43 protein-coding genes and 1 other RNA gene (1 of these 44 only partly in view) are annotated in these 57,671 nt (G+C 73.6%); 19 read left to right on the forward strand and 25 right to left on the reverse strand.

Translation table 11 applies throughout. The annotated features are described in order from the left end of the window. Window positions 1-131: 131 nt before the first annotated feature. The 5 genes from AB0A97_RS06010 to AB0A97_RS06030 form a co-directional block, all read right to left on the reverse strand. On the reverse strand, window positions 132-1,565 hold the full coding sequence (locus tag AB0A97_RS06010; protein WP_361144933.1) for an NAD-dependent malic enzyme: 1,434 nt from the start codon (window positions 1,563-1,565) through the stop codon (window positions 132-134). A 456-nt stretch (window positions 1,566-2,021) separates the two neighbouring features. After that, complete coding sequence (locus tag AB0A97_RS06015) at window positions 2,022-4,445, reverse strand: UvrD-helicase domain-containing protein (protein ID WP_361144937.1); 2,424 nt, start codon at window positions 4,443-4,445, stop codon at window positions 2,022-2,024. A gap of 262 nt (window positions 4,446-4,707) precedes the next feature. Continuing rightward, complete coding sequence (locus tag AB0A97_RS06020) at window positions 4,708-5,448, reverse strand: zf-HC2 domain-containing protein (protein WP_361144939.1); 741 nt, start codon at window positions 5,446-5,448, stop codon at window positions 4,708-4,710. Further along, window positions 5,445-5,966, reverse strand: a complete 522-nt coding sequence (locus AB0A97_RS06025; RefSeq protein WP_361144942.1) for a sigma-70 family RNA polymerase sigma factor — start codon at window positions 5,964-5,966, stop codon at window positions 5,445-5,447. Before AB0A97_RS06025 ends, AB0A97_RS06020 begins: the two co-directional genes overlap by 4 nt. Before the next feature lie 509 nt (window positions 5,967-6,475). Beyond that, window positions 6,476-7,117: an ABATE domain-containing protein gene (locus AB0A97_RS06030; protein ID WP_361144945.1), complete on the reverse strand. Its 642-nt coding sequence runs from the start codon at window positions 7,115-7,117 to the stop codon at window positions 6,476-6,478. A 155-nt stretch (window positions 7,118-7,272) separates the two neighbouring features. Here AB0A97_RS06030 and AB0A97_RS06035 point away from each other — a divergent pair, with 155 nt between their 5' ends. Beyond that, window positions 7,273-8,049, forward strand: coding sequence for a class I SAM-dependent methyltransferase (locus AB0A97_RS06035; RefSeq protein WP_361144946.1), 777 nt, complete (start codon window positions 7,273-7,275; stop codon window positions 8,047-8,049). A 48-nt stretch (window positions 8,050-8,097) separates the two neighbouring features. On the opposite strand, the gene AB0A97_RS06040 is transcribed toward AB0A97_RS06035, so the two are convergent. Then, the gene (locus AB0A97_RS06040) at window positions 8,098-9,348 is read right to left on the reverse strand and encodes a uroporphyrinogen-III synthase (protein WP_361144948.1); all 1,251 of its coding nucleotides are present in this window, start codon (window positions 9,346-9,348) and stop codon (window positions 8,098-8,100) included. A gap of 140 nt (window positions 9,349-9,488) precedes the next feature. Beyond that, window positions 9,489-10,910 carry a nitrate/nitrite transporter gene (locus AB0A97_RS06045; protein WP_361144951.1) on the reverse strand — a complete coding sequence of 474 codons (1,422 nt, stop codon included), beginning with the start codon at window positions 10,908-10,910 and terminating at the stop codon, window positions 9,489-9,491. 308 nt (window positions 10,911-11,218) lie between these two features. Here AB0A97_RS06045 and AB0A97_RS06050 point away from each other — a divergent pair, with 308 nt between their 5' ends. From AB0A97_RS06050 to AB0A97_RS06065, 4 genes are all read left to right on the forward strand, one after another. Continuing rightward, on the forward strand, window positions 11,219-11,362 hold the full coding sequence (locus tag AB0A97_RS06050; protein ID WP_361144954.1) for a lasso RiPP family leader peptide-containing protein: 144 nt from the start codon (window positions 11,219-11,221) through the stop codon (window positions 11,360-11,362). 250 nt (window positions 11,363-11,612) lie between these two features. Then, complete coding sequence (locus AB0A97_RS06055) at window positions 11,613-13,490, forward strand: asparagine synthase-related protein (protein ID WP_361144956.1); 1,878 nt, start codon at window positions 11,613-11,615, stop codon at window positions 13,488-13,490. A 5-nt stretch (window positions 13,491-13,495) separates the two neighbouring features. Beyond that, a complete protein-coding gene (locus AB0A97_RS06060) occupies window positions 13,496-13,750 on the forward strand; it encodes a lasso peptide biosynthesis PqqD family chaperone (RefSeq protein WP_030025130.1) in 255 nt (84 codons plus the stop codon). Next, window positions 13,747-14,157, forward strand: coding sequence for a lasso peptide biosynthesis B2 protein (locus AB0A97_RS06065; RefSeq protein WP_361144959.1), 411 nt, complete (start codon window positions 13,747-13,749; stop codon window positions 14,155-14,157). Before AB0A97_RS06060 ends, AB0A97_RS06065 begins: the two co-directional genes overlap by 4 nt. 43 nt (window positions 14,158-14,200) lie before the next feature. On the opposite strand, the gene AB0A97_RS06070 is transcribed toward AB0A97_RS06065, so the two are convergent. Together AB0A97_RS06070 and AB0A97_RS06075 are read right to left on the reverse strand one after the other, a co-directional pair. Beyond that, window positions 14,201-14,731, reverse strand: coding sequence for a DUF4232 domain-containing protein (locus tag AB0A97_RS06070; RefSeq protein WP_361144962.1), 531 nt, complete (start codon window positions 14,729-14,731; stop codon window positions 14,201-14,203). Between the two features lie 101 nt (window positions 14,732-14,832). Beyond that, complete coding sequence (locus AB0A97_RS06075) at window positions 14,833-15,804, reverse strand: LysR family transcriptional regulator (RefSeq protein WP_361144965.1); 972 nt, start codon at window positions 15,802-15,804, stop codon at window positions 14,833-14,835. 124 nt (window positions 15,805-15,928) lie between these two features. Between AB0A97_RS06075 and AB0A97_RS06080 the strand changes: the two genes are divergently transcribed. Then, entirely contained in the window at window positions 15,929-17,239 is a 1,311-nt protein-coding gene (locus tag AB0A97_RS06080) for an MFS transporter (protein WP_361144968.1), read from the forward strand. A 102-nt stretch (window positions 17,240-17,341) separates the two neighbouring features. On the opposite strand, the gene ssrA is transcribed toward AB0A97_RS06080, so the two are convergent. The 5 genes from ssrA to ftsE form a co-directional block, all read right to left on the reverse strand. After that, window positions 17,342-17,711, reverse strand: a transfer-messenger RNA (tmRNA) gene (gene ssrA / locus AB0A97_RS06085). Between the two features lie 116 nt (window positions 17,712-17,827). Beyond that, a complete protein-coding gene (gene smpB, locus AB0A97_RS06090) occupies window positions 17,828-18,346 on the reverse strand; it encodes an SsrA-binding protein SmpB (protein WP_361144971.1) in 519 nt (172 codons plus the stop codon). Window positions 18,347-18,364: 18 nt separating this feature from the next. Continuing rightward, window positions 18,365-19,561: a S41 family peptidase gene (locus AB0A97_RS06095; protein ID WP_361144973.1), complete on the reverse strand. Its 1,197-nt coding sequence runs from the start codon at window positions 19,559-19,561 to the stop codon at window positions 18,365-18,367. 67 nt (window positions 19,562-19,628) lie between these two features. After that, window positions 19,629-20,540, reverse strand: a complete 912-nt coding sequence (gene ftsX, locus AB0A97_RS06100) for a permease-like cell division protein FtsX (RefSeq protein ID WP_361144975.1) — start codon at window positions 20,538-20,540, stop codon at window positions 19,629-19,631. A gap of 32 nt (window positions 20,541-20,572) precedes the next feature. Further along, complete coding sequence (ftsE, locus tag AB0A97_RS06105) at window positions 20,573-21,262, reverse strand: cell division ATP-binding protein FtsE (protein WP_030025118.1); 690 nt, start codon at window positions 21,260-21,262, stop codon at window positions 20,573-20,575. A 295-nt stretch (window positions 21,263-21,557) separates the two neighbouring features. Between ftsE and AB0A97_RS06110 the strand changes: the two genes are divergently transcribed. Next, on the forward strand, window positions 21,558-21,746 hold the full coding sequence (locus tag AB0A97_RS06110; RefSeq protein WP_125056037.1) for a hypothetical protein: 189 nt from the start codon (window positions 21,558-21,560) through the stop codon (window positions 21,744-21,746). A 176-nt stretch (window positions 21,747-21,922) separates the two neighbouring features. Here AB0A97_RS06110 and AB0A97_RS06115 read toward each other — a convergent pair whose 3' ends face one another. From AB0A97_RS06115 to AB0A97_RS06130, 4 genes are all read right to left on the reverse strand, one after another. Further along, on the reverse strand, window positions 21,923-22,852 hold the full coding sequence (locus tag AB0A97_RS06115; protein WP_361144979.1) for a hypothetical protein: 930 nt from the start codon (window positions 22,850-22,852) through the stop codon (window positions 21,923-21,925). 390 nt (window positions 22,853-23,242) lie between these two features. Next, entirely contained in the window at window positions 23,243-24,355 is a 1,113-nt protein-coding gene (gene prfB / locus AB0A97_RS06120) for a peptide chain release factor 2 (protein ID WP_361144982.1), read from the reverse strand. Window positions 24,356-24,457: 102 nt separating this feature from the next. Further along, a complete protein-coding gene (locus AB0A97_RS06125) occupies window positions 24,458-25,804 on the reverse strand; it encodes a serine/threonine-protein kinase (protein WP_361144985.1) in 1,347 nt (448 codons plus the stop codon). Between the two features lie 249 nt (window positions 25,805-26,053). Further along, a complete protein-coding gene (locus AB0A97_RS06130; RefSeq protein ID WP_361144987.1) occupies window positions 26,054-27,832 on the reverse strand; it encodes a serine/threonine-protein kinase in 1,779 nt (592 codons plus the stop codon). A gap of 477 nt (window positions 27,833-28,309) precedes the next feature. Between AB0A97_RS06130 and AB0A97_RS06135 the strand changes: the two genes are divergently transcribed. The 5 genes from AB0A97_RS06135 (at window position 28,310) to AB0A97_RS06155 (ending at window position 36,992) form a co-directional block, all read left to right on the forward strand. Then, the gene (locus AB0A97_RS06135) at window positions 28,310-31,750 is read left to right on the forward strand and encodes an FtsK/SpoIIIE domain-containing protein (RefSeq protein ID WP_361144990.1); all 3,441 of its coding nucleotides are present in this window, start codon (window positions 28,310-28,312) and stop codon (window positions 31,748-31,750) included. A gap of 280 nt (window positions 31,751-32,030) precedes the next feature. After that, the gene (locus AB0A97_RS06140) at window positions 32,031-33,416 is read left to right on the forward strand and encodes an ABC transporter substrate-binding protein (protein WP_361144993.1); all 1,386 of its coding nucleotides are present in this window, start codon (window positions 32,031-32,033) and stop codon (window positions 33,414-33,416) included. A gap of 100 nt (window positions 33,417-33,516) precedes the next feature. Then, the gene (locus AB0A97_RS06145) at window positions 33,517-34,869 is read left to right on the forward strand and encodes a sugar ABC transporter permease (RefSeq protein WP_361144996.1); all 1,353 of its coding nucleotides are present in this window, start codon (window positions 33,517-33,519) and stop codon (window positions 34,867-34,869) included. Next, window positions 34,866-35,747 carry a carbohydrate ABC transporter permease gene (locus AB0A97_RS06150; RefSeq protein WP_361144999.1) on the forward strand — a complete coding sequence of 294 codons (882 nt, stop codon included), beginning with the start codon at window positions 34,866-34,868 and terminating at the stop codon, window positions 35,745-35,747. Before AB0A97_RS06145 ends, AB0A97_RS06150 begins: the two co-directional genes overlap by 4 nt. Window positions 35,748-36,008: 261 nt before the next feature. After that, window positions 36,009-36,992 carry a class I SAM-dependent methyltransferase gene (locus AB0A97_RS06155; RefSeq protein ID WP_361145001.1) on the forward strand — a complete coding sequence of 328 codons (984 nt, stop codon included), beginning with the start codon at window positions 36,009-36,011 and terminating at the stop codon, window positions 36,990-36,992. An 18-nt stretch (window positions 36,993-37,010) separates the two neighbouring features. On the opposite strand, the gene AB0A97_RS06160 is transcribed toward AB0A97_RS06155, so the two are convergent. Beyond that, on the reverse strand, window positions 37,011-39,377 hold the full coding sequence (locus AB0A97_RS06160) for a bifunctional glycosyltransferase family 2 protein/CDP-glycerol:glycerophosphate glycerophosphotransferase (protein ID WP_361145003.1): 2,367 nt from the start codon (window positions 39,375-39,377) through the stop codon (window positions 37,011-37,013). 344 nt (window positions 39,378-39,721) lie between these two features. Between AB0A97_RS06160 and AB0A97_RS06165 the strand changes: the two genes are divergently transcribed. Together AB0A97_RS06165 and galE are read left to right on the forward strand one after the other, a co-directional pair. After that, window positions 39,722-41,371, forward strand: a complete 1,650-nt coding sequence (locus tag AB0A97_RS06165) for a glycosyltransferase family 2 protein (RefSeq protein WP_361145005.1) — start codon at window positions 39,722-39,724, stop codon at window positions 41,369-41,371. A 165-nt stretch (window positions 41,372-41,536) separates the two neighbouring features. Next, window positions 41,537-42,514, forward strand: a complete 978-nt coding sequence (gene galE, locus AB0A97_RS06170) for a UDP-glucose 4-epimerase GalE (RefSeq protein WP_361145007.1) — start codon at window positions 41,537-41,539, stop codon at window positions 42,512-42,514. A 48-nt stretch (window positions 42,515-42,562) separates the two neighbouring features. On the opposite strand, the gene AB0A97_RS06175 is transcribed toward galE, so the two are convergent. The 3 genes from AB0A97_RS06175 to AB0A97_RS06185 all read right to left on the reverse strand — a co-directional run bounded on the left by AB0A97_RS06175 (window position 42,563) and on the right by AB0A97_RS06185 (window position 47,896). Beyond that, window positions 42,563-43,708, reverse strand: a complete 1,146-nt coding sequence (locus AB0A97_RS06175; protein WP_361145010.1) for a glycosyltransferase — start codon at window positions 43,706-43,708, stop codon at window positions 42,563-42,565. A gap of 68 nt (window positions 43,709-43,776) precedes the next feature. Beyond that, window positions 43,777-44,931, reverse strand: coding sequence for a glycosyltransferase (locus AB0A97_RS06180; protein WP_361145012.1), 1,155 nt, complete (start codon window positions 44,929-44,931; stop codon window positions 43,777-43,779). Further along, window positions 44,918-47,896: a bifunctional glycosyltransferase family 2 protein/CDP-glycerol:glycerophosphate glycerophosphotransferase gene (locus AB0A97_RS06185; protein ID WP_361145015.1), complete on the reverse strand. Its 2,979-nt coding sequence runs from the start codon at window positions 47,894-47,896 to the stop codon at window positions 44,918-44,920. The genes AB0A97_RS06180 and AB0A97_RS06185 overlap by 14 nt, the downstream gene beginning before the upstream one ends. A gap of 368 nt (window positions 47,897-48,264) precedes the next feature. Here AB0A97_RS06185 and AB0A97_RS06190 point away from each other — a divergent pair, with 368 nt between their 5' ends. The 3 genes from AB0A97_RS06190 to AB0A97_RS06200 all read left to right on the forward strand — a co-directional run bounded on the left by AB0A97_RS06190 (window position 48,265) and on the right by AB0A97_RS06200 (window position 52,421). After that, on the forward strand, window positions 48,265-50,856 hold the full coding sequence (locus AB0A97_RS06190; protein WP_361145018.1) for a YfhO family protein: 2,592 nt from the start codon (window positions 48,265-48,267) through the stop codon (window positions 50,854-50,856). A gap of 78 nt (window positions 50,857-50,934) precedes the next feature. After that, window positions 50,935-51,906 (forward strand): glycosyltransferase family 2 protein, encoded by a 972-nt coding sequence (locus AB0A97_RS06195; protein WP_361145021.1) that lies wholly within the window; start codon window positions 50,935-50,937, stop codon window positions 51,904-51,906. Next, window positions 51,903-52,421, forward strand: coding sequence for a GtrA family protein (locus AB0A97_RS06200; RefSeq protein ID WP_361145024.1), 519 nt, complete (start codon window positions 51,903-51,905; stop codon window positions 52,419-52,421). Before AB0A97_RS06195 ends, AB0A97_RS06200 begins: the two co-directional genes overlap by 4 nt. Here the strand turns inward: AB0A97_RS06200 and AB0A97_RS06205 are convergent. Both AB0A97_RS06205 and AB0A97_RS06210 read right to left on the reverse strand, forming a co-directional pair. Beyond that, window positions 52,391-54,625 (reverse strand): PIG-L family deacetylase, encoded by a 2,235-nt coding sequence (locus AB0A97_RS06205; protein WP_361145027.1) that lies wholly within the window; start codon window positions 54,623-54,625, stop codon window positions 52,391-52,393. The genes AB0A97_RS06200 and AB0A97_RS06205 overlap by 31 nt on opposite strands. Before the next feature lie 328 nt (window positions 54,626-54,953). Continuing rightward, on the reverse strand, window positions 54,954-55,586 hold the full coding sequence (locus AB0A97_RS06210; RefSeq protein WP_361145030.1) for a TetR/AcrR family transcriptional regulator: 633 nt from the start codon (window positions 55,584-55,586) through the stop codon (window positions 54,954-54,956). Between the two features lie 164 nt (window positions 55,587-55,750). Between AB0A97_RS06210 and AB0A97_RS06215 the strand changes: the two genes are divergently transcribed. Together AB0A97_RS06215 and AB0A97_RS06220 are read left to right on the forward strand one after the other, a co-directional pair. Next, complete coding sequence (locus AB0A97_RS06215) at window positions 55,751-56,686, forward strand: ABC transporter permease (protein ID WP_361145033.1); 936 nt, start codon at window positions 55,751-55,753, stop codon at window positions 56,684-56,686. Further along, entirely contained in the window at window positions 56,679-57,497 is an 819-nt protein-coding gene (locus tag AB0A97_RS06220) for an ABC transporter ATP-binding protein (RefSeq protein ID WP_361145036.1), read from the forward strand. The genes AB0A97_RS06215 and AB0A97_RS06220 overlap by 8 nt, the downstream gene beginning before the upstream one ends. Before the next feature lie 92 nt (window positions 57,498-57,589). Here the strand turns inward: AB0A97_RS06220 and AB0A97_RS06225 are convergent, their stop codons facing one another. Further along, window positions 57,590-57,671, reverse strand: partial view of an NAD-glutamate dehydrogenase gene (locus tag AB0A97_RS06225; protein WP_361145039.1) — the 3' portion only. The gene runs 4,895 nt beyond the window's last position; 82 of the gene's 4,977 nt are visible here — the last part of the coding sequence; the start codon falls outside the window, past its right edge; it ends in the stop codon at window positions 57,590-57,592.

The following is a 57,671-nucleotide window of genomic DNA, read 5'->3' on the forward strand; positions in this document are numbered from 1 at the left end:
GCGCCACTGCCTCAGAGTGGTGACGTCCCGCACCGTGCCCCACCGGGCCGGCCCCGCAGGGTGGCGGCCGTTTGCTGCCCGCCACCCTATGGGGGCGCCGCGGACCCGGTGCCACGCGACGCGCCGGGCGGTCAGGCCGTCGTGGCGGCCGTCACAGCCTCTCCCGCGGCCTTCGCGGCTTCCTTCACCGCGTCGGCCACCGCGCCCGCGACCTTGTCGTTGAAGACGCTCGGGATGATGTAGTTCGCGTTGCGCTCGTCGTCCAGGACGACGTTCGCCAGCGCGCCGGCCGCGGCCAGCATCATGTCCGTGTTCACCGTACGGGACTGGGCGTCCAGCAGGCCGCGGAAGACGCCCGGGAAGACCAGCACGTTGTTGATCTGGTTGGGGAAGTCGGAACGGCCGGTGGCCACGACGGAGGCGGTCTGCCGCGCGATCGCGGGGTCCACCTCGGGGTCGGGGTTGGCGAGTGCGAACACGATCGCGCCCTGCGCCATCTTGGCGACGTCGTCGCCGTCCAGGACGTTGGGGGCGGAGACGCCGATGAAGACGTCGGCGCCGACGACGGCCTCCTTGAGAGTGCCGGTCTCGCCCTCCGGGTTGGTGTTGTCGGCGATCCAGCGCAGCGGCGAGTCGGGGTCGGCGTCGACCAGGTCCTCGCGGCCGGCGTGCACCACGCCGTTGATGTCGGCGACGACGGCGTGCTGGACGCCGGCCGCCATCAGCAGCTTGAGGATGGCCGTACCGGCGGCGCCGGCGCCGGACATCACCACGCGGACGTCCTCGAACTTCTTGTCCACCACGCGCAGCGCGTTGGTCAGCGCGGCGAGCACCACGATGGCGGTGCCGTGCTGGTCGTCGTGGAAGACCGGGATGTCCAGGGCCTCGCGCAGCCGGGCCTCGATCTCGAAGCAGCGGGGCGCGGAGATGTCCTCCAGGTTGATGCCCGCGAAGCCGGGGGCGATCGCCTTGACGATCTCCACGATCGCGTCGGTGTCCTGGGTGTCCAGGCACAGCGGCCAGGCATCGATGCCGGCGAAGCGCTTGAAGAGGGCCGCCTTGCCCTCCATGACGGGCAGCGCGGCCTTGGGGCCGATGTTGCCCAGGCCCAGCACGGCGGAGCCGTCGGTGACGACCGCGACGCTGTTGCGCTTGATGGTCAGGCGGCGGGCGTCCTCGGGGTTGTTGGCGATGGCCTGGCAGACCCGGGCGACGCCGGGGGTGTAGACCATCGACAGGTCGTCACGGCTGCGGATGGGGTGCTTCGACTGCATCTCGATCTTGCCGCCGAGGTGCATCAGGAACGTACGGTCGGAGACCTTGCCGAGCGAGACGCCCTCGATGCCGCGGAGCTTCTCGACGATCTCGTCCGCGTGGGCGGTGGAGGTCGCGGCGATGGTGACGTCGATGCGGAGCTTTTCGTGGCCGGAGGCGGTCACATCGAGGCCGGTGACGGAGCCGCCGGAGGACTCCACGGCCGTGGTGAGCTGGCTGACCGCCGTACCGCTCGCGGGAACCTCCAGTCGCACCGTCATCGAATACGAGACGCTAGGCGCCGTTGCCATGGCCGACTTCCTCTGCTTTCCCTTGTTTCTCTCTGCGCGCCGCTCCGGGGGTCCGCGGCGGGATCAGGCCGGAGTGCGAGGACCGATCGTCCCACCTACCAGCCGGTACACGGTAACCAGACTCCCGTTACGGAAAGGATTTTCCACCATACGAGAGAGTCTGGTCGAACGGAAGACCTGACCGGCAAGCGCGGATGAACACTGCGCGAACGCCGACGGGCGCCTCCCGGATTGCTCCGGGAGGCGCCCGTCGTGTGGTTCAGTGACACCGACCCGCCATGCTCGCCTCGCGGCAAGTGGTCGCTCGTAGCGACTATGGTTGGGCCCGGGGGCTTGGATCGGGCCGGTGCCACCACCAAGGCTAACAAACCATCCCTGGAAGCGAATCCCGTCCCGCCACCTTCTTTCGCGGCGGGGCACCGCCGTTCGGCGGACGCCCGGGGACGCCCCGGCCGCTCAGTCCCTCAGAAGATCCGGGACCCCGTCCTCGTCCGGTTCGTCGCGCGCCCCGGACAGCACGGTCAGCTGCTGGGTGGCCCGGGTCAGCGCCACGTACAGCACCCGCAGCCCGGCCGGCGACTCGTCCGCGATCTCGGCGGGCGAGACCACCAGGGTCGCGTCGTACTCCAGGCCCTTGGCCTCCAGCGAGCCCAGCGCCACCACCCGGTCGCCCAGCTCCGCCAGCCAGCGGCGGGCCTCCGCACGGCGGTCCATCGCCACCACGACGCCGACCGTGCCGTCCACCTCGTCCAGCAGCAGCCGGGCCGCCTCCCGGACGGAACCGGCCAGGTCGTTCTCGTCGGCGACCGCGAAACGCGGCGTCAGGCCCGTGGAACGGACCGCCTCCGGCGCTTCCATGCCCGGCATGGCCAGCGCCAGCACCCGCGCCGCCAGCTCCGCGATCTCCGCCGGGTTGCGGTAGTTGACGGTGAGGGTGAAACGGCGGCGCGGACGGGTGCCCAGCGCCTCGTCGCGGGCGACGGCCGCCTCGTCCGGATCGGACCAGGACGACTGCGCCGGGTCGCCGACCACCGTCCACGTCGCGTGCCGGCCGCGGCGGCCGACCATCCGCCACTGCATGGGCGTCAGGTCCTGCGCCTCGTCGACGATGACGTGGGCGTAGTCCGTACGCTCCTCCTCCAGCCGCTCGCGTCTGCCGCGGCCGCCGCCGGACATCCGCTCGCCGTACGTCCTCAGCTCCTCCAGACCGGTGAGCTGGTCCAGCGGGTCGGCCTCGCGGGGCCGGGCGGGCCGGGGCGGCGCGCCGAGGATGAGCTGGAGCTCGTCCAGCAGTGCCACGTCGTGGACCGACAGCGGCCCCTGCCCCTTGTCGTCCAGCCGGCTCAGCGAGCGGGCCAGCTTGCGCACCTCGCGCTGGTTGAGCACCCGGCGCGCCCAGCGGCCGAGCCGACGCTCGTCGGCCATGGCGGCCAGCACGCCGCGCGGGGTCAGCTCCGGCCACCAGGCGTCGAGGAAGTCCTGGAAGTCCGGCTCGGTGGTGATGTCCTCGTCGAACGCCTGGCGGGCCTCGGCGGCCAGTTCGGGATCGGTGTAGCGCTTGGCCGCGCCGGAGCGGGACCAGAGGGCGTCCAGGATCAGGCGGCGGGCGCGCGGGCGCAGCAGGTTGACGGGTGCGGTGCCGCCGAGGGCGTTGTGCCGGATGCGGTGCAGGTCGCGTGCGTCCAGTTCGACGCGGGAGCCGAAGACGACCACCCGCAGCCGGTCCGGCGGTCCGGCGGGGGCCGCTGTCGCCTCGTCCTCCTCGCCGAAGGCGAGCTGGCCGTCGGCGGGCGCCTGGGCGGCGGCCCCCGCGGACGCCGTACCGGCCATTTCCAGGGCCCCGCGCGCCGCCTTGCGCAGCAGTTTCTGCATCCGGCTGGAGCCCTTGATGCGGGCGACGGCCGGGGAGTCGTACGCGGTGGCTTCCGCGCCGTCCACCAGGGAGCCCAGCGCGCGGATGGCGACCTGGCCCTCCTCGCCGAGGGACGGCAGGACGCCTTCGGTGTACGCGACGAGCAGCGGGGTCGGGGAGACGATGAGGATGCCGCCCGCGTAGCGGCGGCGGTCCTGGTAGAGGAGGTAGGCGGCACGGTGCAGCGCCACCGCGGTCTTGCCGGTGCCGGGGCCGCCCTCGACCTCGGTGACGGAGGCGGCGGGGGCCCGGATGACCATGTCCTGCTCGGCCTGGATGGAGGCGACGATGTCGCGCATCGTGTGGCTGCGGGCCCGCCCCAGGGCGGCCATCAGCGCGCCGTCGCCAACCGCGGGCAGCTCCTCGCCGTCCAGCGTCGCGGCGATCTCCGGGCGCATCAGGTCGTCCTCGACGCCCAGGACGCGGCGGCCCTTGGAGCGGATGACCCGGCGGCGTACGACGCGGCCGGGCGCGACCGGGGTGGCGCGGTAGAAGGGGGCGGCGGCGGGTGCGCGCCAGTCGATGACCAGCGGGCTGTAGTCGGCGTCCAGCACGCCGAGGCGGCCGATGTGCAGGGTCTCGGCGATCTCGGCGCGGCCGTCGGTGATCGCGCCGTCGGCGGGTTCGACGGAGGTGTACGCGCCGTCCGGGCCCTTCTTGCCGTCCTTGCCCAGGAGCAGGTCGATCCGGCCGAAGAGGAAGTCCTCGTACTCGGAGTTGAGCCGGTTCAGGTGGGCGCCGGCCTGGAAGACCTGGGCGTCCCGCTCGGCGAGGGCGCCGGGCGTGCCGACCTGGCCGCGTTTGGCGGCGTCGTCCATGAGGAACTCGGCCTCGTGGATCTTCTCCTCCAGCCGCTGGTAGACACGGTCGAGATGCTGCTGTTCGGAAGCGATCTCGCGTTCGCGTGTGCTGTCCGGCTGTGCGTCGTGGACGGAGTCCGGCGCGTGCGTGGCATTCTGCGCGGCCACCCAGGCCCCCTTCTTCTGTGCGTAGGGCAGCCGTCAACCGTACGCGAACCGGGCACCGGGCGCACCTGACCCAAAGGACGAAATCACCACCGGGCGGGCGCAAACCGGGCACCGCGGACGGGCGGGCGGGGCGGAATCAGCGGTTCCGACTATTCGGGAGGGGGATCGGGCGCCCGGTCACGCCTCGGTCCGGAGGCGACCGGGCGGCCGGGCACCGGGGCCGGGGGCCGGGGCCGCTCTCGTTCTGAGGGTGGGCGGCCGGTCACACCTTGATCTCGGCCAGCCGCCTGCCGTCGAGCGTGCGGACCTCGAAGCGGTCGATGTAGGAACGGTTCATCGCCGAACCGCCGTGGGTGTAGAGCGGCTCCTTGTTCCACTTGGCGGCGCCGTCCTTGAGGCCGTAGCCGCCCGGGGGCACCGCCCAGGTCGTCACGGTCTGCTCCGCGCCGCTCTTGCCGACCGCGACCAGGTCGCAGGTGAGCGGGCCCTTGACGTTGGCCAGCTTGAGGGCGACGTGGGTGCCCCAGGGCTTGCGCTCCATGGAGACGCTGGCGGCGACCTTGGTCACCGGGTCGACCGTGCCGACCTTCTCGCCGTGCTCGTACATCGTGCGGGCGTAGCTCGTCAGGTGCTCCGGGGGCTCGGCGGTGTCCCCCGCGGTCAGCGCGTACGTGGTCAGCGGACCGCCGACGACCAGTACGGCAGCGGCGGCGACCAGGTACAGGCGGCGCCTGCGGCGGGTGCGGCGCACCGCGCCGACCTCCTCCAGCAGCCCCGCCAGGACGCCCGGCCCGGGGGCCGGGGTGACCGCCTCCGGGTCGGGCGCCGACTCCCTGGCGTCGGCGAGCAGCGGCGGCAGGCCCATCAGGCCGTCCAGTTCGGCGGCGCACCGGCCGCAGCCCGCCAGGTGCTCCTCGAAGCGTGCCGCCTCGTCGGCGTCCAGGACGCCCAGCGCGTAGGCGCCGACGTCGGTGTGTGCTACGGGCTCCACGGGCCGCTTCACGCCGTCACTCCTCGTTCTTCGAGCGAGAGCTTCAGGGAGCGCAGGGCGTAGAAGACCCGGGACCGGACGGTTCCGGCCGGTACCCGGAGGACTTCGGCCGCCTCATTGACCGTACGCCCCTTGAAGTAGGTCTCTATCAACGCCTCCCGATGGGCCGCACTGAGGTCGCCGAGCGCTTCGGTGATCGTCATCAGGCGCAGGGCCCGGTCGATCTCGTCGGCGGCCGGCATCGATTCCAGGGGGCCGGAGTCGACCTCCTGGGGACGTGCCTGACGGCTGCGGTGGCTGTCGATGACGATGCGCCGGGCGACGGTGACCAGCCAGGGGCGGACGGAACCGGTCGCGCGCTGCAACTGGCCGGCGTTGCGCCAGGCCCGCAGCAGGGTCTCCTGCACCACGTCCTCCGCCCGGTGCCGGTCCCCGGCGACCAGGCGCAGCACGAAGGCGAGCAGCGGGCCGGCGTGCTCCTCGTACAGGGCCCGCATCAGCTCCTCGTCCGGCGCCGTACTGTCTGCCACGTCGGCATCCTCGCGCACGCCAACTCCCGGGTCGATAGCGCGGATCGGACATTCGCTGCGCACGGCCATCAGCGCTCGCACGCGTCGCCGGTGTCACTGCCGCCGTCTTCCGCACCGCCGATCACCTCGATCTGCCGTCCGCGACCGGGCTCGCGCATGTCCGCCCCCTCGTCTCGCATTCCGGGCCGATCGGGGCCTGGGTAAAGGCCCCTTCAGCCAGCAGTACGGGGGCCGGGGCGCCGCGGCTCAGCATCTGACGGGTGAATTCCCGTGCCGGGGGCGGGGGTCAGGGGGCGCGGACGGGCGTTCGGCGAAGGGCCCGCCCGCATTTCCCGGTTCATGCGACGGCTTTCCGCCGGAAGGTGCCGGGGCGCGGCGCCCTGCGGGGTACGGCCGGCATCTCCGCCGGCGGGTCCGAAATGCCCTGCGGGGGCGGTCCGAACGGTCTCCCTTTCCCTCTCCGTACGGCGCGATTCCCGCGCGTCCGGGGCGGTGCCGCAGCGGGCCGCTCACGTTTTCGTCGGCACCGTCCGTACGGCAGGGAGCTGCACCTGAGCGCCCACGGCGGCCTGCTGGCCCGCGCGGCTGACCGCCCGCCGGCGGTGGCGGGCCACCCGTTCCCGGTTCCCGCACACCTCGCTGGAGCACCACCGGCGCCGCCGCCCGCGCGAGGTGTCCAGGTACACCAGCGCGCAGCTCTCGCCCTCGCACTGCCGCAGCCGGCCGCGGGTCGCCCCGTCGGTCAGCATCCCTATGGCGTCGCGGGCCACCGCCGCCAGCAGTCCGGCGCAGTCGGGGGGCGCGGCGAGCGTCCGGACGAGGGCGCCGTCGTCGGCGCGTACGGCGCGGTCGGGCGGTACCGGGGCGGCGGCGGCCGCCGCGTTGAGCAGGCGCAGGTCGCCGTCGGCGGCCCGGCCGCACAGTTCGTCGTGGACCACGCGGCGCAGCAGTTCGCGCAGCATCCGGAAGCGTACGACCCAGCCGCGGTCCACGGCGCCGAGCTGGGTACTGCCGGGAACGACGCCCGCACCCACCAGCCAGGCCGCCAGTTGTTCGGGCCCGGCCAGCCGTTCGGCGGACCGGCCGGTCGTGGCCATCAGGTCCAGGCAGATCCGCCCGCAGTCGAACCGCAGGTCAAAAGGCGCCGCCATGTGCCCGTCACTCCTTGGGAGACAACCTCTGCCCTATCAGAGTGCCCGGCGCGGCCCCCGGCCGTAACCCTCGGCACCGCCGCACACCGGGCCGCGCCTTCCGTATACATGACGTGTATGCATCGCATGTATACCTCTGTTGTATAGTCCGGATCATGTCGGCCAAGACCCTGCTCAAGAACCGCTCCAGCCTGACGCACAAGGTCCGTTACGCGGTCAGCAACCCGGCGCGGATCGCGCCCTACCTCCGGCGCACCGCCCGGGACTCCTGGCTCCGCCTCAAACACCCGGACCACGTCGCGTACTACCGCGCCGTGATGGCCTCCGACGCCGGCCGCAACCCGGAGGCCGCGGTCGGCAGCCGCAGCCACGAACGCTGGCTGGCCCTGGGCGAGATGCAGTTCACCTATCTGATGGAACACGGGCTGCGGCCGGACATGCGGATGCTGGACATCGGCTGCGGCAACCTGCGGGCCGGCTGGCGCTTCATCGCCCACCTCGACACCGGCAACTACTACGGCATCGACATCTCGCCGGACATCCTGATAGCCGCCAAGAAGACCCTGGCCACCTACGAACTCCAGGACAAGGTCCCGCACCTGACGATCACGCAGGACCTGACCTTCGACTTCCTGCCGGACCGGCACTTCGACGTGGTGCACGCGCACAGCGTGTTCTCGCACTCGCCGCTGTCCGTGATCGACGAGTGCTTCCGGCACGTCGGCCGCATCCTGGCGCCCGGCGGGTTCTTCGACTTCACCTTCGACCGCACCGAAGGCACGGAGCACCAGGTGCTGCGCGAGGACTTCTACTACCGCACCGGGACGCTGCTGGCGCTGGCCCGCAAACACGGGCTGGAGGCCAGGTTCATGGAGGACTGGGAGACCCGTCCGCACGGCCAGTCCAAGATCCGGGTGACGAACCCCGCGTAGCGCGGCCCTCCCGGGAGGCTCCCGGGGACGGCCGTACGGCGCGGTACGTCACTCGTCGCCGTACTTGCCCCCCACCTGCGGGTCGAGCGCCAGCCGGTACCCCCGCTTGACCACCGTCTGGATCAGCTTGGGCGCGCCGAGCGCCCCCCGCAGCCGGGCCATCGCCGTCTCCACCGCGTGCTCGTCGCGCCCCGCACCCGGCAGGGCGCGCAGCAGGTCGGCGCGGGAGACGACCCAGCCGGGGCGGCGGGCCAGCGCCCGCAGCAGCGCCATCCCCGCCGGGGGCACCGGCCGCAGCGCGCCGTCCACCAGGGCGGCCTGCCCGCGGATCTCCACCCGCCGTCCGGCGACCGTCAACGGGCGCACGCGGCCCGGCAGTTCGCGGCAGAGGAGCTGGACGAGCGGGCCGAGCCGGAACCGTTCGGGCTGGTACGTGGTCACCTCGTGCGCTTCGAGGGGCAGCGCGGTGACCGGCCCGACGCAGGCGGGCAGCACGTCACGGCGCAACGCGTCCAGCAGCCCGTCCCGCAGGCCGCGTTCCTCGGCGCGGCGCAGCAGCGAGGCGACGGCCGGCGCGCTGGTGAACGTGATCGCGTCCAGTGCGCGGCCGACCGCCGCGTCCAGCAGCCGGTCGACGGGGCCGATGTCGGCGGGCGGCATCCAGCGGTAGACCGGTACGCCGACCACCTCGGCGCCGCCCGCCCGCAGCGACTCCACGAAGCCGGGCAGCGGTTCGCCGTGCAGTTGGAGGGCGATCCGGCGTCCGCGCACGCCCTCCTCAAGCAGCCGGTCCAGCACCTCCGCCAGCGACTCGGACTGCGGCGACCACGTCTCCGTCAGCCCGGCCGCGCGGATCGCACCCTTGACCTTCGGGCCGCGGGCCAACAGCTCGACGGCGCCGAGCCGGGCGAGCAGCGCCGCGCCGAGCCCCCAGCCCTCGGCGGCCTCGATCCAGCCCCGGAAGCCGATCGCGGTGGTCGCGATCACCACGTCCGGCGCCCGGCCGATCAGGTCCTCGGTGGCGGCGAGCAGTTCCGCGTCGTCCGGCAGCGGCACGATGCGCAGCGCGGGGGCGTGCAGGACCTGGGCGCCGCGCCGTTCGAGCAGGGCGCCCAGCTCCTCGGCGCGGCGGGCGGCGGTCACCCCGACGGTGAAGCCGTCCAGGGGCCGTACGTCCGTGGCCTCCGGCGCGGCGTCCGGCGCGGCGTCCCGGGCCGGGTCGCCGTGCTGCCGCGCGCCGTCCGGTGCGCTGTCCCGTGCGCCGTCGTCGTGACGCTCGTCGTGCTCGCCCTCGTGCATGGTCCGTCCCTGGCTCGTGCTGGCTCCGGCGCCGCCGGGCACCGGTGGCGGTCCGAGCCTGCCAACCGCCGGTGACAGGCTCGCTCCCGCAGTATTTCCCAGCGGTTACGGACCGCCGCGGCCACCCGGCGCGGCGCGCGTCACACCTCCGCGAGCGCGGGCGCCGCCGCCTCCCGGTCCCGTACGGCCGCGGTGGCCGCCGTACGCCTCAGGTACACCGCCCAGGTCACCGCGGAGCACAGCGCGTAACAGCCGAGGAAGGCCACGAACGCCGGGGTGCCGGAGCCCCCGGCCCGGAACGCCTGGCGGAAGGCGAGGTTGACACCGAGGCCGCCGAGCGCGCCGACGGCGCCGATCAGCCCCATCGCCGCGCCGGACAGCCGCCGCCCGTGGGCCGCGGCCGCCTCGCCCGTCAGGCCCTTCGCCAGCGCCTTGGCCTGGAAGATGCCGGGGATCATCTTGTACGTGGAGCCGTTGCCGAGGCCGCTGAGCACGAACAGGACGACGAACCCGGCGAGGAAGACCCCCAGCGAGTGCCGCGCCGACGCCACGATCACCACGCCCGTGGCCAGGGCCATCGCCGCGAAGTTCGCCAGGGTGATCCGGGCCCCGCCGTACCGGTCCGCCAGCCGGCCGCCCACCGGCCGCACCAGGGACCCGAGCAGCGGCCCGAGGAAGGTCAGCGACGCCGCCTGGAGGGGCGTGCGCGCGAACTGGGTCTGCAGGACCAGGCCGAAGGCGAAGCTGTAGCCGATGAACGACCCGAAAGTGCCGACGTAGAGGAGCGAGACGATCCAGGTGTGCGGGTCGCGGGCGGCATCCCTGGCCGCTCCCGTGTCGTTGCGCACCGGGCGCAGATTGTCCATGAACAGGGCCGCCAGCACGGCCGCGGCCACGATCAGCGGGAGGTAGACCGCGAGCACGAGCCGCGGGTGCGCCGCGCCGGCCGTGGCGATCACGAGCAGCCCCAGCAACTGGACGACGGGGACGCCGATGTTGCCGCCACCCGCGTTGACCCCGAGCGCCCAGCCCTTCTTCCGCAGCGGGTAGAAGGAGTTGATGTTCGTCATGGACGAGGCGAAGTTGCCGCCGCCGACCCCTGCCAGCGCCGCGACCAGCAGAAAGACGGTGTACGAGGTGCCCGGCCGCAGCGCGGACGCCGCGGCGGCGGTGGGAATCAGCAGCAACACCGCGCTGAACACCGTCCAGTTGCGCCCGCCGAACCGCGCCACCGCGAAGGTGTACGGCACCCGGAGCACCGCCCCCACCAGCGTCGGCACCGCCACCAGGAAGAACCTCCCGGCCGCGTCGATCCCGTACTCGGGCCCCATGAACAGCACCATCACCGACCACAGGCTCCAGACGGAGAACCCGATGTGCTCGCAGACGACGGAGAGCACGAGGTTGCGCCGGGCGATCCGCCGCCCGTGGTCCCGCCAGAAGGTCTCGTCCTCCGGGTCCCATTGCTCGATCCAGCGGCCCGGTCCCCGGACGGGGGCGCGGGCCGCCGCCCCTCCGCCCTTGGCCGCTCCTGTGCCCGTCCTCGCGTCGGTGTCCGTCATCGCGCCTCCCAGCTCCCGGTTGCCGCCGTACCGCGACGCTAGGAAGGGCGCGTTTCCTCTCTGTGGCGGCGCGTGACCGCCGCGAAACCTTGCGCTCACCGCCTCCGGGAGCGCGCGGTGAGCAAAGATCCCGCCGGTGGCGCACAACCGCCGGAGGTTACGCCAATGCACCCCGTGCGCCCCCGACGTCACTCGTTAGGGGCAATGGCAGGGGGCATGGACTTTGGCAACATCTCCCTTGGATGCGTTGAGTAATCACGCGAACACCAAGAGTGTCCGCGTCGTGACCACGGGAAGGGACGCAGCCGATGCAGGACGGACAGGAACGTGACGAAGTGACCGAGTACGAGGCACCGGAGCTGGCCGACGCAGGGGCCTTCGCCGAGCGGACGCTCGGGTTCACCGGCGAACTCTCCGACGGCTGGGGCGGACTGCACAGCACCTTCTGGTGACCTGCGGGCCCCGGCCGCGCCGGCCCCCGGTCCGGCGGTCCCTGCCCGGGCGCGCACCGCCCGCCCCGGCAGGGGCCGCCCCCACCACCACGGCCGGACGGCCGCGTCGCGGTACCGGCCGCCCCGCGACACCCCGGCCCGCCCAGCACCTGTCACCTACGGCCTACGACCTGTCCGCATCTGCCGGCACCCGTCCGCACCCGACCATGTGCCGTACGCCCGCACCGCACGCCAGGGGTGGTAAGTCATCGTGGATTTCGTCGTCTTCCCCGACCATCCCGCGACCGGTCCGCTGTGCCTGAACCTGCGCCGCGACCCCGCCGTGCGCACGGTGCGCCACCCCTCCGGACGCCCCTGGGTCATGGGGCACTGGACCGATGAGGAGGCCGTCGCGGCCGGTTCGGGGCCGGACCGGCTGCTGCTGCTCGGCACGACCTCGGCCGACGCCGGGACCCTGGGCCGGATGCTGCGCCGCCTGCGCCGCCTGGACGACCTCGACACCCGGGTGCGCGAACTGCCCGGCAGTTTCTTCCTGCTGGCCGCGATGGGCTCCCGTATCCGGTGCCAGGGCAGCCTGTCGACGGTCCGCCAGCTCCACCACGCGACCGTCAACGGCGTCACGGTCGCCGGCAGCCACCCGCAGGACCTGGCCGCGCTGGCCCGCGAGGCGGCCGCCGTCGGCCTGCCCACCGGCGCCCCCGGCCTCGGCTCGGTCGACGACGAGAGCCTGGCGCTGCGGCTGCTCGCCCCGTTCGCGCCCTTCCCGCTCGCCCAGCGCCCCGCCTGGCGGGCGGTGCACGCCGTACCGCCGGGCCACTGCCTGACGCTGGGCGCCGACGGGCGGCACGGCACGGCGCGCTGGTGGCGTCCCCCGCAGCCCGACCTGTGGCTGGAGGACGCCGCCGAATCCGTACGGGACGCGCTGACCGAAGCGGTACGGGTGCGCACCCGCCGCCCGGCGCTCAGTGCCGACCTCTCCGGCGGCATGGACTCCACCAGCCTGTGCTTCCTCGCCGCCCGTGAGGACACCCGGCTGATCACCACGGCCTGGGTGTGCCGGGACGAGGCCAACGACGACAACGTGTGGAGCGCCCACGGCGCGGCCCTGCTCCGCTCCGCCGAGCATCTGCCCCTCCCGTACGCCGACGCACCCACCTGGTACACACCCCCACAGCCCGCGCACACCGACCCGGCGGGCCCGCTCGCCGTGATCCGGGAGAGCGCCCGGCTCAGCCACCAGGCGCGCATCGTCGCCGCCCGCGGCTCCCGTACGCATCTGGTCGGCGTCGGCGGCGACGAACTGTTCTCCCCGCGCCCGGTGGCGCTGAACTCCCTGGCGCGTACGGACTTCCGGTCCGCCGCCCGGCGCGCGTGCACGGCCCGCCGCCTCGGCCGCTGGACGCTGGTGGACACCCTGCGCACCCTGTTCGGCGGCGTGCCGTACCCGCAATGGCTGGAGTCCTGCGCCGACCGGATCGTGCCCGGTGTGCGGTCCGGTGACAGCGGCGCCGACTGGGAGGTCGTACCGGCCATGCCGCCGTGGGCGCACCCGGACGCGGTCTCCACGGTGCGCCGTCTGGTGCGGGACGCCGCCGCCGGGGAGCCCGAGCCCTTCGCGCCGCTGCGCTGCCAGCACGAGACGCTGCGGGCCGCCGCCCGCGCCGGGGAGATCGTGCGCGGCGCGGCCGCCCTGACCGCGCGGCACGGCGTCACCTTCGAGGCGCCCTTCCTCGACGACAACGTCATCGAGGCCGCGCTGACCGTGCGCCTCGTGGACCAGGTCGCGGTCGGCTCGTACAAGCCCCTGCTCAGCGCGGCCATGCGCGGCGTCCTGCCGGACGCGGTACGGGCCCGGGCCACCAAGGGCGAGCACAGCGCCGAGGTCTACGCGGGCCTGCGCCGCCACCGCCGGGCCCTGTCCGCGCTCTGCGACGACTCCCACCTGGCCGGGCTGGGCCTGATCCGGCCCGAGGTACTGCGGACGGCCCTGACCTCGCTCCAGCCGCTCGCGCACACCCTGCATCCCCTCGACCCCACCCTGGCGGCCGAGTACTGGCTGCGCTCCCTCCGGGAGACGCAGGCCCCGGTCCCCACCCGCCCCACCGTTCCCGCCGCGGAAGGAGCCTGAACCCGATGTTCGCCCTCGCCCCCCACGTCAGCAGCGTGCGCACCCCCGGAGGCATGGTGCTGCTCAACGCCCGTACGGGCCGCTACTGGCAGATGAACAACACCGGCGCGTTCGTCCTGGAGCACCTCCTCGCCGGCGGCACCTGCGCGTCCGCCGCCGACGAGCTGCGCAACCGCCACCCCTCGGCGGCGGACCGGGTGGCCGCGGACGCCGTCGCCCTGCTGGAGTCGCTCAGGTCGGCGAAGTTGGTGACCTCGTGAGCATCCCGGTCGCCCTGGGCGTGCCCGCGCGCCTGTCCTTCGCGGAACGCTGCGCCGCCCTCGGCTGCGTCGCCGCGGCCCGCCTCCTGGCGCGCTGCTCCCCCCGCACCCTGTGCCGCGCGCTGGAGGCCGTACGGCGCGGCGCCCGCCCGGCCACCGCGCCGGAGGCCGCGCGCGCCCGGCACGCCGTCGTCACGGTCAGCATGCGCTGCGCGGGCAACGGCTGTCTGCCACGCTCCGTGGCGACCGCCCTGTTGTGCCGCCTGCGCGGCCGCTGGCCCCAGTGGTGCACCGGTGTCCGTACGGAGCCGTTCCGTGCCCACGCGTGGGTGGCGGTGGACGGCCGTCCCGTGGGCGAGCCCGACGACACCCGGCTCTACCAGCCGTTGCTGACCGTCCCCCGGTGAGATCCCGCGTCACCACGCCATCGGGTGCCCGTCCGCGGGCCGGTCAGCCGGCCGCCGCCCGCGGCGGTGCCATCCGGATCACGTCGCCGCAGACGTCCATGCCGGTCTCCCGGCCCTTCTCGTCCCGGATCGGCGCCATCGCGCCGTCGCCGGTGTCGCGGGGTGCCGCCGCCACGGCGTGGCCGTTGGTGATCCGGCAGTCGTCCGGAGCGGGCCGCCGGCCCGCGGGGTCCCGGTAATGAAGATCGATCACGACGCGCCCGCCACTGGGCAGGCCCACCGGCCGCGTCCGGCCCTGCCCCACGCCGTTCGCGAAGGGCCCCTTGCCGAGGTACACCCGGAAGGCCGGGTAGCCGCCGAAGACGCATCTGCCGGAGCCGGTGTTGACCGCCGAGAGCCGGCCTTCCCGGTGCGTGCTGCGCGCCTTCTTCTTCAGGACCGTGACCTTCCACTTCAGGTCCTCGGTCGTGCATTTCGCGTGCAGCGCGTCCATACGCGGTTCGTCACAGGCGACCAGGCCACCGCTCAGGGCGAGCACGGCCAGGGCTGCCACGGTCAGCGGGCGCTTGCGCACGGGACCCCCTCGATGTCCGGCTACGGTTCCTGACGCCCATAGGGAGGGATTCCAGCGCTTACCGGTTGCTTATACGACGAAAATTCGGCAGCCGTCGGCAGTCACCGGCCGTTCGCCATCAGCGCCGCGTCCACCTCCGGCAGCCACACCGCCCCCTCCGGCCACCGCAGCCACCCCCGTTCGGCCGCCAGTCCCCGGCAGGCCGACCGCAGCGCGTCCAGGCCCGCATGGCGCAGGCCGCGCCGCCACACCAGCGATACCGGCGAGAGCGGCACGGGGTCGGTGACCGGCCGCAGCGCCATGCCGGGCACATCGATGAACTCCACGCCGGCCAGCACCGACCAGCCCTGCTTGCGTACCACCCGCATGAACTCCGCCGGCCCCTCGATCTCCGGGAACGGCGCCGCCATCGCGATGTCCCGCCCGGCGAAGAGGCGCGCGGCGAGGTCGGTCCACTCGGCGGTGTGCGGGTTCCCGGCCCCGGCGTAGAGGGTCTCGCCCGCCAGCTCGGCCAGCGGGACGGCGGGGCGGGCCGCCAGCGGGTGGTCCGCGTCCAGCAGGACGGCCATCGGCTCGTACCGTACGGGCTGGTGCTCCAGGCGGGCCCGGACGGCCGGGGGCAGTCCGGCGACGCGCCCGAAGGACACGTCCAGTCGCCCGGCGGCGAGTTCGGCCGCCGCGCCGGTCAGGCCGCTGTGGAAACGCGCGACGAGTTCGCAGGCGGGGGCCAGACGGCGGGCTTCCTCCAGGACGGTGTGCGCCGTGCCGACGGGGACGCTGACGTCGACCAGCAGCGGGCGGTCGTCGGGGGTGCGGAAGGCGGCGGCCAGGTCGTCGTGGGCGGCCAGCACCCGGCGCGCGTACGGGAGCAGCCGGGCGCCGTCCTCGGTGAGGGCGACCCGGCGCGTCGTACGGTCGAAGAGGTCGGCGCCCACCTCCCGTTCCAGCCGCCGGATGTCGCGGCTCAGTGCCTGCTGGGCGACGTACAGCCGGGCGGCGGCGCGGGTGAAGTGCAGTTCGTCGGCGACGGCGGTGAAGGCGCGGAGCAGGCGCGGGTCGAGGTCTCGGGACACGCGCACATCGTGCCACCGGCGCGTGCGGGGACCGGACGGGCCGACCTCATTGACAACAGGGCCGCGTGAATGCGGGCACTTCAGGTGTTGGACGGGAAACAGCCCGCGCGGCGACGGTGGTTACGTGATCCTCTTCCTCGCCGCCCGCCCCGTGACCGCCCCGCCCGTCCGCCCCGTTCCGCCGCCCGTCCGCCGCCGGCGCCGCCGCCGCTCCCCCGCCGCGCTCCGGCGCGTACTCGGGCCGTACGGACGGATCTTCGCCGTCCCCGGCACCCGCGCCTTCACCGCCGCCAACCTCCTCGCCCGGCTGCCCATGGGCATGTTCAGCGTCAGCGCGATCCTGATGATCGCCGGGTCGCGCGGCTCGTACGCGCTGGCCGGGGCGGTCACCGCGACGGGCCTCGCGGCGACGGCGGTCGCCGGGCCGTGGACGGCGCGGCTGGTCGACCGGTACGGGCAGGCCAGGGTCGCCGTCCCCGCGACGGCACTGGCCGTGCTCGGGTCGCTGGCGCTGCTGCTGTGTGTCCGCTTCGGTGCGCCGTCCTGGACGCTGTTCGCCGCGTACGCCTGCACCGCCACCACACCGAACACCGGCGGCATGGCGCGTGCCCGCTGGGCCCACCTCCTGCGGGACGACCCGCGCGCGCTGCACACCGCCAACTCCTTCGAGCAGGCGGCGGACGAGGTGTGCTTCATGCTCGGGCCGGTGCTGGCGGCCTTCCTGTGCACCGGGCTCTTCCCGGAGGCGGGCACACTGACCGGCGCGGTGCTGCTGCTGACGGGTGTGCTGCTGTTCGCCGCCCAGCGCCGCACGGAGCCGCCGGTCGCGCCCACGTCCGCCCGCCACGGCGCCGGACGGCTGGTGACGTCGCTGCTGCCCCTCCTGCTGACCTTCCTCGCCACCGGCGCGGTCTTCGGCTCGCTGGAAGTCGTCACGATCGGCTTCACGGACGCGCACGGGCAGCGCGCCGTGGCGGGCGCGCTGCTCGCCCTCCAGGCGGCCGGGTCCTGTGCGGCGGGCCTGCTGTACGGGGTGCTGCGCCCGGCCGGACCGGCGGACCGCCGCTTCGTACGGTGCGTCACCGCGATGGCCGCGCTGATGTGGCTGCCGTTCGCGGCGGCAGGCGCGGGCGGCGGGGCCCTCCTGGCGGCGGCCCTGCTGCTCGCCGGGATGGCCACGGCGCCGACCATGGTCACCGGGATGGGACTGATCCAGTCGCGGGTACCGGCCGGCCGTCTGAACGAGGGCATGACGCTTGCCGTCACCGCGCTGCTGACCGGCATCGCGGCGGGCTCGGCGGGCGGCGGCTGGGCCGTGCAGCACCTGCCCGCCGCAACCGCCGTCGGCTACACCGTGCCCGCCGCGGCGGCCGCCCTGGCCCCGACCGCGGCCGTCACCGCCCACGCCGTACGGGCCGCCCGGCGGCCGGCCTGAGGCCCGGGGCACGCGACGGCGAAGGCCCCGCTGCCTGGGCAGCGGGGCCTTCGCCTCACATGGGGTGACGGGTCCGGGGGCCGGGGCCTCCGGTTCTCCGTCGAGTGGAGATGGCGGGAATCGAACCCGCGTCCAACGGTGCGGAAACAGGGCTTCTCCGAGCGCAGTCCGCTGCGATTTTCTCGGCCCCGGAGATCTCGCGGACACGTCTCCGACGGGCTCAGTCACTGTGTGATTTCCTTCCAGGCCCCGTGACCGGGCCTAGAAGTTTAGTTCCCTAGCTGATGCCAGGATCCGGGTCGGGAACACCCCCGGGCTGACACTTCGCAGGTCGCTACTTAGGCAGCGAGGGCGAAGGAATCGCGCTTGGTGTTGGCGATTATTTTTTGCGACATATGGTTTACGAGATCATTGCCGCTTCCTCGGCTCGCTTCCCCTGCTTCGACATCCGCTGTCGAAACCGATCATCCCCATGTTGTTTTTTCAAGGTGGTGCCTGCACCGGCGTGCGGTGCGTAGCCCATCGTACGTGACCAACGCGCCACGATGCCAGCGTATTCCTGTCCGGGGCGGCGGGCCGGGCACCCGGTCAGGCCCGCTCGCGCCGCTTGGCCGCCGAGATCGCCCGGTGCGCCTCGCGCCGGTCCTGCTGCTCACGCAGCGTCTGCCGCTTGTCGTACTCCTTCTTGCCCTTGGCGAGCGCGATCTCGACCTTCGCGCGGCCGTTCTTGAAGTACAGCGACAGCGGCACGATCGTGTGGCTGGTCTCCTGCGACTTCGACTCCAGCTTGTCGATCTCCAGACGGTGCAGCAGCAGCTTGCGCTTGCGGCGCGCACTGTGGTTGGTCCACGTGCCCTGGGCGTACTCCGGGATGTGCACGTTGTGCAGCCACGCCTCGCCGCGGTCGATCTGCACGAAGCCGTCGACCAGGGACGCCCGGCCCTGGCGCAGCGACTTGACCTCGGTGCCGGTCAGCACCAGCCCGCATTCGTACGTGTCCAGGATGAGGTAGTCGTGCCGCGCCTTCTTGTGCTGGGCGATGAGCTTGCGGCCGGTCCCGTCGTCCTTCTTGTTCTTCTTCTTGTTCGCCTTAGACGTCTTGGTCATAGTGAAGCCATTTTCGCACTACGCCCCGCCCCCGAGGCCACTCAATACCGTGCGGGCGCGGGCCGGGGCGTCGTCCTCGGCGATCAGGTCGGGGGTGATGCCGTGCTCGTCCACTTCCCGCCCCGACGGCATGCGGTACCGGCCGACGGTCAGCTCGGCGACCGAGCCGTCCGACAGCTCGCTGGGCAACTGCACCGAGCCCTTGCCGAAGGTCGGGGTGCCCACGACGACCGCACGGCCGCGGTCCTGGAGCGCCCCGGCCAGCAGTTCGCCGGCGCTCATCGTGCCGCCGTCCACGAGCACCGCGAGGGGGATGTCCGGGTCGCCGCCGCCCTTCGCGTACAGGGCGCGCTGGCTGCCGCGTACGTCGTACGTGGCGACCAGGCCGCCGTCCAGGAAGGCGGAGGCGGCGGTGACCGCCTCGGCCACCAGGCCGCCGGTGTTGCCGCGCAGGTCCAGCAGCACACCACCGCGCGGGGAGGCCGTGCGCACCGCCCGGCGGATCTCCTCGCCCGTACCGCTGGTGAAGGCGCCGACCTTGACGCGGGTGGGCCCGTCCGGGCCGTCGGGGCGGTCGGTGATCACGTTCTGGTCCCGCAGGCGGGCCCGGCGCAGGGTCTCGGTCCACTGCCGCGTGCCGCGCCGCAGCTCCAGGACGACGCTGCTCCCGGCGCCCGGCGCGGGGCTTCCGGCGGCCGGTCCGGCGTCGCCGCGCAGCCGCGCCACGACCTCGGTGACCGGACTGCCCCTGGAGGCCACACCGTCCACCGCGCGCAGGTCGTCGCCGGGGCGCAGGCCGGCCGCCGCCGCGGGGCTGCCGGGCCGTACCCGGGAGACCAGGGCGCGGCCGTCCGACGCCTGCCGGAGCCACAGGCCCACGCCCACGTACTCGCCGCCGAGCTCGCGCTGGAAGTCCTCGTACTCGCGGGCGGAGAACGCCGTGGACCAGCGGTCACCGCTGCGGCTGACGACATCGTCCGCCGCTCCGGAGCCGTCCGGGTGCGGCCCTGCGTGCCGGCCGGCGCGCGCCGGCCGGTGGCCGCGGCCGGCTCCGTCGGCCGCCCGCCCGGACACCTGCTGCCCGTCCGCCGGGGGCCCGGTCTCCTTCCAGGTGCCCGCCGCCGCGCCGGTCGCCAGCACGCTCACGAAGACCAACGTCAGGGCCGCCCCGCGGCGGCTGCGGCGGGGCCGGACGAACAAACTCGGGCCCGTCATGCCGGTGAGTGTAGGACAGAAAGAAGCGCCGTACGGGGAGTTGACCGTACGGCGCCCTTGGCATACGTCACACCTTGAGGTACTTACGGAGCGCGAAGAACGCGGCGAGCGCCGGCATCAACAGGCCGATCAGCAGCACCAGTGGCAGCACCGCGACCACCGAATCCCAGCCGATGAACTTGATGACCAGAATCTTCGTGGCCAGCCAGTTGTTGATCAGCACCCACTTGCCGCCGACGATCAGCACACACGCGAACACCGCTCCCAGCAGGCCCGCGATGGCCGCCTCCAGGATGAACGGCATCTGGATGTAGAAGCTGGACGCGCCCACCAGCCGCATGATCCCGGTTTCCCGCCGCCGGCTGAACGCCGACACCCGCACGGTGTTGACGATCAGCATCAGCGCCACCACCAGCATCAGCGCCATCACCACCAGCGCGGCGATGTTCATCCCGTTGAGGAGATTGAACAACGGCTCGATGGTGTCCCGCTGGTCCTGCACCTCCTGGACGCCCGGCCGCTCCGAGAACGCCGATTTGATCACTTCGTACTTCGTGGGGTCCTTGAGCTTGACCCGGAAGGACTCCGGCAACTGGTCGGGGGTGACCAGGCCCGCCACGGGCGTGTCGCCGAACTGCTCCTTGTAGTGCTTGTAGGCCTGGTCACTGGACTCGTACTGCACGCTCTGCACGATCGGCAGCCGGTCCAGTTCGGCCTTGATGTCGTTCTTCTGCTGCTCGGTGGCCGCGCCCTTGGCGCAGTGGGAGCCCGTCTCGGCGTCGTTCTTGTTGCAGAAGAAGATGGAGACGTTGACCTTGTCGTACCAATAGCCCTTCATCGTGCTGACCTGGTCGCGCATCAGCAGCGAGGCGCCGAACAGGCCGAGGGAGAGGGCTACGGAGACGATGACCGCGAAGGTCATCGTGAGATTCCGGCGGAGACCGACGCCGATCTCCGACAGGACGAACTGGGCGCGCATGGCGTCCTTTCAGTGCTGGGGGCCGTACACGCTTAGTGCTGGTAGCCGTACACGCCGCGCGACTGGTCACGCACGAGCCGGCCCTTTTCGAGTTCCATGACGCGCTTGCGCATCTGGTCGACGATCTGCTGGTCGTGGGTGGCCATGACCACCGTCGTACCGGTCCGGTTGATCCGGTCCAGCAGCTTCATGATGCCGACCGAGGTCTGCGGGTCGAGGTTGCCGGTGGGCTCGTCCGCGATGAGCAGCAGGGGCCGGTTGACGAACGCCCGCGCGATGGCGACGCGCTGCTGCTCACCGCCGGACAGCTCGCCCGGCATCCGGTCGTCCTTGCCGCCGAGGCCGACGAGGTCGAGGACCTCGGGGACCGTCTTGCGGATCTGCCCGCGCGGCTTGCCGATGACTTCGAGGGCGAAGGCGACGTTCTGCCCCACCGTCTTGTTGGGGAGCAGCCGGAAGTCCTGGAAGACGGTGCCCACCTGGCGCCGCATCTGCGGCACCTTCCAGTTGGAGAGCTTCGCGAGGTCCTTGCCCAGCACGTGCACGGCGCCATGGCTGGCACGCTCCTCCCGCAGGAGCAGACGCAGGAAGGTGGACTTACCGGAGCCCGAGGAGCCCACCAGGAAGACGAACTCACCGCGCTCGATCTCCAGGGAGACGTCCCTGAGGGCGGGGCGGTTCTGCTTCGGGTAGGTCTTGGAGACGTTGTCGAATCGGATCACTGATGCACCACGGTCGACCTGGGTAGCGGCACGGGATGCCCCTGTTGGGGCTCCTGTCGGTGAGCGTGACCCTACGCGAGTCTCGCGCGAAGGCGCAGTCGCCGTTCGGGGTTGGTGCGTTTATTCACGGCATCTACGGGGACAAAACGAGCACATTCCGGCCCAGGGGCGCGCACAGGTCCGCGGAAGAGGCCGGAAGGCGACCGGGGCGCGCCGTTCCGACGGCGAGCTGGCAAAGTGGTAGGGGGAACCATCGGGGTCCCTTGCGCGTTGCAGCGGTTGAGGAGGAGGTCGCATGACGTACGACCGGCTGGTGTGCGCCAACTGCGCGGCCCCTGTGAACGAGGGCCGCTGCCCCGTCTGCCGGGCCAGCAGGGAACGGCTTCAGGAGAACGGGCTGTTCGGCCAGGTGACGCCCGCTGCCGTGGTGGCGCTGCTGGTGGCGCTGGTCGCGCTCGCGGTGCTGCTGCACCAGGCCGCCTGAGGCGGCCCGGGGCCCGGGGGCTCGTGTGACGCCTCGCGTACGGAGCGTTGCCGCACCCCGGCGCATCCCGCACACCGGGGACTGAAGACACCGAAAGACACCGAAGGGCCCGGAGCGCTGCTCGCGCTCCGGGCCCTTCGTCATGCGCTGCCCCGGGTGCGGGGCGGGGCCTGGTGTCAGGCCGCGGCCGCGCCACCGTTCTTGTTGATCAGGCGCGGCATCAGGCGGAAGCCGATGCCACCGGCGATCATCGTCGCCGCGCCGACGAGCAGGAAGGTGGTGCCGGAGGCACCGGTCTCCGCCAGCTCGCCGCCCTTGGCCTGCTGCTGCGGCTGGCCGGGCGTGTCCACGATCTGCTGGCTGCCCTCGCCGGGCTGCTCGATCGGCTTGCTGCCCTCGTTGTCGGTACCGGTGCCGGTGCCGTCGTCGCCGCCACCGGTGCTGCCGGTGGAGGAGCCGCCGGTGCTGCCGGAGCCGCCGGTGCTCCCGGTGGAGGAGCCGCCGGACTGGCCGCCGTTTCCGTTGCCACCGGTCTGGCTGCCGCTCTGGCCACCGGTCTCGTTACCGCCGGTCTGGCTGCCCGACTGGCCACCGGTCTCGTTGCCACCGGTCTGGCTGCCGGACTGACCGCCCGTCTCGTTACCGCCGGTCTGGCTGCCGCTCTGGCCACCGGTCTGATTGCCGCCGGTCTCGTTGCCACCGGTCTGGCTGCCCGACTGGCCGCCGGTCTCGTTACCGCCGGTCTGGCTGCCGGACTGACCGCCCGTCTCGTTACCGCCGGTCTGGCTGCCGCTCTGGCCACCGGTCTCGTTCCCACCGGTCTCGGAACCACCGGTCTGGTTACCGCCGGTCTCGGAACCACCGGTCTCGCTGCCACCGGTCTCGGAACCACCGGTCTCGCTGCCGCCGATCTCGCTGCCGCCGGAGTTACCGCCGCCGAAGAGACCACCGAAGAGGCCGCCGATCGCGCCGGAGCCCTCGGCACCCGCCGTCGTCGGCTCGTTGCCGACCGCGGAGGCCGCGCCGGCCGCGGTGAGCGACGCGCCGGCCGCGATGACCGCGCCGGCCGCAATACGCGCTACACGCAGCCGCGTCTTTTTCGTCATGTGCTGCTACCCCCAGTAGCTCTACTCATCCATGGAGCATCGCTGTTCGGGGCAGCGGCCGACCCGGGTAGGCGAGTCGCAGCACCGCCCTGCGGCCGTTGCACTCAGTTCCCCGTTCACACGCGCGCCCCAGACATACGCATGCCGCGTACCACCCTTCCCAGTTCTCACATCATCGTCAAGGTCAAATAAAGGCGCGATGACCGAATTGAGAGGAGTTGCGGGGTCCATGGACATATGACTGTGACCAAATTGCCACACGACCCAACGGCAGCAAAAAACAACTGCCGCTCAAAAAGCGGCAGTTGTTTTCACAGAAAATCCATACGGCCTTCAGTCGCGGCTTACCGGTTTATCGACTCACCGACCTGCCGACTGCGGACTGTCGGCCTACTTTCCCTGCTCCTGCTGCTTGCGCCAGCGGATGCCCGCCTCCAGGAAGCCGTCGATGTCACCGTCGAGCACGGCCTGCGGGTTGCCGACCTCGAACTCGGTGCGCAGGTCCTTGACCATCTGATAGGGGTGCAGCACGTACGACCGCATCTGGTTGCCCCAGGAATTGCCGCCGTCGCCCTTGAGCGCGTCCATCTTGGCCTGCTCCTCCTGGCGGCGGCGTTCGAGCAGCTTCGCCTGGAGGACGTTCATCGCGGTCGCCTTGTTCTGGATCTGCGAGCGCTCGTTCTGACAGGAGACGACGATGCCGGTCGGGATGTGCGTCAGACGCACCGCGGAGTCGGTCGTGTTGACGCCCTGGCCGCCGGGGCCGGAGGAGCGGTACACGTCGACGCGCAGCTCGGACTCGTCGATCTCGATGTGGTCGGTCTGCTCGACCACCGGCAGCACCTCGACGCCCGCGAAGGACGTCTGGCGGCGGCCCTGGTTGTCGAAGGGCGAGATGCGCACGAGGCGGTGGGTGCCCTGCTCGACGGAGAGGGTGCCGTAGGCGTACGGGACCTGGACGGCGAAGGTGGTCGACTTGATGCCGGCCTCTTCGGCGTACGAGGTCTCGTACAGCTCGGTCTTGTAGCCGTGCCGCTCGGCCCAGCGCAGGTACATGCGCTGGAGCTTCTCGGCGAAGTCGGCGGCGTCCACGCCGCCGGCCTCGGCGCGGATGTTGACGACGGCCTCGCGGGAGTCGTACTCGCCCGACAGCAGGGTGCGGACCTCCAGCTCGTCGACGGCCTTGCGGACGTCGGCCAGCTCCTTCTCGGCCTCGGCACGGGTCTCGTCGTCACCCTCGGCCTCGGCGAGCTCGAAGAGCACACCGACGTCGTCGACCCGGCCGCGCAGCTCCTCGGCCCGGCGCAGCTGGCCCTGGAGGTAGGACAGCCGGCTGGTGATCTTCTGCGCGCTCTCCGGGTCGTCCCAGAGGGACGGCGCCGCTGCCTGCTCCTCAAGCGCGGCGATATCGGCCCTCATCTTGTCGAGGTCCAGGACGGCCTCGATCGACCCCATGGTCGAGGAGAGGGACTTCAGCTCTTCGGATACATCGACGACTGCCACGCACCCCAGCCTAACGGCTGCCGCCGCCTGCGTGCCCCGAGCCTCGCGCCGCTCGTCGGGCGGCGGCGCGAGGAGGCCGGCGGGGCGGGGTGTCGCCGGAGGTCAGCGCGTGGGCCGTGGGGTCGCCGCCTCGGAGTGCCGGACGTCCGGCTTGGCGTCCTCGCCGGAGTCGCCGTGCTGGGAGGCGAACCAGCCGCCCAGCCCGGCGGCGGCCACCACCGCCGCCGCGGCCAGCCCCAGTTTCACCCGGCGGCGGCGCACCGCCTCGCGGTGCCGGGCCGAGCCGGCCCGGGGCTCGCCCGCGGCGCGCGGGGCGCGGGCCGTGCCGTGCGCGCCGCCCGCCAGCTCGTCCGGGCCGGGGACGCGCATGCTCGTGTGGGTCTCGCGGTTCGAGTCGGGGGCGGCCGAGCCGTGGACGAGCGGTACGGCGCCGCGCGGGCGGGAGCCGCCCGGCGCGACCGGCGGGTAGAGGGCTTCGTCGTACGCCCCCGGAGCGGACCCGGCGGCACCGGAGACGTACGGGCCGGTGGCGGTGTCCGGCGCCTCCTCGGCGGCCTGGTCGCTGTCGGGCTCGTCGATGTCCAGCGGCGGGTGGCCCGCCAGGCCGGGCAGGATCTCGCGCAGCCGGGCGGCCAGCTCGGGGGCGCGCAGCCGGGAGGCGGGCGCCTTGGCCAGGCACTGCAGCAGCAACTGCCACAGTTCGTCCGGGATGCCGGGCAGCGGTGCCACGGCCTCGGTGACGTGGCGGCGCAGCACCGCGCCGGGGTGGCCGCCGCCGAACGGGGTGAAGCCGGCGAGCATCTCGTACAGCACCGTGGCGAGCGCGTACACGTCGACGGACGCGCGCGGCGGCAGGCCCTCGATGATCTCGGGCGCGAGGTAGTCGGGTGTGCCGATCACCTTGGCCGCGCGCAGGTTTCCCGCGGCCGGGGGCTGCGGGAGGGCGCGGCGCGGCGTGTCGACGAGGCGGGCGATGCCGAAGTCGGTGAGGAGCGCGGGGTGGGCGCCGCCGGGCCCGAGCGGCCCCTGCATGTCCAGCAGGACGTTCTCGGGCTTGACGTCGCGGTGCACGACGCCGGCCTTGTGGGCGGCGGCGAGGCCGTCGGCCACGTCGGCGGCGACGGCGACGGCGGCCTCCGGGGCGAGCCGCCGCTCCCGCTCCAGGCGGGTGCGCAGGTCCGTGCCGCGTACGAGGTCCATGACCAGGGCGAGGTCGTTGCCGTCGACGACCAGGTCACGCACGCCGACGACGTGCGGGTGGTCCAGGCCCAGCAGCGCCGCGCGCTCCTGGACGAAGCGGCCGACCAGTTCCTGGTCGGCGGCGAGGTCCTCGCGCAGCAGCTTGATGGCGACGGGCCCCTCGGGCCCGTCGCCGAGCCATACCGTGCCGGCACTGCCGCGGCCAAGGATCTGGTGGGCGGTGTACCGGCTGCCGATCTTCCGTGCCAAGACTGCTCCGACGTGTCGGGCCCGCTGAGCGTCCTCAGGGGGCTGAAGGTGGCGTCAAAGCTACGCGGGTGCCGGGGGGTTCCGTGCCCAGGATGGGCCCAGGTGTCACTTCTGTGGGGGAAATCGCCCCCTGGAAGTCGACAAATCCCCTTGGTCACCGTGCCGGACGCGGGCACCGCGCTCCCCCCGGCGGGCGCGCCGGGGCCGTCCCGTGCCGCCGGAGGCCACCGGCGGCACGGGAACCGGACGTCACTTGAACCAGGTGCCGACGTCGTTGAAGAAGTCCCGGACGCTGCCGATGACGTCGCCGATCTGTTCGAAGTAGCCCTTGGTCGTGCCGATCCACTCCTGGAGCGGCGAGAACTCCCAGACCGCCCAGCCGCCGACGAACAGGATCACCAGGACGAACAGACAGCCCTTCAGGCAGCCCAGGCCCGGGATGCGCATCGGGTTGGCGCTGCGCTGCCGGGGCTCGCGGCGCGGCCGGGGCTCCCGCTCCCGGGGCGGCGGCTCCGGTTCGTAGCGCTGGGGCGGCGGCTGCTGCCGGCGCGGCGCCTGCTGGGGCTGGCGCTGCGGCGGCTGGTAGGGCGCGGGGGCCTGCTGCTGGTACGGCGCGGGCGCCTGCTGCCGGTACTGCGGCGGCGGCTGCTGGTACTGCGGCGGCTGCTGGGGCTGCTGCTGCGGCTGCGCGGGCTGGCGCTGCGGGCGGCGGCGCAGCGGGTCCTGGCCCGGGTCCATGTACTGCGTCTGCTCGTTGCGGTCCCGGGCGGCCCGCATCTGGGACTCCCACGGGTGCGGGCCCTCGGGCCGGCCACCGGGCGGACCCGGCGGTACGGGAGGCATCGCGCGGGTCGGGTCGGCGCCGTTCGGGCCGTACCCCTGGCCCTGGTTCTGGCCCTGGCCCTGGTCCTGGCCGCCGGGGCCGGAGGAGGAGAGGAGCTGAGTGGGGTCGGCGTCCGGGCCGCCGGGCGCGCCCTGGCCGCCGGTGGACGGCAGCACGCTGGTCGCCGCCGCCGGGTCGTAGGAACCGCCGGTGGACGGCAGGACCTGGGTGGGGTCGGCGTCGCCCGTACCGCCGGTGCCGGTACCGGGCACCGTGGCGGGGGACGGGTCCGGCGCCAGCAGCGCGGCGACGCCGAGCGCGGCCTCGGCCTGCGCGGGGCTCGCGTGCACGCCGATGCCCGCGGCGACCGTGCGCAGCGCGCGGGCCAGGTTCTCGGCGCTGGGCCGCTCGCCCGGCTCCTTGCTCAGGCAGCGCTCGATGACCGTCCACAGCGGCTCGGGGACGGTGGACGGGCGGCGCGGCTCCTCGCTGAGGTGGCGGTGCAGCACTTCGAGGGCGCTGGCGCCGCCGAACGGCGGGCGGCCGGTGACGAGCTCGTACAGCAGGATGCCGGCGCCGTAGATGTCCACGGCGGAGGTCTGCGGGCGGCCCTCGGCGGACTCCGGCGCCACGTAGGCGGGGGTACCGACGAACTCGTGGGTGCGGGTCAGGCCGGGCGAGTCCGCGAGGCGCGCGATGCCGAAGTCGGTGAGCATCGGGTGCAGCTCGGCGGTGTCGCCCTCGCCGGTCCCCTTGAGCAGGACGTTGGCGGGCTTCAGGTCGCGGTGCACCACGCCGTCGGCGTGGCTGGCGGCCAGCGCGTCGGCGATCTGGGCGGTCAGCAGAGCGGCCGCGACGGGGCTGAAGGGGCCGTTGTCGCGGAGGTGGCGGTGCAGGTCGGGGCCGTCGACGAGGTCCATGACCAGGGCCAGCAGATCGCCCTCGACGACCAGGTCGCGGGTGCGGACGATGTTCGGGTGGGTGAGCCGCAGCAACACCGAGCGCTCGCGCAGGAAGCGCATGACGACGTCCGCGTCGTGCGCCAGCTCCTCCTTGAGGACCTTGATCGCGACCGTCTCGCCGGGCTCCCCGGCCACCGCGGCCTCGGCTCCGGCCGTCTCCCTCTGACGGGCACGCCAGACGGTGCCCGTGGCGCCGCGTCCCAGCGGCTCCTCAAGCAGGTACTTGCTGCCTACCGGCCGCACGTGCGCTCCCTGGTCGTGATCGATCCTTGCCGGGCCGGTGGGTCGCAGCGGCCCGTCGCCCCACTGTAGTGCCGCCGTACGGGCCGTACGGCGGGACGATAGGGCGGGGCTCGGGGGAAAGACGCGCATTCAGGACGGATGGTTGCGAGCGCGCCGTACTCGGTGTCCACGTCAGGCCGAACAGCGAACACCGATGATCGAAAACCGGCCGTTCGCGGTGCTCGATCAGGTGCTTTTCCGCCCGGGGACGACCGATCAAGATCACTGAGTGATGGTCGGCGGGCGTGTTGTCAGTGGCAGGTGCGAGGATGCACCCAGCACGGAAGCGGTGGGGGTGCGGGGCCTCCGTCGCGCGCGTGCGGCGCGGGAGCACGATCCCCGCGCCCAGGGACTTGTACGTGCCGAGTGTCCGGGCGCGGCGGGGGAGGTCACCGGGCCCCTGCCGAACGGTCCGGGCGGAAGGGACCGCTGACGGCGATGCAGATCCGGCTGACCGTCCTCGGGCCGCGCAGCGGCCACCCCACGCGGGCCTGCGACGTCCTCGTCACGGCCCCCGCCGGGACGGCGCTCGCCACGGTCGCGGGCGGCCTCGCGGCCGCCGTGGCCGGGTCCGGCGCGGACATCGGCAGCAGCACCAGCGCCGGCAGCGGCAGCGGCAAAGGTGGTGCCGCCGCCGGCGGCTCCGGCGGCCCCGTCGTGCTGTACGCGGGCAGCGAGCGGCTGGACCCGCAGCGCGCGGCCGTCGGCGAACCCCCGCTGATCGACGGCGCGGTGCTCTCCCTCGGCGCCCCCGGCCCGGCCCCGGCGCACGGCCTGCCGCACGGCGCGCCCCGGCTGCGGGTCGTCTCCGGGCCGGACGCCGGCGGCGTCCACCTCCTGCACGGCGGCCAGGGCGGCGCCATCCGCGTCGGCCGCTCCGCCGAGGCGGACGTGCCCCTCGACGACCCGGACGTCTCCCGGCTGCACTGCGCGGTGACGGTCGAACCGGACGGCGCGGTGCTGGTCGCCGACCTCCGCTCGACCAACGGGACGGCCGTCGACGGCGCCGAGGTCGGCGAGCGCCCGGTGCCGCTGCCGCCCGGTGCGCTGCTGCGCATCGGCGAGTCCGCGCTGCGCCTCCAGGCCGCGCCCGCCGAACCCGACCCCGCCCTGGTGTGCGCGCCCGACGGCGAGGGCCGGCTGCGCGTCTCCCAGCAGGACGCCGCCGCCCCGGGAGGCCGGGGCGCCGGGCATTCCGGCGCGCCCGCCGTCCCCGGCGCGCGGTCCGCCGCGCACGACCAGGACGCCCGGCGGCCCGGAGTGCCGCAGCAGGACTCCCGGCGCCCCGGAGTGCCGCACCAGAGCGTCCCCGCCGCTCCTCTCGCGACGCAGAGCGTCACGGCCCCCGCCCCCGCTCCGCACACTTCCGCGCCGCGCACCCCCGCCGCGTACGGCGACCCGCGGCCGCCCGAGGAGCTGCCCGCCGCGTACGACAGCCCGGCGCGCCGCGGCACCCCGCTGCGCGGCACCCCGTACCCCGGCAGCCCCCAGGAGCACTACGCGCCGTACGGCCCGGACGGCGCCGGTTCGGAGCCGACCCACGGCGGCGGACAGGACGGGCAGGTTCTGGCCCCGGCCGAGGGGCACGATCCGCGCCAGGAGGAGCCGGCCCCCAAGGCCGCGCGCCGGGGCGGCCTGGGGGCCTGGGCCCGCCGGCTGACCGGCGCCCGGCCGGCCGACGGGCGCGCCGGAAGCGGCCCCGCCCCCGCGCCGACCGTGTGGCAGGAGCAGCAGCGGCAGTCGCAGGCAGCGGCGTCCGGCGCGGCGGACCGGGCGGACGGGCCGGCCGGCGGGTGGCTGAGCCCCGAGGCCGCGGACGAGCGGTGGCCGGACCCGGCCACGGTGCTGCTGACCGCGCTCGGCCCCGGGCCCCGGCTCTGGGAGCGCGGCCCCGACCACCCGGACGCGCTCACCGTCCGGCTCGGCACGGCCCCGCAGGACGGCGGCCGGACCGCCGCGCCGGTGACCGTCGAGCTGCGCAAGGCGGGCGCCCTGGGCCTCGCCGGGCCGCGCGCCCGGCTCGACGGCCTCGCGCGCGCCGCCGTCGCGCAGCTCGCCGCCCTGCACTCCCCCGCCACCCTGGAGATCGTGCTGGTCAGCACGGACCGTGCGCGGTCCCTGGAGGACCGGCTGGCCGACTGGTCCTGGCTCGGCTGGCTCCCCCAGGTGCGCCCGGCCCACGCCCAGGACTGCCGGCTGCTGCTCGCGTACGAGAAGGAGCAGGCGACGGCCCGTACGGCCGAGCTGGCGCGCCGCCTCGACGACGGCCCGCTGGGCCCGCACTGGGCCGGTGCCGACCGCGCCGCCGTCGCCTCCGCCGCCGCGCGCTACAACGGCCCGTACACCCTCCTGATCGTGGACGGCGACCCCGGTTCGCCGGCGCTGCGCGAGACGACGGCCCGGCTCGCGGCGAACGGCCCGGCGGCCGGCATCCACGTGCTGTGCCTGGCCGAGACGCCCGCCGCCACCCCGGCCTTCCCGCTGGCCGCGACGTACGAGGCGGCCCGCGCGGCGTCGCCCGCGTTCGGCGAGTGCGGCGCGGTCGCGGTGCTGAGCGGCGACGTCGCCACCGCGCTGCGCGTCGTCCAGCCCGGCTCCGGCCCGAACGGCACGGTCGCCGCGGTCGACGCGGTCTCCGGCGCCTGGGCCGAGCGGTTCGCGCGCGCCCTCGCGCCGCTGCGCGAGGCGGACACGGGCGACGGCCTCGGCGGGCGCCCGGCGCGCAGCGCCGCCGTACCGCTGCCGGACACCTCCCGGCTGCTGGACGAGCTGGGCCTGGCGCGGGCCACCCCGGCCTCCCTGATGGCCCGTTGGGCCGCCGCCTCGGACCCCGGCCGGGCGGGCGCCGCCGCCGTGCTGGGCGCGGGCCCGCGCGGGCCGCTCTGCGCCGACCCGGCCACCGACGCCTGCCATCTGCTGGTGACCGGCGGCCCGGGCAGCGGCAAGACGGAACTGCTGCGCTCGCTGGCCGCCTCGCTCGCCGCCGCGGACCGCCCGGACCTGCTCTCCCTCGTCCTGGTGGACGGCGCGGGTCCGGAGCGGGGCGAGGGCCTGCTGCTGTGCACGGACCTGCCGCACGTGACCACCCATCTGACGGCCTCCGACCCGGTGCGGATGCGGCAGTTCGCGCAGGCGCTCAGCTCCGAGCTGAAGCGGCGCGCCGAGACCCTGGCCGGCACGGACTTCGCCGACTGGCGGGCCCGGCACCTCCCGGACCCGCGCACCCCGGCGCCCCGCCGCCCCGGCGAGGGCCCGTCCGGCGCCCCGGCCGCCGAGCGGGACACCACCTCGACGGGCACCCTGCGGCTGCGGGCGCGCAGCGCCTCCGGGGGCGGTGGCGAGTCGCCGGCGCCGCAGGCCGCGCCGCTGTCCCGGCTGTTCGTGCTGGTCGACGACTTCGACGCGCTGGTCGCCCCGGCGCTGGGCAGTACGGGCCGCCCGGCGGCCGGTTCGGTGGTGCGGGCGCTGGAGGCGGTGGCCCGGGACGGTGTGGCGCTCGGCGTGCACCTGATAGCGGCCACCGGCCACCCGGACCGTACGGCCGATACGGCCACGGACCGCGCGGCCGGACTGCGCGTGGAGCTGGGCCCGGCGGCGGACGCGGCCGAGCCGGTGCCGCCCGGGCGCGGGCGGCTGCACCGCGCGGCGGACTCCTCCGTCACCCCGTTCCAGGCCGGCCGGGTGACCGGACGGATACCCCGTACGTCCACGCTCCGCCCCACGGTCGTACCGCTGGAGTGGGAGCGGATGGGCGATCCGCCGGCCCGCCGCCCGCTGCGCGAGCTGGGCAACGGGCCGACCGACCTGGCGCTGCTGGCGAGCGCCCTCCAGCGGGCCGCCCAGTCCTCCGGCGCGCCCGCCGCCCCGCCGCTGCTCTGACCCCGTCGCCTGTCCCGCAGCCGGTGTCCCGGCCCGGCACGCCCGGCCCGGCACGCCCGGCCACCGGCGCCCAGGCGTCCGCGCGCGGCTCCGGCTGCCGTGCGCGGCACGATCGTGAGGTGTACGCGAGGGGTAACGGGCCGGTCACGAAAGGCCAGTTGGGGCGGGAGGCGGTATTGCGGGGCCGGTGCTCCGGGCGTAGGACTGTGCCCGGCGGACCGTCGCACGGCGCGGACCGCCACTCGGCGCTCGGTGCACCGCACGGGAGGGGCTTACGGGGATGGGCACTTCACGCACACGGCGCGCCGGCGCGCGCGTCACCGCAACCACTCGCGCCGCCCTGGCACTTGCCGCGGCGGGCGCGCTGACGCTGACCGCCTGTAGTGGCGACGGTGGCGACGGCGGCAAGGACAAGGGCAGCGGCAAGGGCGGCAGCGGCGGCGTCTCCGTCCAGCTCCCCAAGCTGACCGGCCAGAAGCTCCAGGTCGCGGCGGTGTGGACCGGCCCGGAGCGGGCGAGCTTCCTGAAGGTGCTGGAGGAGTTCGAGAAGCGCACCGGCGCGACCGTCGACTACATCCCCAGCGGCGACGACATGGCCGGCTTCATCGGCTCGAAGATCGCCGGCGGCGGGCAGCCGGACGTGGCGTTCCCGCCGCAGGTCGGCGTGTTGCGGGAGTTCGCCCGCAAGGGCTGGCTCAAGCCGCTCGGAGCCGCCGCCAAGGAGCAGCTCGCCAAGAACTTCTCCCCGGGCTGGCGGAAGCTGGGGGCGTACGAGGGCACCGAGTACGGCGTGTACTACAAGGCCAGCAACAAGTCGCTGATCTGGTACAACACCAAGGCGTTCGAGGACGCCGGGGTGAGCGAGCCGAAGGACTGGGCGCAGTTCCTCAAGACGGCGCAGACCATCGCCGACTCCGGGGTGGAGCCGGTCTCGGTGGGCGGCGCGGACGGCTGGACGCTGACCGACTGGTTCGAGAACGTCTACCTCTCCCAGGCCGGTCCGGAGAAGTACGACCAACTGGCCCAGCACAAGATCAAGTGGACCGACCCGTCCGTCACGAAGGCGCTGACCGCGCTGGGCCGCCTCTTCGGCACGCCGGGGCTGCTGGCCGGCGGCAACAGCGGCGCGCTGCAGACCCAGTTCCCCACCTCGGTCACCCAGACCTTCAGCGGCGACCAGCTCAAGGCCGCCATGGTCTCCTCCGCCGACTACGCCGCCACCAACATCGCGCAGACCAAGTCCGTGGTCGGCAAGGACGCCAAGGTCTTCCCGTTCCCCGCGGTGGGCTCCCGGTCGCCGGTGGTCACCGGCGGCGACGCGGCGGTGGCCCTGAAGGACACCAAGGGCGCGCAGGCCCTGCTCACCTTCCTCGCCTCCACGGACGCCGCGAAGATCTGGGCGCAGGCCGGCGGGTTCATCTCCCCCAACAAGGAGCTGGACCGGGCCGCGTACGCCAACGACACGATGCGGGAGATCGCCGCGGCGCTGATCAAGGCGGGCGACGACTTCCGCTTCGACATGTCCGACCAGGCGCCGGCCAGTTTCGGCGGCAAGCCGGGCCAGGGCGAGTGGAAGGACCTCCAGGACTTCCTGAAGAACCCCAAGGACGTCGCGGGCACCCAGAACAAGCTGGAGCGGGACGCCGCCAAGGCGTTCGGTACCTGACCCGGAGCGTCCGTACGGCGGCGGGCCGCGCCGGCCCGCCGCCGCGCAGCGCACCCACGGTGCGCACCGCCGCCGACCGCATCGACCGGGGGACACCACCATGAACGCTGCGACCGCGGGCGGGCCGGCCGGCCCGGTCCGTCCGCGTACCGGCACGCTGAGCCGGGTCAAGAGTGTGGCGGGCACCCGCCCCTGGGTCGCCGCCGTCTTCCTGCTGCCCGCCTTCGTCCTGCTCGGGGCGCTGGTCGTCTATCCCATCGGCTTCTCGGTCTACCGGAGCCTGTTCGACACGTCCGGCGACGGCTTCGTGGGCCTGGGCAACTACGTCGAACTGTTCTCGGACGAGCGGATCCGTACCGCGCTGAAGAACAACGTCATCTGGGTCGTGGTGGCCCCCACCGTCGCCACCACGCTCGGTCTGATCTTCGCGGTGCTCACCGAGCGGGTCCGCTGGGGCACCGCCTTCAAGCTGGTCGTCTTCATGCCGATGGCGATCTCGATGCTGGCCGCCGGCATCATCTTCCGGCTGGTGTACGACCAGGACCCGGAGCGCGGCGTCGCCAACGCCGTGTGGGTCGGCGTCCACGACACCTTCGCGGAGCCCGCGCCGTACCCGGGCGCCAAGCCGCGGCCCACCGCCGGGCTGACCGCGTCCGGCGGCACGTACACCACCAAGGAGCCGGTGCGCGCGGGCGACCCGGCGCACCTGCCGCTGGTGGCCGTCCAGCCCGCCGACCTGGGCGACGCCCGTCCGGCGACGGCCGCGCGCCCGGAGCCGGGCAAGGTCACCGGCACCGCCTGGCTGGACTTCACCCGCGGTGGCGGCGGCACCGCGAACATCATCGACCGCTCCGAGAAGGGGCTGCCCGGCCTGACCGTCGAGGCGGTCAAGGACGGCCGGACCGTCGCGAGCACGACCACCGGCCCGGACGGGCGGTTCACCCTGCCCGCCGTCGCGGACGGCGCCCTGCTGCGGCTGCCGGCGGCGAACTTCGCCGAGGCGTACAACGGCGTGAACTGGCTCGGCCCGGCCCTGGTCACCCCGGCCATCATCGGCGCGTACGTGTGGATGTGGGCCGGGTTCGCGATGGTGCTGATCGCGGCGGGCCTGGCCGGAATGCCGCGGGAGCTGCTGGAGGCGGCGCGGGTGGACGGCGCCAACGAGTGGCAGGTCTTCCGCCGGGTGACGGTGCCGCTGCTGGCGCCCGTCCTGATCGTCGTGCTGGTCACGCTCATGATCAACGTGCTGAAGATCTTCGACCTGGTCTACATCATCGCGCCGGGCTCCAGCCTCAAGGACGCCAACGTCCTCGCGCTCCAGCTCTTCCAGTCGTCGTTCGGCACGGATGTGGACCAGGGCATCGGCAGCGCCATCGCGGTGTTCCTGCTGCTGCTCGTCCTGCCGGTGATGTACGTCAATCTCCGGCGCCTACGGAAGGAGCGCGGGCGATGACGACCGCCGACGGTGTCGTACGGGCCAAGCAGTCGCTGCCCGCCCGGATCGCGGCCCGCACGGGCGGCGGCGTCCTGCGGGTCGTGCTGATCCTGACCGGGCTGTTCTGGCTGATGCCGACGGTCGGCCTGCTGGTGTCCTCGCTGCGCTCGCCGCAGGACATCGGCGAGACCGGCTGGTGGAAGGTGTTCGCCGAGCCCGCCCAGCTCACCTGGTCCAGCTACGGCCATCTCCTGGAGAACGCCAAGGTGATGGACTCGCTGCTGACCACCGCACTGATCACGGTCCCGGCGACGGTGCTGGTGGTCGTCATCGGGGCGCTGGCCGGATACGCGTTCGCCTGGATGGACTTCCCCGGCCGCGACGCGTGGTTCATGGTCGTGGTCGGCCTGCTGGTCGTGCCCGTGCAGGTCGCGCTCATCCCCGTCGCCGAGCTGTTCGGCGCGGTCGGGCTGTTCGAGACGACGCCCGGTGTGATCCTGTTCCACACCGCCTTCGGCCTGCCCTTCGCGGTGTTCCTGCTGCGCAACTTCTTCGCCGAGATCCCGCGCGAACTGCTGGAGGCGGCCCGGCTGGACGGCGCGAACGAACTGCGCCTGTTCACCCGGGTGGTGCTGCCGCTGGGCGGGCCCGCCATCGCCTCGCTGGGCATCTTCCAGTTCCTGTGGGTGTGGAACGACCTGCTGGTGGCGCTGATCTTCGCGGACAGCGGCAACCCGCCGATCACGGTCGCGCTCCAGCAGGAGGTACGGCAGTTCGGCAACAACATCGACGTGCTGGCGCCCGGGGCGTTCCTGTCGATGGTGGTCCCGCTGGTCGTCTTCTTCGCCTTCCAGCGGCAGTTCGTCTCCGGGGTGATGGCGGGCGCGGTGAAGTGAGCGCGCCCGGCGGGTGCCGGAGGGTACGGGAACAGGCGCGGGGCGGTACGGGAGAACAGGCGTGGGGCGGTACGGGAACGGGCGGGGCAGTACGGGAACGGGGCGCGGTGGCGTAAGGGAACGCTGTGCCGTGCGCCACTTTCCGTTCACGTTGCTGCCCCACGATGACGGGCACGCCGACGGCGGGTACGGCCGCCGCGGCGCGGGCCGCCGCGCGCCGCACGGGCCCGACCCCCTCGACCGTCTGGAGACGGACCGCACATGACTGCCCGCACCGCAGACCTCAGTGACGGACACCTCCCGCGCCCCGGGCGGCTGGCCGACGTCAAAGGCTGGTTCTTCACCGCCGACCAGTTGCTCTTCGACTGGTTCCTGGCCCGCCAGGAGGACCGGGCCGAGCCGGGCGACCTGCTCGAACTCGGCGTGTACCTGGGCAAGAGCGCCATCTTCCTCGGCGCCCGGCTGCGCCCCGGCGACCGCTTCACGGTCTGCGACCTGTTCGACTCACCCGCCGAGGACGCCTCCAACTCCAAGGAGATGGCGAAGTCCTACGCCACACTGACGCGCCGCGCCTTCGAGGCGAACTACCTGGCCTTCCACGACGAGCTGCCGGAGATCGTGCAGGGGCTCAGCTCCAGCGTGGCGCAGCATGTCGAGCCGGGGAGCTGCCGCTTCGCGCACATCGACGCCTCGCACCTGTACGAGCATGTGCACGGCGACATCGTCACGGTGCGCGACCTGCTCACGCCCCAGGGCGTCGTCGTCCTCGACGACTTCCGCGCCGAGCACTGCCCCGGGGTGGCCGCCGCCACCTGGCAGGCGGTCACCGGCCTGGCGCTGCGTCCGATCTGCATCACGCCGACCAAGTTCTACGGCACCTGGGGCGACCCCGCGCCCGTACAGGCGGCGCTGCTGGCGTGGCTGACCGGCCGCGAGGGGGTGTGGCACGAGGTGCAGGAGGTCAACGGGGCGCCGCTGATCCGGCTGAGCGCCAAGAGCGCCAAGGAACCCGCGCACCCGGTCTCCCGCCACCGTACGGAAGCCTCGCGCGACGCCGCCCCGGCTGCCGCGGCCCCCTCCGCCTCTCCCGCCTCCGGCGCGCGGACGCCCGTCCGCGTCGCCGCGTCCCGTCCGGCCGCCGCCGGGGCCCGCCGGAGTCCGGCCCGCCGTCTCGCGGTGAACGTCCTGCCGCCGTTCATCACCAAGGCCGTCGTCGCCGCCCGCCGCCGCTTGGCGGCCCGCTGAGCGCACGCTGCCCCGCCGTCACCCGACGACCGCGCCGGGCCCCGTGAGGGTGCGCCTGGCGCCGTCCTGCCGGGCCGCGGCCCGTTCGGCGGCCCGGGGCGACGGGGCGGTACGGCGTTCGCCGGGCGGCAGCAGGGGCAGCAGGTCGTCCTCGCCGAGGAGCACCCGGCGCACCACGCGCTCCGCGGCCAGCCCGTCGTCGTACTGGCAGAAGCGCTCGCGGAAGGCGGCCCGCAGCGACGCCGCCGCCGGGCCGTCCCAGCGCCCCGAGTGGAAGGCTCCGGCGATGTCCGCCTCGTCCGCCGCGAGGACGCCGGGGGTGTCGCCGGGCCGCCCGGACAGCAGGTCGACGTAGACGCCGCGGGTGAGCCGGAAGGCGTCCCAGTCGGCGGTGTGCACGACGATCGGCCGGTCGAGGTTGGCGTAGTCGAACAGGACCGAGGAGAAGTCGCACAGCAGCGCGTCGGCGGCCAGGCACAGGTCCTCGATGTGCGGGTGGCCGGAAACGTCCAGGACCGCGCCCGCCTCCTGGAGGGCGGCCGTGCCGGGGTCCGCGCCCTGGTGCGGGCCGCTGTACGGGTGCGCGCGGACCAGGAGCTGGAAGCGCGGGCCGAGCGCCGCGGCGAGACGGGCCACGTCCAGCGGCGGGACGGCGCCGTCCCGCCGGTCGCGGTGGGTGGGCGCGTACAGGACGGCGGTCGCGCCAGGCCGGACACCGAGCGCGGCGCGCACGGCGCGGACGTCGGCCGCGGTGGCGGTGGCGTACCGGTCGTTGCGGGGGAAGCCGGTGGCCAGCGTCTCGTACGAGCTGGGGTAGGCGCGTTCCCAGATCTCGCTGGAGTGCTGGTTGGCGGAGAGGCAGTAGTCCCACTGGTCGGCGTGTTCCAGGGCCCGGCCGGGGCCCGGCCCCGCCGTGGTGCCCAGGTAGCGGTGCGAGTCCAGGCCGGTGGCCTTCAGCGGGGTGCCCTGGTGGGTCTGGAGGCAGATCTGTCCCGGCCGCCCGGCCGCGCCGGGAAAGTCGCCGTCGGTGACCAGGTAGGCGGCGCGGGCCAGCAGTTCCCAGTAGCGGCGGGAGCCGACGGTGACGTGGTCCGCGCCCGCCGGGACGGCGTCCACCGCGTCCTGGTGGACGGCCCAGACGCCGTGCAACTGGGGCGCGATCTCGCGGGCCTTGCGGTCGACGGCGTACGGGTTGCCGGTCACCGCACGGTTGCCGCGGGCGCCGTAGAGCACCAGGTCGGCGTCGAGCGGGGTGTGCAGCCGCAGGCCGTAGTAGCGCCGGAAGGCCGAGCGGGCGGCGGCCTCGCCGCGGTCCCGCAGCTCCTTGGCCACCTCGCGCCGCAGCACCTGCGCGCCGTGCAGCGACCGGTAGGCGCGGTACGAGCGCAGCGCGGCCGGCAGCGGCGCGCCGTCCGGCCGGTGCGCGCGGATGCAGCGGCTCGCGGCGCGGAAGAAGGCGGCGCGGTCGGCGGGCACGACGCGGTCGGGGTCGTCGAGGATCGCCAGCAGCCGGTCGGTCATCCGGGCGTGCAGGACGCTCCGCGGCGGCAGCCGGCCGTCTCCCGCCGCGGCCTGCGCACCGGCCCCGCCCTCGGCACCGCCGCCGTCTCCGGCCCGATCTCCGTCTCCGGCCCGGCCCCCGTCCCGCTCCCCCGGCAGCAGGCCGTCGAGCCGGGCGAACAGTTCCTCGTAGCGTTCGACGGCGACGAAGTGGTGGCGCCCGGGTGTGGTGACGGCGCTGCCCCGCCGCCGCTCGCGCCAGGTGACGCACACCCGGTCCAGCGCCGCGACGCGCCCGGCGGTCAGCAGGCTCTCGTACGCGTACGGGACGTCCTCGTACGGGCCGTCGGCGAAGGCCAGGCCCCGGCCGGTCCAGTGCTCGCGGCGCACCGCCCGGTTCCACGCGGCGGGCTCCACGCCGAGCACGCCGGGGCACTGCACGGCGTCGAACACCGTGTCCCCCACCGCCTCCAGGAAGGCGCCGTCGCCGCTGGGCCGCCGCCGCTCCCAGACGTCCATCCGTTCGTGGTCCCACAGCAGGACGTCCGGCTCGCCGCACGCCCGCAGCCGTGCGTCGACGGCGGCCAGCGCGCCGGGGGCCAGCGTGTCGTCGCCGTCGAGGAAGAGCAGGTAGTCGCCGCGGGCGAGCGCGGCACCGGCGTTGCGGGACGGGCCCGCGCCGCTCGGTCGGCGCTGGTGCAGGGCGGTCAGGCGCGGGTCGCGGTGCGCGTACTCGTCGATGATCGCGCCGGTGGCGTCCGCCGAGCAGTCGTCGACGGCGATCACCTCCACGTCCCGGTGGGACTGCTCCAGTACGGAGTCCAGGCAGGCGCGCAGGAAGCCCTGGACGCCGCGGGCGGGGACGATGACGCTGAACCGGGGCATGGCCATCCCAAGGTCGGGGCTCGCGGGACCGAGAGCGCGAAGGAACGGACGCAGAGCGTAATCGCGGCGCTACGCAGTGTCGATCGCGCCTGTCACCCGTTCGGCCCAGGGCCGGTGACCCGCCGCCGCGGGGCGAGTTGAGCGGTAGCCACGGACCGCCGGCGGCGGGGTCGCGCACGGCGGACGGCGGGGGCCCGCGCCCGGCCGCGGGGCGCGGGACGGCAAGATGGCCCGGAGCAGGGGCGCGCACGCAACCGCGGGCCGGCTTGCGGCCTCGGTGCAGAGGAGCAGGCCACGGCCCTCCGGCGCCGACCACACCGACACGAAATGTAGATGTAGTGACTGTGAATGAAGCCCCAGAGCCGCGGCCGGGGCCTGCCCTCACGCCGTCCGCGCAGGTCAGCATCGTCGTCATCGCCTACAACGACGCCACGCTGGTCGGCGAGGCGGTGCGCTCCGCGCTGGCGCAGGGGGACGCGATCGCCGAGGTGATCGCGGTCGACGACGCCTCCACCGACCGCACCGGCCGGGTCCTGGACGACCTCGCGCGCGAGCACCCACGGCTGCGGGTGATCCACCGGGAGGACAACAGCGGCGGCTGCGGTACGCCCCGCAACGACGGGCTGCGGGCCGCCACCGGCCGCTTCGTGATGTTCCTGGACAGCGACGACGTGCTGCCCGCGGGCGCCGTCGACGCCCTCCTGGGGGCCGCGCTGCGCCACGACACCCCGGTGACGGCGGGCCTGTGCGTACGCCGCGAGCTGCCGGGGCCGCGCGAGGTGCCCTGGCAGCCGGACCTCTACCGCGCGCCCGCGCTGCTCGCTCCCGTCACCGCCCACCCCGAGCTGGTCGGCGACACCCTGTGCGTCAACAAGCTCTACGACCGGGCCTTCCTCCTCGACCACGGCATCCTCTTCCCCGACGGCCGCTTCACCTACGAGGACTTCGTCTTCACCTCCCGGGTGCTGGCCGCCGCCCCGCGCCTCGCGGTGGTCCCCGACGAGGTGTACGTCTGGCACGTCCGGCGCAGCGCCAAGAAGCAGTCGATCTCGCTGGACCGCAAGGACGTCGCCAACTGGGAGTCCCGCATCGAGGCGCACCGCACCAGCGTGCGGATCTTCGCCGACGCCGGGCACAAGGGCCTCGCGCACGCGGCGCGCACCAAGTTCCTCGACCACGACCTGCGGATGTACGTACGGGAGCTGCACACCCGCGGCGCGGACTACCGGCAGGAGTGGTGGCGGCTGACCCGCGCGTACCTGGCCGGGTTCGAGGAGAGCGAACTGCTCGCCGCCACCGCCCCGGCCCGCTGGCTCGCCCGGGTCCTGCTCGCCTCCGAGGCGCCGGTGGACTCCGCCCGGCTCACCCAGCTCGCGGCCCGCCCCGGACGGCTGCTGCCGCCGTACGCGCGGGACGGCGGGCGTCCCGTGTGGTCGTCCGGCCTGCCCGGGGCCGAACTGGACGGCCTGGACGCGCTGCCCGCCGACCGGCTGCCGGTGACCGTCGACGCCGAGCCCGTCCTCGGCACCCGCTCCCTGCTGCGGCTGCGCGTGCACGAGCTGTACGGGCGGGTGGCCGCCGCCGGGCCGGTCGGCATCGACGTGGAGCTGCGCCGCCGGGCGGACGGCCGCCGCGGGCCCGTGCACACCGCCGCCCTCACCCCGGATCCGTCCGGACAGGCGTGGACGGCGGAGACGGCGCTCGACCTCGGCGCCCTGGTCGTCCGCGGCGACAGCGGCTCCGGCACCCCCGTGCCGTGGGACCTGACCGCCCGGGTGCGCTGCGCGGACGGCTCCGTCCTGCACGCCGCGCTGCGGGCCACCGGCCCCGGGCTGCGGCGGCACGCGCTGCCCAGCGCCCGGCACGGCCTGCTGCTGGCGCAGCCGTACGCGACCACCGGCGGCGCGCTGGCGCTGCGGATGGCGTCCGGTATGCGTACCGCGTGGCAGATCGCGGCCCGCAAGCTGCGTCGCGGCGGCGGGCGCGCTCGTTAGTCATGTCACAGCGGCCCGGCCGGCGACGGCCGGGCCCGGCTCGGCGGAGGCCGTGCGACGGCCCCGGTCAGCGCGCCGGATCCGGCCGGCGCGACCCCCGGGACGCCGCCCGCCGGCGTCCGCACCGCACCACCCGACGAGCAACGACCCCCTTAGGATGGCGAGATGTCTTACTTGATCACGGGCGGCGCCGGCTACATCGGCGCCCACGTCGTACGGGCCATGACGCAGGCGGGCGAGCGGGTCGTGGTGCTCGACGACCTCTCCACGGGCGTGGCCGCCCGGGTCCCCGAGGGCGTGCCGATGGTGGTGGGCTCCACCCTGGACCGCGAGCTGCTGGACCGGACCATCGCCGAGCACGGCATCACCGGTGTCGTGCACCTCGCCGCGAAGAAGCAGGTCGGCGAGTCCGTCGAGCTGCCGCTGCACTACTACCGCGAGAACGTGCACGGTCTGCAGACGCTGCTGGAGGCCATGGCGGCGGGCGGCGTCGGCCAGTTCGTCTTCTCGTCCTCCGCGGCCGTCTACGGCATGCCGGACGTGGACCTGGTCACCGAGGACACCCCCTGCGCGCCGATCAACCCGTACGGCGAGACCAAGCTCGTCGGCGAGTGGATGGCGCGCGCGGCGGGCAAGGCGCACGGCATCAACACCGCGTGCCTGCGCTACTTCAACGTGGCCGGTACCGCCACCCCCGAGCTGGCCGACATGGGCGTCTTCAACATCGTCCCGATGGTCTTCGAGAAGCTCACCGAGGGCGCGTCCCCGCGGATCTTCGGAGACGACTACCCGACGCCGGACGGCACCTGCATCCGCGACTACATCCATGTCGCGGACCTCGCCGACGCCCACCTGGCCGCCGCGCGCAAGCTCGCCGAGCCCGGCCCGGTGCGCGACCTGACCCTGAACATCGGCCGTGGCGAGGGCGTCTCCGTCAAGGAGATGGTCGACCTGATCACCGAGATCACCGGTCACACCGACGCCGTCGCCGAGGTCACCCCGCGCCGTCCCGGCGACCCGGCCCGGGTCGTCGCCGCCGCCGACCGGATCGCCGATGAGCTGGGCTGGAAGGCCCGCCACGACGTGCGCGACATGATCACCTCGGCCTGGCAGGGCTGGCAGCACCACCGCGCCGGCGCCTGACCCGGGCACCTTCGTACGCCCCCGGTGCCGCCGGGGGCGTACGCCTTTTCAGGCCGTTTCCGCGGGGCCCGCCGGCCGCAGTGCGTAGCAGTCGTCCGGAATGCCGCGCTCCGGGTCGCGGAAGTACGGGTACGCGGCGTACTCCCGGCCGTCCGCACCGGCCACCGGCGGCCCCGACTCCCGCCCGGTGTCCGCGTGGACGATCGCGGTCAGCTCGTCCACCAGCCCTTCGCGCAGACAGTGCGCGCGCAGCCGCAGCCGGGGCGGGAGGGCGGCCAGCACCCGGTCGGTGAGGTAGGACTCGACCAGCGGGCGGGCGGCCTTCGCCATGGCGCGGCGCCCCTCGTCGTCCCGGGCGAGGTACGGCGCGGCGAACTGGGCGAGGATCTCGCCGTGGAAGTGGCGGACCATGAGCGTGTCCCGCTCGGGGCCCGGCGGCACCAGCTCCGCGACCTGCGCGAGCACGGTGGCGATGTAGCCGAGATGCTCGGGCCAGTCGAGGTCCTGGCGGGTGGCGTTGGAGTCGTCGTCGCGGCCCTGGAGGTAATAGCAGTCGTAGTCGCCGAGGACGGAGACGGTGTCGGCGCCGAGCAGGGCGCGGATGCCGAAGGGCAGGTCCTCGGCGAGCAGCCGTCCTTCGACGAAGCGCAGTCCGCGCTCCTGGACGTAGGAGCGGCGGAAGAGTTTGTAGGCGGCCAGCGTCCAGTAGACGGGCGAGTCCCAGGGCGTGACGCGGGGGCTGGTGGTGCGCAGGTCGACGGGGGCCGGGCGCCCGCCGGTGCCGACTATGCGCCCGTAGACGAGGTCCGAACCGTGGGTGTCGGCCAGGGCGGTGAGCCGTTCCAGGGCTTCGGTGCCGAGGTGGTCGTCGGAGTCGAGGAAGAAGAGGTACCGGCCGCGGGCGCGGTCCATGCCGACGTTGCGCGGCCGGCCGGCGCCGCCCGACGGCGGCTGGTGGATCACGGTCAGGTTCGGGTGCGTACGGGCCTGTTCGTCCAGCCAGGCGCCGCTGCCGTCGTCGGACCCGTCGTCCACGGCGATCACCTCGACGGCGTCCGGTCCGAGGCTCTGGGCGAAGACGGAGCCCAGGCACTGTGCGAGGTAGCGCCGGGTGTTGTGCACCGGTACGACGACGGAGACGGCCGGGTCGCGCGGGCCCCGGCCGTCGGGGGCGGGCGGACGGTCTGCTGCCACGGTGTGCCTCTTCCGTCATCCGGTACGGGCCGGCCCGCGGGGTGCGGGGCCGGCCCGTCCAGGGTGCCTCAGCGCTCCAGCAGGGCGAAGAGATCCTCCCAGCGCTTCAGGATGCGGTCGGTCGAGTAACGCTGGACGTTCTCCCGCGCCGCCGTGCCGAGCCGGTCGCGCAGTTCCTTGTCGGAGATCAGCGCGTCGATGTGGCGGGCCAGTTCGGTGGTGTTGCCGACCACGGCCAGCAGGCCGTCCTCGCCGTCCCGCACGATCTCGTGGACGCCGGGCGCGCAGTCGAAGGCCGCGCACGGCACGCCGCTGGCCATCGCCTCCATGAGGGAGAGCGGGAAGCCCTCCGCCCGGGAGGACTGGGCGAAGACGGACGCGCCGCGCAGCGCACCGGCCACGTCGTCGGTACGGCCCATGAACGCGACCGAGCCGTTCAGCCCGAGCGTGGCGGCCTGCTTCTTGAGGATGTCCTCGTCGTCGCCGGAACCGTAGATGCGCAGGGTCCAGTCCGGGTGATCGGGCGCGACCAGGGCCCAGGTGTCCAGGAGCAGGTCGACGCCCTTCTCGTCGGAGAGCCGGCCGATGCTGGCGACGACCTTCGCGGTGCGGTCGGAGGGCACCTCGGGCGTCACCGGCAGCGGGTTGGGCAGGAAGTCCGCGTTGTCCATGCCCTGGCGGATCCACCGGTCGGCGTCCTCGCGGGTGAGCGCGAGCAGCCGGTCCACGTCCTTGTAGTACTTCTTGACCCGCCCGAAGCGTGAGGAGTTGCGGCAGGCGTCGTAGGACTCGTGGGTCATGCCGACGACCGGCAGGCCCGCGGTGTCGGCGAGCGCCACCCACTCCATGGCCCACACCTGCGTCACGATGACCACGCCGCCCGGCCGGGCGCCGCGGAACAGCGCGCTGAGCTTGTCCGCCTGCTCCCGCATACCGGCCTGGCGGGCGGCACGGCGCCGCTGCTCGGCGATGTTCAGGCGCCCCTTGATGCCGCGGGCGGCCGGCACGGCCTTGGGCGGGTGCGCGTCGTACAGGGTCGTGGTGGCGTACGGCAGGTCGTCGCCGAGGTCGGCGCGCAGCTCCTCGGGGGCCGGTACGACGCCGATGACGTGCACCCGGTGGCCGCTCCCGGTGAAGAGCCGGGCCATCTGGTGGGACCAGGTGGTCACACCGCCCATCTCGTCGACGTTGTTGTTGACGATGAAGATGTCACGCCCGGTCATGGGCTTCCCCCTTCACGGAAGAACCGCTGTGCGCGGAGCCGGTGATGACGGTGGGGCCGGGCAGCGCGTCGCCGAGCGCCGGGCCGCTGTCCGCGGCGCGTCCCGTGTCGCCGCCGAAGAACCGGCCGACGATCTGGCGGGCCGCGTCCCCCTGGTCGTACTCGCCGAACTCGGCGGTGAAGCGGCGCCGCGCCTCCCGGTGCCCGTCGTCCGCCGCCTTGAGGCCCTCGATCGCCGCGAACAGCTCCTCGGCCGTGCCCAGCACCGGGCCCGGTGCCTTCTCCTTGAGGTCGAAGTAGGTGCCGCGCGCCTCGTTGGCGTACTCCTCGTAGTCGTACGCGAAGAACAGCATCGGCCGGTCGAGCAGGGCGTAGTCGAACATCACGGAGGAGTAGTCCGTGATCATGCCGTCGGCCAGCTGGAGCAGCGGGGTGATGTCGTGGTGCCCGGTGACGTCGATGACCTTGCCGCGTACGGAGGGCGGCAGCACCACGTTGTTCAGGTAGTGCGAACGCATCAGCAGCACGAAGCGGTCACCGAAGCGCTCGGCGAACTCGTCCACGTCAAAGGGGAGTTCGAAGCCACGGACCGAGCCGTTGGGGTTGGCGCGGAAGGTCGGCGCGTACAGCAGCACCGTCTTGTCCGCGCCGATGCCCAGCTCCTCGGCGAGCGGGCCGCGTTCGCGCACGCCGCCCGCCTCCTCGGCGCGGCGCGTCGCGACCAGCGCGTCGTTGCGCGGGTAGCCGCTGCGCAGCAGCACCTCGTCGCGCAGCCGGAAGGCGCCGGCCAGGGTCCGTACGTCGTGCTCGGAACGGACCAGGAAGTGGTCGAAGCGGTCCAGGACCTTCTGGAAGTCCGCCTTGGCGGCCCGCGTCTTGAGCTTCATGCGCGGCTCGTCGAAGCCCATGCGCTTGAGGGCGGAGCCGTGCCAGGTCTGGATGTAGGTGGTCTCCGGGCGCTTGACCAGGCGCAGCGGGAAGCCCTGGTTGTCGATCCAGAACTCGGCCTGGGCGAGGGCGCGCAGGTACTGCCAGCTCCAGCGCTTGACGAGGGTGGCGTCCTGGGGGAAGCCCTCCGGTTTCCTGCCGTCGTAGGACCACACGGCCTCGAAGTCGACGCCCTGGCGGCGCATCTCCTCGTAGATGGCGCGGGGGCTGTCGCTGTACTGCTTGCCGAGGTGGCTCTCGAAGACGACCAGGCCCTTGCGGACGGGCAGCTTGCTGAACACCTCGTGGTAGACGCGCAGCTTGGTCTCGCCGGAGTTCAGGTCGCGCTGGGCCTTGCGGGCCTTGCGCACCCCGCTCTTGGCGAGGTCGGCCGCGGGGCTGCGCAGCGCCTGCCGCAGCACCTCGTTGGCGCGGCGGGCCGCCTTGCCCCGGGCGTCCAGGACGAAGGTGAGGTGGCCGCGCTTGGAGGTGGCGGGCTCGACGCGGTCGGAGACCAGCCGGGTGAGGCGGGGGCGGACCCGCAGCGCGTGGGCGCTGTCGAGGTCGACACCGCCGACGGTCAGGCGGGTGCGGGTGGTGACGCCGTCCGCCTCCAGGATCAGCCGGACGTCCCAGACGGCGTCGATCATGCCGAGCGGGCGCAGCCGGCGGGCGAGGTCCAGTTCGGCGTCCCAGTGCAGGCCGTCCGCCGCGATGCGCAGGGAGGTCAGCGGGAAGGAGAACGCCTGGAGGCTCTTGCGGCGGGCCTTGAGTTCGAGCCGGCCGCGCAGCGGGGTGCCGGGGGCGACCTTGCCGAGCGGGTTGACGACGGTGCCGGCCAGCCGGACGGTGCCCTGCCCGTCGTCCTCGTAGGCGGTGAGCTGGTTGCGCAGGAACAGCTTGCCGACCGAGCGGGTGTGGTAGCCGGCGTCGGTGACGTCCAGGACCCGGCGGCCCTCGGGGTCGTCGAGGTGTTCGGCGCACCAGTAGATCCGGCCGTCGCGTTCGGCGAGCGGTGCGGAGAGTTTGTCGCGGTTGATCAGTGTGTCCACCGCGGGCATCAAATTCGCCCAGTCCTCCCGGGCCAGGAGGTAGGCGCAGATCGCCTGAATGCGCTGGACGCGTTCGTACGCCTCGGGGGCGATACCGGCGAGATAGCCGTTGGCCATCCGGGCGAACTCGCGGCGGTAGTCCTCGTCCAGCAGCGGAAGATCACGCAGATGCAGCACGAGGTCGTGCTTGAGGAACTTGACGTCCTTGTGGAATTTGAGGTCGTCCAGCCCCTCGCGCTCCAGCAGTTCGTCCACCCGGCGGTGGATCTCCATGCGGTGCGCGAAGTTGGCGATCTCGTGGCGCCGGTTGCTGATCGATTTGGTGGCGGCCTTCTCGAACACGTTCCAGAAGTAGACGTGGTTGGGGATCAGCGTGATCCGCCGGGCCGCCACGTACGCCTGGGCCGAGAAGAGCAGGTCCTCGTAGTGGATGCCTACGGGAAAGACGAGCCCGGCCTCCAGGAGGAATTCACGCCGGTAACACTTGTTGGTCGACAGCGTGTCGAAGACCAGCAGGTCGGGCAATTCGGAAATGGATTCGATCGTCCGGGTCCGGGAGTACAGCCAGGGATACCACTCGGTCCGCTTCTTGTTGCGGGAATCGACCTCGACCCGTACACACATGCCGGAGACCAGGTCGGCGCCGGTGCGCTCGGCCGCCTCCAGCATGTTGCGGCAGGCGTTCGGCTCCAGGACGTCGTCGCTGTCCAGGAACATCACGTACGCGCCGGTGGCGTGCTGGACGCCGTGGTTGCGGGGCGCTCCGCAGCCGCCGCTGTTCTCCGGCAGTTGCAGCGCCCGCACCCGGTCGGGGTGGGCGGCGGCGAGCTGCCGGGCCACGTCGAAGGATCTGTCCGTGCTGCAGTCGTCGACGATCAGAACTTCGACTCCGTGGAGCGTCTGGTCCAGTACGGACCGGACGGCCGTCGATAGCCGGTCGGCGTCGTTATAGACGATCACGACTACGGAGACGTCAGGCACGGGCACCCCAATCCTCTTTTCATAGCGCTGCGGGATCCCAAAGCTACCTTGGCCAGCGACCGGCCCGGCACGCCGTCGACCGGCGTACGAGCGCACGTTCGCCGCCGCACCTCACTCTTGTCAAACCGCATTATTGCGGACATTTGGCTTACCGTAGGACTCTCGACCCGGGGACGATCACCCGCATCGAGATCCGGGTCCCGACATGCCGTACATGAAAAACGCATCACCCAAAAGCGGCATCTACTCGCTCAATACGCAGGTGACCAGGGAAGCGCGGCCGCCCCGTGAATGTGACGATCAAAATGCCGACCGCACCGGCCCGGCGCCTGGCGACGCCGCGCTGCGCGCCGTCTTTCGCAGCATTGCTGGCCATGGGTGCCTATTGCCTCGGTATGACGATGCTCGGCAGCTATCCGTTCGGTACCCGCTCCCGCGCCGTCAACGACCTCGGAAATCAGTTCGTACCGTTCCACGCCCATCTGTGGGACTTGCTGCACGGCAACACCACCGGTGACCTGCTCCTCAACTGGAACAGCGGTTACGGCGTGCCCTTTCTCGCCGACTTCCTCACCTATCTGATGAATCCGTTCTCCTGGCTTGTCGGCCTCTTCCCCCGCGACCTGGCCGAGCTGCCGGTGTTCCTCGTCACGCTGGGCTGCATCGGCCTGGGCACCGCCCTGATGACCGTCTTCCTCGGGCGGCTGCACCCCGGCGCGCCCTGGCCGCGCGCGCTGCTCGCGGTGGGCTACGGCACCTGCGCCTGGGTCGTGAGCGACGGCACCGCCGACCCCATGTGGATGTGGGGCCTGGTCTCGCTGCCGCTGACCGGCATCGCCGCCGACTGGTGCCTGCACCGGCGCCGCTGGGTGGCCGGCACCCTGCTCGTCGGCGTGTCCTGGGCGGGGAACTTCTACACCGCGGCGATGGCCACCCTCGCCATGGCCCTGGTCTTCGCCCTGCGCCTGCTGCTCGCCACGGACCTCTCCGTACGGCACCGGCTCCGCGCGTCGGTCCGCGCCGCCGCCATGGCGCTGACCGGCATCCTGCTGGCGGCCCCCGCGATCACCGTCACCCTCAAGGCCAGCAAGGCGTCCCGGCCCGCGCCGGAGGCGGTCTACCGGGGACGGCCGCCGACGCTGGACTTCGTCGCGGAGCTGCTGCCCGGCGGGCGCGGCTCGGTGCCCGCGCCGCACCTGTTCATCGGGATGCTGGGGCTGCTGCTGGTGGCCGCCTTCCCGTTCGTCCGCGCCGTTCCGGTCCGTACGCGCGTCGCCTGGTACGTCCTGGCCGCCTGCGTCGCGGTCTCCTTCGTGTGGAAGCCGACGCTGCTGGTGTGGCACGGCCTGGCGGTCCCCAACGGCAGCCCGTACCGCGCCTCCTTCGTGCTCAGCGCGCTCCTGGTGATCATCGCGTGGCTGGCGCTGGCGCACCGGCCGCGCCCGCGCGAGCTGGCGGCCGGCGCCGTCCTGGTCGCCCTGATCGCCGCGCTGTGCCACGGCCGCAGCGTGGTCGGCCCGGCCACCTGGATCCTGGTGCTGGGCTGCGGCGCGGTGGTGCTCGCGGCGCTGGTGGCACTGGCCCGGCACCGCGCGCGCAGCACCGTACGCACCCTCGCCGCAGCCGCCCTGACCTGCGCGGTCTTCTTCGGGTCGGCCTATGCGGCGTTCTCCGTGACGGCCGTCAGGGACCAGCTCGCCTGGTGGGAGCCGAAGATCACGCTCGACGACCGTTCGATCGCGGTCCACCGGGAGATCGAGCAGCACGAGGACTGGCCGCGCTCCCGCACCGACCCCGGACCGCACGAGTTCGCCAACAACGACCCCCTGCTGCTGGGCGGCGAAGGCGGCTCGTACTACAGCAGCTATGTGCCGGAACGGACCGCACGCACCCTGCGCGAGCTGGGCGGCGGCTGGTACATCCACGGCCGTCACCTCCGCAGCGTCGAGGACCCCGTGAGCCGCGCGGTCCTGGCGGTGAGCAGCTTCCGCACCGGCCCGCAGGCCGGTCCGGTCGACGTGGGGCGGGCCGCCGCCGCACCCCTGCTGACCGTACGGCCCGGCCTGCCGGCGGACGGCCTCGACCAGCGGCGGCGCGGGGCCGCCGGGCGGGGCATCGACGTACGCGCCGATCCGCGCGTCGGCGGCGGCTCGGTCTTCGCCCGTCAGGAGCGGCTGCTGGGCGCGCGGGTGTACGAGGTGCCCACGCTGCGCCCGGTGGGCGGGGGCGGCGGCACCGGGGGCCCGGCAGCGGGGGGCCACGCGGTGGCCGTTCCCGGGAGCGGGGCCGTGCGTCCGGTGCCGCGCGTGGTCGACGGCGAGTGGCGGCTGCCCGCGACCCGCCGGGGCGGCGCGGCCCTCTTCACGGTCCGTTGCACGCCGGGCTCCGACGTCTTCTGGTACGCGCCCTGGTACCACGGCAAGGTACGGGCCGCCGGCCATACCTCCCCCGGGTTCGGCATCCGGGAGACGACCGCGAACCCGGTCAAGGGCCTGGGCCTCACCCCGCCCGACGGGCGGCTGACCGTCTCCTTCAGCAACCCGAAGGCCCAGCGCGTCCCCGAGCACCCGCTCGGCTGCCTGAGCCGCGGAAAACTCGCCGCCGCCGTCGCGGACCTGCAAAGACAGGGCCCGGTGCGGCTCTCGTCGAGCGGTCACGGGCTGTCCGCCGAGCTGCCCGCGCACAGCACCGGCACGGCCGTCCTCGCCGTCCCGGCCGTCACCGGCTGGGGCTGCCGGGTGGACGGCGGCGCCTCCCGCGCCCCGCACTCGTTCGGCGGTCTGATCGCCGTACCGCTCGGAGCGGGTGCGTCGCGCCTGGACTGCGCGTACCGCCCGCCCGGACTGCTGCCGGGGCTGGCGGCGAGCGGCGCCGCGCTGGGGGTGCTGGCGGCCGTGGCCGTCACCCGCGGTGTGCGGCGGCGCCGGGGCGGAGCACACCGCCCACCCTCTCCGCTCGAATCGTGACATTTCATCTGATTAGTAGAATTGCTGCCTGGGACGTGGTGGCTCCCGCCGCGCTCCGCCCCGGCGAAAGGGCTCCCCATGAAGCTCTCGGTCGTTGTCCCCTGTTACGACGAAGAGGAAGTCATCGGGCACTTCGACGAGGAGATCCGCGTGGTGCTCGGCCGGCTCGCCGTCGAGTACGAGCTGTGCTACGTCGACGACGGCAGCACCGACGGCACCCTGCACCGGATACGCACCCTCGCCCACCAGCACCGCCCCACCACCCGCTACCTCTCCTTCAGCCGGAACTTCGGCAAGGAGGCGGCGATGCTCGCGGGCCTGAAGGAGGCCAGCGGCGACGCCGTCATCCTGATGGACGCCGACCTCCAGCACCCGCCCCAGCTCATCGAGAAGATGCTCGACCTCTACCAGCTCGGCCACGACCAGGTCATCGCCAAGCGCAGCCGGGACGGCGACAAACCGCTGCGCAGCGCGTGCAGCCGGCTGTACTACCGCGCCGTCAACAAGTGGGTGGACGTGGAACTGGCCGACGGGGTCGGCGACTTCCGGCTGCTGTCCCGCACCGCCGTCGACGCGCTGGTCTCGCTGCCCGAGTACAACCGCTTCTCCAAGGGCCTGTTCTCCTGGATAGGCTTCGACACCGTCACCTTCGACTACCGCAACGCCCGGCGCGAGGGCGGCCGCACCAAGTGGTGCTTCGGCGCCCTGGTCAACTACGGCATCGACGGCATGATCTCCTTCAACAGCCGCCCGCTGCGGGTGGCGATCTACACGGGCCTGAGCCTGGCCGCGCTGGCCGCCGCGTACGCCCTGTGGATCGTCGGCGCCGCCGTCGTCGGCGGCATCACCGCGCCCGGTTATGTGACGCTGGTGGCGATCATCGTGGGCCTGGGCGGCCTCCAGATGGTGATGCTCGGCCTGATCGGCGAGTACATCGGCCGCATCTACTACGAGACCAAGCGGCGCCCGCACTTCCTGGTCAAGGAGACCAACGGGACGGCGCCCACCCACACCCCCACGGCCCGGGTCGCCGGGCGGACCCGCCGATGAGGCGTCGGCCGTACCGCCACCGTCCGCCCCGGGGCCGGTTCCCGCTCGGGCGGCTCCCGATCGGGCGGCTGCTGCGCTTCGCCGTCGTCGGCGGCGTCAACACCCTCACCTTCTACGGCTGCTACCTGGCGCTGCACCCCTGGATGCCGTACTTCGCCGCCTACACGATCGCCTTCCTGCTCAGCATGGTGGGCTCGTTCTTCCTGAACACCTATTTCACCTACCGCACCCGGCCCAGCCGCAAGAAGTTCCTGCTCTTCCCGCTCACCCAGGTCACCAACTACCTGGTGCAGAGCGCGGGCCTGGTGGTGCTGGTGAACTGGTGCGGGCTCGGCACCCGCGTCGCGCCGCTGCTCGCGGCGGTACTGGCGATCCCGTTCACCTATCTGGTGTCCACCCGCATCCTGGTGCCGGGGCGGGCTGCCGGAACGGCCGGGGAGGCCGTCCCGGCCGGCGAGGGGGACGGCCGTACGGGTGACGAGGCTCAGCCGGCGCGTCTCACCGGGCCGCTCTGACCCCGCCGGGCCGGCTGGGCCCGCCACTCCTGGAACGCACCGTCCGCCCCCACGTCCCGCTGCCGCACCACGTGCAGCCGCCCGTCGTTGCCGAGGACGGCCAGCACCGCGCGCCCGTCGGTGTCCTGGCCGACGGCCGCCGCGCCCGAGTGCGGCACCTTCCCCGTCAGCCAGCGGCCGGGCGTGTCCTGCCCCGCGTCGCTCAGCGCGTACCGCAGCAGGCCCGCGTTGTCCCGTCCCGCGAGCACGACGGTCCGCGCGGGCTTGCCGACGGCCGCCAGGGCCACCCGCCCGTACCCGCCGACCGGCTCGTACCGCGCCGACAGCCGCCAGGAGCCGGGCCGCGGCCGCCGCTCGGCCAGCAGCACCTGGGCCGTGCCGCTCTGCCGGTACGCGAGGCGCACCTCCCCGCCACCCAGCGGCACCAGGCTCAGCGGGCCCCCGGGCTCGGGCAGCCCGGTGTCCCCGGAGGGCTCCGGAATCTGCCCCGCCTCCCTCGACACCCAGTGGTGCACGGCCCGGTCACTGGGCGCCACGACGTGCACCAGCCCTTCGGAGTCCACGCACGCGTCCAGGCCGTCGACGACGGCCGGCACCCGGCCCGCCGCCCCCGGGGAGGCCGTCGGTGCCTCCAGGTGCCGCCACAGCGACCAGTCCCCGCCCTGGGCGCCGCTGCGGTACGCGATGCCGCCGCGCCAGTCGCGGGCGAAGACGTGCACCGTGCCGTCCTGGCCGACGGCCGCCGCCGGGAAGCCCGTCTCCAGGGACTTCACCGGCGCGGCGTCCGGAGTTCCCAGCGACTCCCACGGGCCGAACGTCGGTACGCCGTCCCGCGCGGTGCCGTTCTGCAGGGCGGTCAGCAGCTCGCGGCGGTGCGCGTGGTTGCGGGCGGGCAGGACCGTACGGGAGACGAAGAGCTGGAGCGCCCCGCCGGGATGGCTCACGGCATGGACCTGGCCCTGGAGGAAGCCGCCGCCGAGCCGGTGCGGGCCGCTGAAGGTGCCGTTGCCGGGCGCGGTCTCGGCCCAGCACACGGCGGTGCCGTCCAGGACGGCGAAGGCGGCGAGCCGGCCGTCCTTCAGGGGCCGCAGCCAACTGTTCGAGCCGGGGGCGCGCAGCCGGGTGCTGCGTGTCCAGTCGCGTGACCAGCCGTCGAACGCCGAGCCGCCGACCTTGCGGTCGCCGCAGCCCGCCCGGTCGCCGCAGTCGCGACCGTCCGCCCAGCCGTACACGGACAGCAGCTCGCCCTTGCGCCGGGCGGTCGCCAGGTCGACGTTGTTGGGCAGCACGCCCGCCTCGTACCCGATGTAGTTCTCCACGACGGTGGGGCGGCTGTGCGCACGGCCCCAGTAGGCCGCCAGCGCCGCCTGCGTGAAGCAGGCCGAGCTGATGTGGTCCTGGTGGTCGTAGTACAGGAAGCCGCGCAGCTTGCGGTCGTCGGTGGGCGGGGGCCGGTGCGGGGCGTGCACCGCGTTCGGGTCGAGGGTGCGCACCACGGTGGGCCGCACCCGTTCCAGCAGAGCCGTCAGCGACGCGACGACCTGCTCACGGGTGTACTGGAACACGCGCTGCACGGGAGTGCCCTCCGGCCGCAGCGTGGGCAGCACGTCGACAGCGCCGAGCCACAGCCCGCGCAGGCTCCGCGCGCGCGGCTCGGAGACGGTCCGCGCCTCCACCAGCTCCATGAAGACGAGCTGGTTCCGCGGCGCGGCGCGCAGCGTCTGGATCTCGACCTGGAAGCCGGGCAGCAGGGAGATGGCCTCGACGTCCCAGGGGCTGAGCGGGTCGCCGGTGGCCATCACCGCGTGCGCCGCCCGCAGCCCGTTGGTACGGGCGCGCGCGAACGCCGGGCGGTCGCGCGGCGACAGCCGGTCCCCTCGCCCGTGCTCGGCGGTGTTGCGGCCGTCCGACTCGCCGCCGGTCAGACACACCGTCACCGACCGGGCGCCGCTGCGCACCGACTGCTCCAGCGCCGGGTTCATGAAGTACAGCGAGTCGTCGGCGTGCGCGATGACGTGCAGGAACGCCTGCTCCGCGCCGGACGCGGCGGCCTTCCGCTCCAGCGCCGGATCGGCCACCTGCGACAGCGGCATGCCCGGCCCGAACCAGGCCCATCCCCCGGCCCCGGCCGTCACCGCGGCCGCGCCGCCCCCGGCAACCTGGAGCAGCCGCCGTCGGGACCACCGGGACGGATGCGTCGGCACAGGTCACGTCCTCCACGGCGCCCGGCAACGCCCCACTCGTAACCGTCCGACTCACACCGGAATGAGCCACCTCGCGCACTGCACCTCCCCAGTATTCGGCCGCGCGGCGCGTGCCGCTCGCCTGATTGGTCCGGGGTTGTGGGGTGGGCGTGGGGGAGCCGGGGGCGGAGGCCCGGCCGGGGGCGGGATCGGGCCGGGGGGAGGACCCGGCCGGAGGCGGGATCGGGCCGGGCGCGGGACCGGGCCGGGGGCAGTCCGCGGTCGGGGACGGGGACGGGGACGGGCCGGAGGTAGTCCCCGGTCAGGGCCGGGGCCAGGGGATGCGGTGCTACGCCTCCAGGGCCGACGCCACCGCGAGGGCCAGTTCGTCCAGGTAGGTCTTCGGGAGTTCGTCGCGCACGACCATCAGGCGCCAGTAGAGCGGGCCGGTCATCAGGTCGAGTGCCAGGCGCGCGTCGGCTTCCGGGCGCAGCTCGCCGCGTTCGACCGCGCGGGCCACCATCGCCGCCGCGACGCCCTGCTGGCTGTCGAGCAGGGCGGTGCGCAGCGCTTCGGCGATCTCGGGGCTGCGTGCGGCCTCGGCGAGGAGGTCCGGAATGATCTGCGAGGCGACCGGGTGCCGCAGCGCGCGGGCCGCGACCTCCAGCAGCATCCGTACGTCGCCGCGCAGCGACCCGGTGTCCGGCGTCGGCAGGCCCTCGGCGGCCACCGCGGAGACCACGTCCAGCACGAGGTGCAGCTTGGAGCGCCACCGCCGGTAGACGGCGGTCTTGCCGACGCCCGCCCGCCGGGCGATGCCCTCGATGGACATCCGCGCGAACCCCACCGCCGCCAGCTCCTCGAAGACCGCGGCGCGGATCGCCTCGGTCTTCTCCTCGCGCAGTACGGCGGCTCCGGCCGGCGCCCGCCGCCCGCCCGGTACGCCCGGTGTCCTGGTCATTTCCGTGCCGTCCTTTGCCATGCCTTGATCGTAGCGCCACGACGGAACGGGCACGTCGCGACGGAACGGTTGCGTTTCGACGTAACGCGGTCGTACGCTCGGCACCGTTACGACGATACGGGAGCGTTCTGACGTAGTCCGTGCTCCTCCGTCCCTCCCCCACCCACCCGGAGGCGACCGCCCGCATGTCCCAGACCCTCACCCCGCCGGCCCGCTCCGCCGAGGCGTCGCCCGTGGCCCCGGCCGCCGCCCCGCCCGACCCCGGCCTGCAAGCGCTCGCGGAGCAGTACGGCCTGACCGTCAGCGGCGCCCGCCCGCCGTTGCGGGAGTACACCCGCCGCCTGTGGGCGCGCCGCCACTTCATCGCGTCCTTCGCCACCGCCCGGCTGACCGCCACGTACACCACGGCCCGGCTGGGCCAGCTCTGGCAGGTGATGACTCCGCTGCTCAACGCGGGCGTCTACTACTTGATCTTCGGCATGCTGCTGCACACCGACCGCGGCATCCCGAACTTCATCCCGTTCCTGTGCACGGGGATCTTCGTCTTCACCTTCACCCAGTCGACGGTCCTGGCCGGCACCCGCGCCGTCTCCGGCAGCATCGGCCTGGTCCGCGCCCTGCACTTCCCGCGCGCCGCGCTGCCCGTCGCGCACACCCTCATCCAGCTCCAGCAGCTCATCTGCTCCATGGGTGTACTGGCGGCCATCGTGCTGATCTGCGGCGTACCGGTGACGTGGCACTGGCTGCTGATGGTCCCCGCCCTGCTGCTCCAGTCGGTCTTCAACACCGGCCTCGCCCTGGCCATGGCCCGTATCGGCGCGAAGACCACGGACACCGCGCAGTTGATGCCGTTCGTGCTGCGTACCTGGATGTACGTGTCCGGCGTCTTCTACAACCTCTCCACGTTCACGAGCAGCGCGCCCCACCTCGTCTCGGTGGTCCTGAACTGCAATCCCGCCCTGATCTACATCGACCTGATGCGGTACGCCCTGATCGACACGGTGCGCGCCCAGGACCTGTCGCCGCACGTGTGGCCGCTGGCCCTCGGCTGGGCCCTGCTGGCCGGCGCCGCCGGCTACGTCTTCTTCTGGAAGGCCGAGGAGGAGTACGGCCGTGGCTGACACCACCATCGAACACACCCCCGCACCCATCGAACGCACCCCCGCGCCCGCCGACGACCGCGCCCCCACCGTCATCTGCGACAACGTCCACATCGTCTACACGGTGCACGGCGGCAGTGCGGGCAAGGGCGGCGCGACGGCCGCCCTGAACCGGATCGTCCGCCGCCGGCCGGGCACCGCCGTCCGTGCGGTGCACGCCGTCAAGGGCGTCACCTTCGTCGCCCACAAGGGTGAGGCGATCGGTCTGATCGGCTCCAACGGCTCGGGGAAGTCCACGCTGCTGCGGGCCGTAGCCGGGCTCCTGCCGCCCGCGGCCGGCCGCGTCCACACCCACGGCCAGCCGTCACTCCTGGGCGTGAACGCGGCCCTGATGAACGACCTGACCGGCGAGCGCAACATCGTCCTCGGCGGGCTCGCCATGGGCATGTCCCGCGCGGAGATCCGCGACCGCTACCCGGACATCGTCGACTTCTCCGGCATCAACGAGAAGGGCGACTTCGTCTCGCTGCCGATGCGTACGTACTCCTCGGGCATGGCGGCCCGGCTGCGCTTCTCCATCGCCGCCGCCAAGAGCCACGACGTCCTGCTGATCGACGAAGCGCTGGCCACCGGCGACCGCGCCTTCCAGAAGCGCTCCGAGGCCCGCATCCGCGAACTCCGCGCAGAAGCCGGCACCGTTTTCCTGGTCAGCCACAACAACAAGGCCATCCGCGACACCTGCGACCGGGTGCTGTGGCTGGAGAAGGGCGAACTGGTGATGGACGGGCCGACGGAGGAGGTCGTGACGGCGTACGAGCGGGGAGCGAGGTAGCGCGCCGGGGAGCGCGAGAGGCAAGGCGCCCGCGACGACGGCGGCGCGGCCCGGCAGTGCCGGACCGCGCCGCCGTCCCGACGTGGTGCGCGTCAGCTGTGCGTACGCAGCAGCGTCCGCATCGTCCGCATCGCGACCGAGAGGTTCGCCAGGTCGAAGCCCTCCGACCCGTGG

Origin of the sequence: Streptomyces sp. NPDC045470 (genome assembly GCF_040646595.1) — a bacterium.
In the GTDB taxonomy this organism is placed as follows: Bacteria; Actinomycetota; Actinomycetes; order Streptomycetales; family Streptomycetaceae; genus Streptomyces.

What these genes read in the sequence shown, in the direction of transcription:
- AB0A97_RS06010 (WP_361144933.1), bottom strand. Translation starts at nt 1,565, where the DNA reads ATGGCAACGGCGCCTAGCGTCTCGTATTCGATGACGGTGCGACTGGAG.
- AB0A97_RS06030 (WP_361144945.1), bottom strand. Translation starts at nt 7,117, where the DNA reads ATGGCGGCGCCTTTTGACCTGCGGTTCGACTGCGGGCGGATCTGCCTG.
- AB0A97_RS06035 (WP_361144946.1), top strand. Translation starts at nt 7,273, where the DNA reads ATGTCGGCCAAGACCCTGCTCAAGAACCGCTCCAGCCTGACGCACAAG.
- AB0A97_RS06040 (WP_361144948.1), bottom strand. Translation starts at nt 9,348, where the DNA reads ATGCACGAGGGCGAGCACGACGAGCGTCACGACGACGGCGCACGGGAC.
- AB0A97_RS06045 (WP_361144951.1), bottom strand. Translation starts at nt 10,910, where the DNA reads ATGACGGACACCGACGCGAGGACGGGCACAGGAGCGGCCAAGGGCGGA.
- AB0A97_RS06050 (WP_361144954.1), top strand. Translation starts at nt 11,219, where the DNA reads ATGCAGGACGGACAGGAACGTGACGAAGTGACCGAGTACGAGGCACCG.
- AB0A97_RS06060 (WP_030025130.1), top strand. Translation starts at nt 13,496, where the DNA reads ATGTTCGCCCTCGCCCCCCACGTCAGCAGCGTGCGCACCCCCGGAGGC.
- smpB (WP_361144971.1), bottom strand. Translation starts at nt 18,346, where the DNA reads ATGACCAAGACGTCTAAGGCGAACAAGAAGAAGAACAAGAAGGACGAC.
- AB0A97_RS06095 (WP_361144973.1), bottom strand. Translation starts at nt 19,561, where the DNA reads ATGACGGGCCCGAGTTTGTTCGTCCGGCCCCGCCGCAGCCGCCGCGGG.
- ftsX (WP_361144975.1), bottom strand. Translation starts at nt 20,540, where the DNA reads ATGCGCGCCCAGTTCGTCCTGTCGGAGATCGGCGTCGGTCTCCGCCGG.
- AB0A97_RS06110 (WP_125056037.1), top strand. Translation starts at nt 21,558, where the DNA reads ATGACGTACGACCGGCTGGTGTGCGCCAACTGCGCGGCCCCTGTGAAC.
- AB0A97_RS06115 (WP_361144979.1), bottom strand. Translation starts at nt 22,852, where the DNA reads ATGACGAAAAAGACGCGGCTGCGTGTAGCGCGTATTGCGGCCGGCGCG.
- AB0A97_RS06135 (WP_361144990.1), top strand. Translation starts at nt 28,310, where the DNA reads ATGCAGATCCGGCTGACCGTCCTCGGGCCGCGCAGCGGCCACCCCACG.
- AB0A97_RS06140 (WP_361144993.1), top strand. Translation starts at nt 32,031, where the DNA reads ATGGGCACTTCACGCACACGGCGCGCCGGCGCGCGCGTCACCGCAACC.
- AB0A97_RS06145 (WP_361144996.1), top strand. Translation starts at nt 33,517, where the DNA reads ATGAACGCTGCGACCGCGGGCGGGCCGGCCGGCCCGGTCCGTCCGCGT.
- AB0A97_RS06150 (WP_361144999.1), top strand. Translation starts at nt 34,866, where the DNA reads ATGACGACCGCCGACGGTGTCGTACGGGCCAAGCAGTCGCTGCCCGCC.
- AB0A97_RS06155 (WP_361145001.1), top strand. Translation starts at nt 36,009, where the DNA reads ATGACTGCCCGCACCGCAGACCTCAGTGACGGACACCTCCCGCGCCCC.
- AB0A97_RS06160 (WP_361145003.1), bottom strand. Translation starts at nt 39,377, where the DNA reads ATGCCCCGGTTCAGCGTCATCGTCCCCGCCCGCGGCGTCCAGGGCTTC.
- galE (WP_361145007.1), top strand. Translation starts at nt 41,537, where the DNA reads ATGTCTTACTTGATCACGGGCGGCGCCGGCTACATCGGCGCCCACGTC.
- AB0A97_RS06180 (WP_361145012.1), bottom strand. Translation starts at nt 44,931, where the DNA reads ATGACCGGGCGTGACATCTTCATCGTCAACAACAACGTCGACGAGATG.
- AB0A97_RS06190 (WP_361145018.1), top strand. Translation starts at nt 48,265, where the DNA reads ATGGGTGCCTATTGCCTCGGTATGACGATGCTCGGCAGCTATCCGTTC.
- AB0A97_RS06195 (WP_361145021.1), top strand. Translation starts at nt 50,935, where the DNA reads ATGAAGCTCTCGGTCGTTGTCCCCTGTTACGACGAAGAGGAAGTCATC.
- AB0A97_RS06200 (WP_361145024.1), top strand. Translation starts at nt 51,903, where the DNA reads ATGAGGCGTCGGCCGTACCGCCACCGTCCGCCCCGGGGCCGGTTCCCG.
- AB0A97_RS06210 (WP_361145030.1), bottom strand. Translation starts at nt 55,586, where the DNA reads ATGGCAAAGGACGGCACGGAAATGACCAGGACACCGGGCGTACCGGGC.
- AB0A97_RS06215 (WP_361145033.1), top strand. Translation starts at nt 55,751, where the DNA reads ATGTCCCAGACCCTCACCCCGCCGGCCCGCTCCGCCGAGGCGTCGCCC.